At 65.5% G+C, this 57,671-nt stretch carries 53 protein-coding genes and 1 tRNA gene (1 of these 54 running past the window's edge); 23 read left to right on the forward strand and 31 right to left on the reverse strand.

Going from position 1 to position 57,671, the window contains the following annotated elements:
* The 3 genes from CH293_RS06235 to CH293_RS06245 form a co-directional block, all read left to right on the forward strand.
* Nucleotides 1-364, forward strand: a 364-nt coding sequence (locus CH293_RS06235; protein ID WP_141217144.1) for a copper resistance protein CopC, incomplete at its 5' end; no start/stop codon positions are given.
* Between the two features lie 10 nt (nt 365-374).
* A complete protein-coding gene (locus CH293_RS06240; protein ID WP_037107043.1) occupies nt 375-1,337 on the forward strand; it encodes a cytochrome c oxidase assembly protein in 963 nt (320 codons plus the stop codon).
* Nucleotides 1,338-1,453: 116 nt separating this feature from the next.
* Nucleotides 1,454-1,711 (forward strand): DUF4229 domain-containing protein, encoded by a 258-nt coding sequence (locus tag CH293_RS06245; protein WP_052057734.1) that lies wholly within the window; start codon nt 1,454-1,456, stop codon nt 1,709-1,711.
* 206 nt (nt 1,712-1,917) lie between these two features.
* Here the strand turns inward: CH293_RS06245 and CH293_RS06250 are convergent, their stop codons facing one another.
* The 8 genes from CH293_RS06250 to CH293_RS06290 form a co-directional block, all read right to left on the reverse strand.
* Nucleotides 1,918-2,253 (reverse strand): hypothetical protein, encoded by a 336-nt coding sequence (locus tag CH293_RS06250; RefSeq protein ID WP_037107045.1) that lies wholly within the window; start codon nt 2,251-2,253, stop codon nt 1,918-1,920.
* Nucleotides 2,254-2,582: 329 nt separating this feature from the next.
* Nucleotides 2,583-3,116 (reverse strand): DnaB-like helicase N-terminal domain-containing protein, encoded by a 534-nt coding sequence (locus CH293_RS06260; protein WP_037107051.1) that lies wholly within the window; start codon nt 3,114-3,116, stop codon nt 2,583-2,585.
* A gap of 109 nt (nt 3,117-3,225) precedes the next feature.
* The gene (locus tag CH293_RS06265; protein ID WP_037107053.1) at nt 3,226-3,531 is read right to left on the reverse strand and encodes a hypothetical protein; all 306 of its coding nucleotides are present in this window, start codon (nt 3,529-3,531) and stop codon (nt 3,226-3,228) included.
* A gap of 176 nt (nt 3,532-3,707) precedes the next feature.
* Nucleotides 3,708-4,274 (reverse strand): hypothetical protein, encoded by a 567-nt coding sequence (locus tag CH293_RS06270; protein ID WP_094650936.1) that lies wholly within the window; start codon nt 4,272-4,274, stop codon nt 3,708-3,710.
* A 439-nt stretch (nt 4,275-4,713) separates the two neighbouring features.
* The gene (locus CH293_RS06275) at nt 4,714-5,589 is read right to left on the reverse strand and encodes a DUF2637 domain-containing protein (protein ID WP_052059186.1); all 876 of its coding nucleotides are present in this window, start codon (nt 5,587-5,589) and stop codon (nt 4,714-4,716) included.
* Nucleotides 5,586-5,936, reverse strand: a complete 351-nt coding sequence (locus CH293_RS06280) for a hypothetical protein (protein WP_037107059.1) — start codon at nt 5,934-5,936, stop codon at nt 5,586-5,588. Before CH293_RS06280 ends, CH293_RS06275 begins: the two co-directional genes overlap by 4 nt.
* The gene (locus CH293_RS06285; RefSeq protein WP_037107062.1) at nt 5,936-6,724 is read right to left on the reverse strand and encodes a ParA family protein; all 789 of its coding nucleotides are present in this window, start codon (nt 6,722-6,724) and stop codon (nt 5,936-5,938) included. Before CH293_RS06285 ends, CH293_RS06280 begins: the two co-directional genes overlap by 1 nt.
* Nucleotides 6,725-7,855: 1,131 nt before the next feature.
* Nucleotides 7,856-8,053, reverse strand: coding sequence for an AlpA family transcriptional regulator (locus CH293_RS06290; RefSeq protein ID WP_008709982.1), 198 nt, complete (start codon nt 8,051-8,053; stop codon nt 7,856-7,858).
* A gap of 139 nt (nt 8,054-8,192) precedes the next feature.
* On the opposite strand from CH293_RS06290, the gene CH293_RS06295 reads away from it, so the two are divergent.
* Nucleotides 8,193-8,825: a helix-turn-helix transcriptional regulator gene (locus tag CH293_RS06295; RefSeq protein WP_037107065.1), complete on the forward strand. Its 633-nt coding sequence runs from the start codon at nt 8,193-8,195 to the stop codon at nt 8,823-8,825.
* A complete protein-coding gene (locus CH293_RS06300) occupies nt 8,818-10,032 on the forward strand; it encodes a site-specific integrase (protein ID WP_037107067.1) in 1,215 nt (404 codons plus the stop codon). The genes CH293_RS06295 and CH293_RS06300 overlap by 8 nt, the downstream gene beginning before the upstream one ends.
* Before the next feature lie 164 nt (nt 10,033-10,196).
* On the opposite strand, the gene CH293_RS06305 is transcribed toward CH293_RS06300, so the two are convergent.
* Nucleotides 10,197-10,271, reverse strand: a tRNA-Thr gene (locus tag CH293_RS06305).
* Nucleotides 10,272-10,359: 88 nt separating this feature from the next.
* Between CH293_RS06305 and CH293_RS06310 the strand changes: the two genes are divergently transcribed.
* Entirely contained in the window at nt 10,360-11,841 is a 1,482-nt protein-coding gene (locus CH293_RS06310) for a threonine/serine exporter ThrE family protein (RefSeq protein WP_019663792.1), read from the forward strand.
* Here the strand turns inward: CH293_RS06310 and CH293_RS06315 are convergent.
* Complete coding sequence (locus CH293_RS06315; RefSeq protein ID WP_019663793.1) at nt 11,838-12,092, reverse strand: MbtH family protein; 255 nt, start codon at nt 12,090-12,092, stop codon at nt 11,838-11,840. The genes CH293_RS06310 and CH293_RS06315 overlap by 4 nt on opposite strands.
* 89 nt (nt 12,093-12,181) lie before the next feature.
* Complete coding sequence (locus CH293_RS06320) at nt 12,182-12,991, reverse strand: alpha/beta fold hydrolase (RefSeq protein ID WP_094719681.1); 810 nt, start codon at nt 12,989-12,991, stop codon at nt 12,182-12,184.
* Between the two features lie 136 nt (nt 12,992-13,127).
* On the opposite strand from CH293_RS06320, the gene CH293_RS06325 reads away from it, so the two are divergent.
* On the forward strand, nt 13,128-13,655 hold the full coding sequence (locus CH293_RS06325) for a hypothetical protein (protein WP_037107071.1): 528 nt from the start codon (nt 13,128-13,130) through the stop codon (nt 13,653-13,655).
* A gap of 33 nt (nt 13,656-13,688) precedes the next feature.
* Complete coding sequence (locus CH293_RS06330; RefSeq protein ID WP_094719682.1) at nt 13,689-14,342, forward strand: hypothetical protein; 654 nt, start codon at nt 13,689-13,691, stop codon at nt 14,340-14,342.
* A gap of 134 nt (nt 14,343-14,476) precedes the next feature.
* Here CH293_RS06330 and CH293_RS06335 read toward each other — a convergent pair whose 3' ends face one another.
* The 6 genes from CH293_RS06335 to CH293_RS06360 all read right to left on the reverse strand — a co-directional run bounded on the left by CH293_RS06335 (nt 14,477) and on the right by CH293_RS06360 (nt 21,314).
* The gene (locus tag CH293_RS06335) at nt 14,477-15,874 is read right to left on the reverse strand and encodes an MFS transporter (RefSeq protein ID WP_037107076.1); all 1,398 of its coding nucleotides are present in this window, start codon (nt 15,872-15,874) and stop codon (nt 14,477-14,479) included.
* Nucleotides 15,875-16,036: 162 nt separating this feature from the next.
* Nucleotides 16,037-16,666 carry a bifunctional 4-hydroxy-2-oxoglutarate aldolase/2-dehydro-3-deoxy-phosphogluconate aldolase gene (eda, locus tag CH293_RS06340; RefSeq protein WP_094719683.1) on the reverse strand — a complete coding sequence of 210 codons (630 nt, stop codon included), beginning with the start codon at nt 16,664-16,666 and terminating at the stop codon, nt 16,037-16,039.
* A complete protein-coding gene (locus tag CH293_RS06345) occupies nt 16,653-18,098 on the reverse strand; it encodes a mannitol dehydrogenase family protein (protein WP_094719684.1) in 1,446 nt (481 codons plus the stop codon). Before CH293_RS06345 ends, eda begins: the two co-directional genes overlap by 14 nt.
* Nucleotides 18,095-19,033 carry a PfkB family carbohydrate kinase gene (locus tag CH293_RS06350; protein WP_094719685.1) on the reverse strand — a complete coding sequence of 313 codons (939 nt, stop codon included), beginning with the start codon at nt 19,031-19,033 and terminating at the stop codon, nt 18,095-18,097. The genes CH293_RS06345 and CH293_RS06350 overlap by 4 nt, the downstream gene beginning before the upstream one ends.
* A gap of 8 nt (nt 19,034-19,041) precedes the next feature.
* Nucleotides 19,042-20,247: a D-mannonate dehydratase ManD gene (gene manD, locus CH293_RS06355; protein WP_019663802.1), complete on the reverse strand. Its 1,206-nt coding sequence runs from the start codon at nt 20,245-20,247 to the stop codon at nt 19,042-19,044.
* Nucleotides 20,244-21,314, reverse strand: coding sequence for a zinc-binding dehydrogenase (locus CH293_RS06360; protein WP_255122714.1), 1,071 nt, complete (start codon nt 21,312-21,314; stop codon nt 20,244-20,246). The genes manD and CH293_RS06360 overlap by 4 nt, the downstream gene beginning before the upstream one ends.
* 109 nt (nt 21,315-21,423) lie before the next feature.
* Here CH293_RS06360 and CH293_RS06365 point away from each other — a divergent pair, with 109 nt between their 5' ends.
* A complete protein-coding gene (locus CH293_RS06365; RefSeq protein ID WP_094719687.1) occupies nt 21,424-22,125 on the forward strand; it encodes a GntR family transcriptional regulator in 702 nt (233 codons plus the stop codon).
* On the opposite strand, the gene CH293_RS06370 is transcribed toward CH293_RS06365, so the two are convergent.
* Nucleotides 22,109-23,101 (reverse strand): GlxA family transcriptional regulator, encoded by a 993-nt coding sequence (locus CH293_RS06370; RefSeq protein WP_176459929.1) that lies wholly within the window; start codon nt 23,099-23,101, stop codon nt 22,109-22,111. The genes CH293_RS06365 and CH293_RS06370 overlap by 17 nt on opposite strands.
* Nucleotides 23,102-23,171: 70 nt before the next feature.
* Here CH293_RS06370 and CH293_RS06375 point away from each other — a divergent pair, with 70 nt between their 5' ends.
* Entirely contained in the window at nt 23,172-23,939 is a 768-nt protein-coding gene (locus CH293_RS06375; protein ID WP_094719688.1) for an NAD(P)H-dependent oxidoreductase, read from the forward strand.
* Between the two features lie 26 nt (nt 23,940-23,965).
* Here the strand turns inward: CH293_RS06375 and CH293_RS06380 are convergent, their stop codons facing one another.
* Entirely contained in the window at nt 23,966-25,735 is a 1,770-nt protein-coding gene (locus tag CH293_RS06380) for an ABC transporter ATP-binding protein (RefSeq protein ID WP_094719689.1), read from the reverse strand.
* A complete protein-coding gene (locus tag CH293_RS06385) occupies nt 25,732-27,372 on the reverse strand; it encodes an ABC transporter ATP-binding protein (protein ID WP_094719690.1) in 1,641 nt (546 codons plus the stop codon). The genes CH293_RS06380 and CH293_RS06385 overlap by 4 nt, the downstream gene beginning before the upstream one ends.
* Before the next feature lie 245 nt (nt 27,373-27,617).
* Between CH293_RS06385 and CH293_RS06390 the strand changes: the two genes are divergently transcribed.
* From CH293_RS06390 to rsgA, 4 genes are all read left to right on the forward strand, one after another.
* Entirely contained in the window at nt 27,618-27,791 is a 174-nt protein-coding gene (locus tag CH293_RS06390) for a hypothetical protein (protein ID WP_167336916.1), read from the forward strand.
* A gap of 30 nt (nt 27,792-27,821) precedes the next feature.
* Nucleotides 27,822-29,279: a trehalose-6-phosphate synthase gene (locus CH293_RS06395; protein ID WP_094654143.1), complete on the forward strand. Its 1,458-nt coding sequence runs from the start codon at nt 27,822-27,824 to the stop codon at nt 29,277-29,279.
* 100 nt (nt 29,280-29,379) lie between these two features.
* The gene (locus CH293_RS06400) at nt 29,380-30,339 is read left to right on the forward strand and encodes an alpha/beta hydrolase (protein WP_019663811.1); all 960 of its coding nucleotides are present in this window, start codon (nt 29,380-29,382) and stop codon (nt 30,337-30,339) included.
* Nucleotides 30,340-30,521: 182 nt separating this feature from the next.
* On the forward strand, nt 30,522-31,544 hold the full coding sequence (gene rsgA, locus CH293_RS06410; protein ID WP_094719692.1) for a ribosome small subunit-dependent GTPase A: 1,023 nt from the start codon (nt 30,522-30,524) through the stop codon (nt 31,542-31,544).
* Nucleotides 31,545-31,871: 327 nt separating this feature from the next.
* On the opposite strand, the gene CH293_RS06415 is transcribed toward rsgA, so the two are convergent.
* Complete coding sequence (locus tag CH293_RS06415; RefSeq protein WP_019663814.1) at nt 31,872-32,093, reverse strand: hypothetical protein; 222 nt, start codon at nt 32,091-32,093, stop codon at nt 31,872-31,874.
* 253 nt (nt 32,094-32,346) lie between these two features.
* Between CH293_RS06415 and CH293_RS06420 the strand changes: the two genes are divergently transcribed.
* Complete coding sequence (locus tag CH293_RS06420) at nt 32,347-33,243, forward strand: glycosyltransferase family 2 protein (RefSeq protein ID WP_094719693.1); 897 nt, start codon at nt 32,347-32,349, stop codon at nt 33,241-33,243.
* A gap of 9 nt (nt 33,244-33,252) precedes the next feature.
* On the opposite strand, the gene CH293_RS06425 is transcribed toward CH293_RS06420, so the two are convergent.
* Together CH293_RS06425 and CH293_RS06430 are read right to left on the reverse strand one after the other, a co-directional pair.
* Nucleotides 33,253-33,999 carry an FAD-binding oxidoreductase gene (locus tag CH293_RS06425; protein WP_020110773.1) on the reverse strand — a complete coding sequence of 249 codons (747 nt, stop codon included), beginning with the start codon at nt 33,997-33,999 and terminating at the stop codon, nt 33,253-33,255.
* A 38-nt stretch (nt 34,000-34,037) separates the two neighbouring features.
* Complete coding sequence (locus CH293_RS06430; RefSeq protein WP_176459930.1) at nt 34,038-35,198, reverse strand: globin domain-containing protein; 1,161 nt, start codon at nt 35,196-35,198, stop codon at nt 34,038-34,040.
* A gap of 397 nt (nt 35,199-35,595) precedes the next feature.
* Between CH293_RS06430 and CH293_RS06435 the strand changes: the two genes are divergently transcribed.
* Nucleotides 35,596-36,696, forward strand: a complete 1,101-nt coding sequence (locus CH293_RS06435) for a nitric oxide synthase oxygenase (protein ID WP_230595549.1) — start codon at nt 35,596-35,598, stop codon at nt 36,694-36,696.
* A 191-nt stretch (nt 36,697-36,887) separates the two neighbouring features.
* Here the strand turns inward: CH293_RS06435 and CH293_RS06440 are convergent, their stop codons facing one another.
* From CH293_RS06440 to CH293_RS06460, 5 genes are all read right to left on the reverse strand, one after another.
* Entirely contained in the window at nt 36,888-37,322 is a 435-nt protein-coding gene (locus tag CH293_RS06440) for a heat shock protein transcriptional repressor HspR (protein WP_080733820.1), read from the reverse strand.
* Entirely contained in the window at nt 37,322-38,500 is a 1,179-nt protein-coding gene (gene dnaJ, locus CH293_RS06445; protein WP_094719694.1) for a molecular chaperone DnaJ, read from the reverse strand. The genes CH293_RS06440 and dnaJ overlap by 1 nt, the downstream gene beginning before the upstream one ends.
* A gap of 32 nt (nt 38,501-38,532) precedes the next feature.
* Nucleotides 38,533-39,186 carry a nucleotide exchange factor GrpE gene (grpE, locus tag CH293_RS06450; RefSeq protein WP_094719695.1) on the reverse strand — a complete coding sequence of 218 codons (654 nt, stop codon included), beginning with the start codon at nt 39,184-39,186 and terminating at the stop codon, nt 38,533-38,535.
* Nucleotides 39,183-41,027, reverse strand: a complete 1,845-nt coding sequence (gene dnaK / locus CH293_RS06455) for a molecular chaperone DnaK (RefSeq protein ID WP_037104397.1) — start codon at nt 41,025-41,027, stop codon at nt 39,183-39,185. The genes grpE and dnaK overlap by 4 nt, the downstream gene beginning before the upstream one ends.
* Before the next feature lie 284 nt (nt 41,028-41,311).
* Entirely contained in the window at nt 41,312-41,812 is a 501-nt protein-coding gene (locus CH293_RS06460) for a Pro-kumamolisin, activation domain family protein (RefSeq protein ID WP_255122715.1), read from the reverse strand.
* A gap of 229 nt (nt 41,813-42,041) precedes the next feature.
* On the opposite strand from CH293_RS06460, the gene treS reads away from it, so the two are divergent.
* The 3 genes from treS to CH293_RS06475 are packed head-to-tail and all read left to right on the forward strand — an operon-like array spanning nt 42,042 to nt 45,873.
* Nucleotides 42,042-44,222, forward strand: coding sequence for a maltose alpha-D-glucosyltransferase (gene treS / locus CH293_RS06465; protein WP_037104392.1), 2,181 nt, complete (start codon nt 42,042-42,044; stop codon nt 44,220-44,222).
* Nucleotides 44,223-44,262: 40 nt separating this feature from the next.
* Nucleotides 44,263-44,871 carry a hypothetical protein gene (locus tag CH293_RS06470; protein ID WP_094719697.1) on the forward strand — a complete coding sequence of 203 codons (609 nt, stop codon included), beginning with the start codon at nt 44,263-44,265 and terminating at the stop codon, nt 44,869-44,871.
* A gap of 51 nt (nt 44,872-44,922) precedes the next feature.
* Complete coding sequence (locus CH293_RS06475) at nt 44,923-45,873, forward strand: ABC transporter substrate-binding protein (RefSeq protein ID WP_094719698.1); 951 nt, start codon at nt 44,923-44,925, stop codon at nt 45,871-45,873.
* Here the strand turns inward: CH293_RS06475 and CH293_RS06480 are convergent.
* The 3 genes from CH293_RS06480 to CH293_RS06490 all read right to left on the reverse strand — a co-directional run bounded on the left by CH293_RS06480 (nt 45,863) and on the right by CH293_RS06490 (nt 52,009).
* On the reverse strand, nt 45,863-47,317 hold the full coding sequence (locus CH293_RS06480) for a dynamin family protein (RefSeq protein WP_094719699.1): 1,455 nt from the start codon (nt 47,315-47,317) through the stop codon (nt 45,863-45,865). The genes CH293_RS06475 and CH293_RS06480 overlap by 11 nt on opposite strands.
* On the reverse strand, nt 47,314-49,149 hold the full coding sequence (locus CH293_RS06485; RefSeq protein ID WP_094719700.1) for a dynamin family protein: 1,836 nt from the start codon (nt 49,147-49,149) through the stop codon (nt 47,314-47,316). Before CH293_RS06485 ends, CH293_RS06480 begins: the two co-directional genes overlap by 4 nt.
* Before the next feature lie 79 nt (nt 49,150-49,228).
* On the reverse strand, nt 49,229-52,009 hold the full coding sequence (locus CH293_RS06490) for an IniB N-terminal domain-containing protein (RefSeq protein ID WP_094719701.1): 2,781 nt from the start codon (nt 52,007-52,009) through the stop codon (nt 49,229-49,231).
* A gap of 241 nt (nt 52,010-52,250) precedes the next feature.
* Here CH293_RS06490 and CH293_RS06495 point away from each other — a divergent pair, with 241 nt between their 5' ends.
* The 4 genes from CH293_RS06495 to CH293_RS06510 form a co-directional block, all read left to right on the forward strand.
* A complete protein-coding gene (locus tag CH293_RS06495; protein ID WP_255122716.1) occupies nt 52,251-54,089 on the forward strand; it encodes an Hsp70 family protein in 1,839 nt (612 codons plus the stop codon).
* A 4-nt stretch (nt 54,090-54,093) separates the two neighbouring features.
* Nucleotides 54,094-56,208, forward strand: coding sequence for a LuxR C-terminal-related transcriptional regulator (locus CH293_RS06500; protein ID WP_094719703.1), 2,115 nt, complete (start codon nt 54,094-54,096; stop codon nt 56,206-56,208).
* An 84-nt stretch (nt 56,209-56,292) separates the two neighbouring features.
* Nucleotides 56,293-57,459 (forward strand): hypothetical protein, encoded by a 1,167-nt coding sequence (locus CH293_RS06505; protein ID WP_255122717.1) that lies wholly within the window; start codon nt 56,293-56,295, stop codon nt 57,457-57,459.
* A gap of 103 nt (nt 57,460-57,562) precedes the next feature.
* Nucleotides 57,563-57,671 carry the beginning of a S1 family peptidase gene (locus tag CH293_RS06510; RefSeq protein WP_255122718.1) on the forward strand. The gene runs 1,217 nt beyond the window's last position, so 109 of the gene's 1,326 nt are visible here — the first part of the coding sequence; it begins with the start codon at nt 57,563-57,565; its stop codon lies beyond the right edge, outside the window.

Here is a 57,671-nt window from a genome sequence, read left to right on the forward strand (position 1 = left end):
GGGCCCCGACGTATCGGTCCTGCTCGAGGACGGACTCCCCAACGGGGAGTACACCGTCGGCTACCGTGTCACCTCCGCGGACGGGCACCCGATCACCGGATCGTACGGTTTCTCCGTCGACGTTGCGGCGACCGCCACCCCTCAGGACGCCGCTGCACAGCAGTCGCAGAGCGGTGCGACCTCGACCTCGCCGACTCCTGCTACCACGGCAACGCAGCCCTACGATCCCAACAATCCGTCCGCCAGCGAAGACCGGCCACCGAAACAGAACACCATGATGCTGCTCTCGATCGTGGGCCTGGCTGTGCTCGGTCTCGGTGCCATCGCCCTGACCCTGGTGATCCGAGGCAAGAACAAGCAATGACAGGGTGCCGATGATCATCGCTGCCGTTGCTCCCCCGGAAGGGCCGCCGACGCTGGCAGCGTTGCTGAGCTGGGATCTTCCTCCCCTACCGATCCTGCCGATCGCCGGTGTCGTCATGGCCGGGCTGTACTGCTGGGGGCTCTACCGGGTCCGCGGTCGAGGTATCGCATGGTCGCGGTGGCGGAGTGCGAGTTTTCTGCTCGGTTGCGCGGCGCTGGTCCTGGTGACCGGACTGCAGATCGAACGCTACGGCTACAGCCTGTTCAGCGTCTTCATGTTCCAGCATCTGACGTTGTCGATGACCATCCCACCGTTGTTGGTGGTGGGTTCGCCCGGACGACTTCTCCTGCGAGCCACCGCGCATCACGGAGCCGGTAGGTGGGTACTGATCGCGGCGCTGACGGGGTTGCGTAGCCGCGCCGGACGCATCGCTCTCCATCCCGGGCTGACGATCCCGTTGTTCCTTTTCAGCTATTACGGGCTGTATCTGTCGTCGATCTTCGATGTTCTCGCCATCAAAGTCATCGGGCACGTATCGATGGAGATCTTCTTCTTCGCCAGCGGGCTGCTGTTCATCATCCCTGTGCTCGCCGTCGGCCCCCTCCCCGTTCGGCAGAGCAATCTGGGCCGGTTGTTCGACCTGTTCGTCGAGATGCCGCTGCACGTGTTCTTCGGTGTCATCTTGATGATGTCGAGCACCCCAATGCTGGCGACCTTCGCCTTCCCATCCCCGGAATGGGGCATCGATCCGGTATCCGATCAAAAGCTCGCCGGAGCGTTGGCGTGGTCCTACGGCGAACCGGTCGCCCTACTGGTCGTGCTCATCTTCTGCATTCAATGGAACCGGGACGAAAAAGAGGAATCGGCCGTCGCGGATCGCCAAGCCGAAGAGGACGGATACAGCGAACTGAACGCTTACAACGACTTCCTCAAACAGATCGGCACCGAAACCCGGTCCCGCACCGGACGATGACGCCAGACACTCTTAGCGGCCTGAATGGAAAGCACGATGAGCCACGACGCACGACAGGACAGCAGATGCCACTGATCCGCACACCCTCAACTGCTCGAGGACGGCTTGCCCTACATGTGCTGGCTTACAACGTCGTGCGCCTGCTCCTCGTGTGCGTGGCCGCAGGAGTGCTTTTGGCCGTCGACGCGCTGACCAGTCTCGACATCCCCTTCGTGTTGGTTCTTCTCATCGCACTCGCAGCAAGCCTGCCGCTGTCGGCACTGACCCTCAGGAAACTTCGCCGAACCATCAACGAAGACATCGATGCAGTGGATCGGAAGCGCACCACAAGACGAGGACCAGCGACACGACCACCCCGTACCAAGAGACCGTGAAGCCGCGTGCGAACTTTCGACACAAACCCGGTCGTCGTTCGGTGCGATGTTCGCTGACTCATTCACAATGGGAAGTCGCTTCTGCGGGGTGACCCTCTTGGGATCGTCGCGCGCTGAAAACTATTGGTCGCACCCCGGCATTTCTGCATCTACGAACTCGAGAAGTTCTTCGCTTTCGATCTGTACCAGTCGACCTATACCGTGAATTAGACCAGCAGGTCATACGCCCACTCGTACACCCAGCGAGGTAACGCAGGTGCGTCGAACGGTGCGGCGGCGAAATTCGATTCGCCGCGAACTACGCAGTCGGGGATCGCGTCGACGGTGCGGGAGCCGAAGGATCGAGCAGCGACGATCCACTGTCCGCGGTGATGCACTCGGATCGCGGTCGACACGGTGCACCGCCCATCAGAGTATCCGGCGGTGAGCTGGTGGAATTCCCACTCGACGTGCTGGTTCTGTCCGAAGAAGTGTGTCAGCGTCTCGGCGAAGGATGGCCCGTAGAGGGTCCCTCGGTCGGTGTCGATGCGGATGAAATTCATGGCTTCGGCCTCTTCGAGTCATAGCGGCAATGCGAGGTGTGCGTGGAAAGTTGCTCAGAACAGGGGAATTTGGTTGCGCGCCGCGAGACTGTCGCGGAACTCTTGGAACTTGCTTAGAAGGTCTGAGGCGACTGCCTCGGTGTAACAGATGGACCGCGCAACTTCGTTCAGTGTGTTGCCGGCGGCCAGGGCTTCATCTATCTCACGCCCGGCAGCGAGGTTTTCGACTTCGTCCGTATCTAGATGCGCGACGTCTGCGGCGGCCAACCGGACAGAAGCGAGGGCAGCTCGACGCCGCTCACGGCCCGGCTCTGTCTCTTCCCGCGCCGTCACAGTGTGCTACCGCTGCGGAAGGCGTTCAGGCGGTTTGTCGCTTCACGTTGCGCCCTTCCGATTTCGACGAGCTGGTCGAAGAGGAATTCTTCCGGCGCTTCCTCGGCGATCTGCTGAATTCTGATCCCTGCCTCGAAGAAGCTGCGTCGGTAACTTTCCGACAGGACCATGCCGGCGTAGTCGGTTGCCGATGCTCCGCATGCGTTCGCTGCGGTGACGTCGGTCAGTGTTCGACGCAGCCGTGCACCGCGGTGTCCACTGGCACCTGACCGGACAAGAACGCCCAGAACACTCGCGGGGTCGTGTGGGAGGTTGTCGATGATCAGCCCCTGCACGATGCCATACAGCTCGCGATAAACGGGATCGTGGAAATCGTTGGCCTGCAATGACGCTGCAATGCGGGCGGCCTCGTCGGTGTCCTGCAACCACATCAGTGCGCAGATGACCAGTGCTTCCGATGCCGTCTCCGGATGGTCCGTCAGATCAGCGTGATCGTCGTCGGTGGGTTCGACTGCTCTCAACGGGGTCATCTGTTCGCCTCGTTTCTCTTTGCGGGTCTGTTGCGGGAGAACTGGATTCGGTACTCCGGTGGCGCTGTGCTTGGTTATGCCGCGTTGGTCGTCATTGCGGAGGTGTGGGTCAGATGTAGAGAAGGTTCGGTGGTGCGGTGCCGTCGAACTGCTCGAGGCTGTCGAGGACGGCGTTGTAGTTCTCGGGCCTGCAGCTTCCGAGTCCGATGATGAGGGCACAGGTGCCGTCGAGTGTGACGAGGTAGGACGGCGGCGTTCCGTTGTCGGACGATGCGTGCTCGCGTGCGTCGAGGAGGGCGATACGGACGGCATCGGCGGCGGCGCGTTTCGCACCTTGGAGATTGGGTTCTGCTCCGGTTGCGGTAAGAATTTCGGGGTTGTCCTCGGGGTGTGTGGTGACGGTCCAGGTGATCATCGTTTGGTTCCTTGTCGCTCGTGCCGGCCAGCTGCTTCTAATCGAGCGTCACACGAGGTCCGTAACAAAGCGTTCGCTGCGGAGGCAGATCAGGCGAGGGTGTGGATAACTGTGGTGTCGAGTCAGCCTGTGGATAAACGACGTTCGGCCCCGGGGTTGGGGCCGAACGTGTGGTACTAGACGTCGTCGAAGACATCGAGGAGTTTGGCGGGGTCGCGACGGTAGCGGCTGCCGTCGAGAAATACTCCGACGGCAGCACGGTGAACGCGTCGGAGTTCGGCCATCAGGGTGTCGTACCCGATGCGGTCGGTGATGCGCCACGTGACAGGTCCCATGTGCAGGTCTACCCAGTGGATGGTGCGACGTTGTTCGGAGCTGTAGCGGTGGTGCGGCACTGCTGTGTGTTCGGGGCTGTCGAGCCACAGGACGGAGATCGCAGCGGCCCCGAATTCTGCGCCTGGTTGGGCGGGGTGGGGGGCTTGTCCATCGGCTCCGGCAAGTGCGGCCCGGACGGTGGCAAATCCGGTGATGACTGCGGATACTGTTTCGGCGCTGCGGAAGGTCATCATGACGTGACCTAGTGCGACGATCATCTGCGCTTCGTCGGTTGCTGCGGAGGTGGCGGTGATAGTGGCCTGTTGGGGTCCTGTGACCAGGACGGTTGTGTGGGTGACAATTCCGGTGGTTCGGGCGTTGTGTGCGGCGGTGGTCCGTCGTCCTGTGCTGGAAGTACTCTGCGGCATGTCGGGCTCTCTTTCTGTTGCGGGACCGGCTCCCCCGGCCCTTTCGCTCTGCCAATTTCTTTTGCCGTCATCTGGCTCGAAGAAGAGAAGGCGGCGCACTGGACCGGCGTCCTGGCCCTGATCCGGAAAGTTTTCAGCCGCAGGCGCTTTGAAAAGTTTTCGGAGCCCATCGGGCCGGAGCAAGGCGGAGTCAGGATTAGGTAAGACGGGTCAGGGTGTTGCATGCTCGACCGGAGCCAGATGTGCGAAGGAAATTGTTCTTTCGCAGTGCGAAGCGCAGCGGAGCTCTATCCGGAGACCGCCGGAGGTGGTCCCGGGGCAGCACACGTTTCGACGCAGACTGAGCCACCCGAGGCGACCACCTCCCAGCCATCGACAGCCTGGGGCGACTGCGCGGGAGCGACGGAGAGCAACAAAGCTCGATATCGCGGCAGCCCTTCTATTCTGCGGACATGCGGTCACGCTCGCTGGCTGGCGTGTCATCGAATTCGGCTTGCCCATCCGGGTGGCCCTCGCGGATCCCCGCGGTGACTTCTTCCCACTTCCGATATCGGCGCATCGCGGTCGATGCAACGGAGCCGTCCGTTTCTTTACCGATTCGTGCCCACGACCATTCGCGGTGTGCGTGTCGGAGCCGCGCTGTTTCCGCAACTTCCGGTGTGAGGTCGTCTACTTGCAGTCGAGGCGAGTCCGCCGTGTCGACGTGTTCTCCCCACGTGCCGTCTTCGCCCTCTGAGTGATCCCGGCTTGGGCTGGGGCCTTCGTGGCTGAAGTCGGTGTCTGTCCAGTCCCGCTCCGCTGTGGCAGCACTTGGAGCGAATTCCACTCTGACGGCTCCGCGAGGCGCACGAAGTATGACGGCCAGCACTTCGGTCATCGCAAGGAGCGCAATAGGTGCGATGGTGGCAATACCCGCCGAGACGACGGCCGGAAGCAAGGTCGCACTCAACACTGCGTGGTACGAGTTACCCGCAATCGACGCCGATGCGGCAACACGCAAGATCGTGACGACGAAGCGACGGCCCTTGATCGTGCGGTTGTCCGTGTGGTTGGACAGCGCTATGGCTGTCACGGTTGTCGAGACGATCGCCCCGTCCAACACGACTGGAATCACCCACGCTTCGCCGGGACCTATCCCAGCCCTCACCGCGAGATCCCGCAACACAGCGAAACTGAGCCAGAAGGACGCCCCGGCGATGCCAACTGTCAACGCAATGGCTGTTGCCAGGGCCCACTGCAAAATCGCTGGATGCAGCGCAACGACATCCGACGGCTTCGTTGTCAACGGGATTGCCGCTGAATATGATCGGCTCATCGGATTCTCGGTCCTCGTGCGAGAGGGCCGGTTCGTTGCGGGAAGGGCGCACCGTCGTTGAATCTGTTGCGCAACAACTCCAAATACTCTTCGATCGCCGCATTGACGAGATCCGACGGGCCCCGCGGCGCGCCGGGTGTTGCGGACAGTGCTTCGGCTGCGTTGAGAAGATCGTCGACGGTGGACTGGTAGAGGTAGTACGAACGCTTCTGTTTTGCGTTGTCCGGTGACGGTTGCGCACCGGTCTCGGCCGCCGAAACGGTGTCGGGTGCGTGCTGCGTGTGCTCCGGCGGGTCGACCGGGCTCGACCCGGCGAGTGCGCTCTTCATACGTTCGGGGCGGCCCATCACAGGTGTCCCCTCGTGAGCAGCGAAAGTGTGCCGCGGTAGATCGTCGACAGGCTGCGAGATTGTGTTGTCCCCCAGTCGATCAGGCTGGTTTGGGCCTCCATCGAGTCCTTGATGACAACACGTTTGGGTACGGCATCGCCGAGAACGTTGATGCTCGCGGCGATCTCGATCAGTTGTTCTCGACCGCTGATTGTCGCGATCTCGTGAAGGTTGACGATCGCCCCGAGCATGTCGAGGTCCGGGTTGTAGCTGCGCTTGACTGCGTCGATGGTGCGCAGTAGCCGCGCGAGTCCATTCGCTGAGAACAGCGCGGACTGAGTCACGACGACGGCTGCGCGCGCTGCCACAAGGGCGTTGATGGTCAGCAGATCGAGGCTAGGTGGGCAATCGATCAGGACCACGTCGTAGACGCCTCGCACGACGTCGATTGCGTCGCGAAGCCGCCGTTCTCGGCCGGCACCGGCGACGACCAATTGATCGCGGACATAGGCCAGGGACTCGTTTCCCGGCGACGTGGGTACCAGGTCTACGCCAGGCCAGATGGTGGGGACAACAGCATCGGCGATGGTCGCGTTCGACGACTCGGCGAGTACGTCGGCAACACCGACATCGTCGCTCTCTAGCTCGGTCCTGGTCAGGACTGTGCTGGCGTTGCCTTGCGGATCCACGTCGATAACGAGTGCTCGCTTCCCCGCTTGGGCAACGGCGTAGGCGAGGTGAAAGACGGTGGTGGTCTTACCCACGCCGCCCTTCTGGTTGCAGAACGCAAAGATGTCAGCGGGCATGGTGGGTCTCACTTTCCATGGATGAATGGGACGAACTGGCGGTATTGCGGGTATGGGACGTCATGCACGCCTTGGAACCGAGGGATGAGTCGCACCCTGTAAAAGTGTCGGGTGAATTACAGGTGAGGGGCGCGATGCGTGAGTCGCGTGCCATAGGCGAAGGACGCGCCATAGTGGCATGAGAAGCATTTACCACCAACACATCCCGAGCTTGACTCTCTACCTTTGCAGGCATTGGAGGTATGGCCACTGCGGGATGTATGACGCCCGTCGCCAGCGAGTCATCTGAGGCACTCTTTGCGGGTAATTCAGGTACGTCAGTTTTGCGGAACGCCGCCGCACCGCTAGCGGGAGCGGCCTGCACCGGCGAACTGCCGCGCTTGAGCTGAAGTAGCCAAATATGTTGCTCTGTTTGGATCTTCACGGAATCGACGTGCACAACGGATATGAGTAAGCGAGCGGCGTGGACTGAAAGATCGAGGCCTGAATGACGGTTCGTCATGCCGGACAACTTGGTCATGTCTGCATTGCAGATGGGTCGAGAGCTCAACTGGTACCTCCATAGTGGTGACGTATGAAAGACAAGGGACTTCGTTCGTTCCCTCCGGACCCCCCATGGCCCCTGAGCCAATTTCCGCACCCACGTTGTCCGCTCCACGCCCGATAGCCCCGCGCCTCGGTGGGCGCGCGGCTAATCGGTATCGCCACCGGTTCGATGATCAGTCGAGCTGGTGGTGCCTCGGGGCCGGTTTCCGAGGATTTACAAAGGGTGCACAGGCCGGCTGCAGGCTGGTGTTACGTCGGGCTCTGCCAGAAAACGACGCTGCTGCGGCACATCAGGCCTCGCTAGGAAGTTCCGTAGACAAGGCCTGTGCGGCGCGAGCAGAAGAACTCGACCGCGCTGTCGCGGGTCAAAACATGCGTCACCGCCCGCTCGGCCCCTGACGTAAATCGAGGGCGGAGAACGGCAACTCGGCGAAATGTCTTGAATGACTTATCAAGACGCTCTATGCTCGGTGGCGGAACTCCTTCCTCACGGGATGTGGTTTCGACGCCCTCGGCCTCGGTGCTGGTAACACTGAGATCCTCCGGGGGCGTTTCAGTTTCCTGAGGGACAATTGGCTCTCGGCCTCACGCGACGCCTGAGCTGGCGTCGGATTGTGCCTCGAGACCTTCGATGTACTCATCGATGGCCGTATCCGGGATCAGCCGGCGCTTGCCGACCTTCACGCTCCGGATTTCTCCGGACGCGATCTTGTTGAAGAAGTTGGAACGTCCAAGTCCCGTGCAAGCCATAGCCTCCGGGACAGACAACAACCGTCTGGGCATCTTCAGCACCTCCACTGAATTGTGTAGTAGAGCCACATTCTGCGGGACATTTCTGGTCAGTCCACGTGGTTCCACCACAGAGTAGCAAGTACGTAGCCAGCCCACAACGGGGAGACATTCTCCGCTAGACTGCGTAACCATGACGCAGTCGTGGGCGGAATCGATCGTTGCCCGGGTCGCCTCGGAAGTGCGCCGACTCCGGGGTAAAGACCACTCCGCTCTGTCCGCAGCAAAGCTTGCCGACAGGACGGTTGACTTCGGGTGGGGGATCTCGCGCTCTGTAGTCGCGGACTTGGAAACCGGACGTAAGAAGAGCTTGGACGTCTCGGAACTCTTGATCTTGGCTGCGGCACTGGGAGTTTCACCAGCACAACTGGTCTATCCCGATCTCCCCAAGGGAAGAGTCGAAGTACTCCCAGGGCTCCAGCAGGAGTCTCACGATGCCCTTCGCTGGTTCAGCGGGGAGGCTGGGCTGATGCGGCCGAGCTCCGAGTGGACCGAGGAGGAATCCGACGGTCCTTTCGAAATGTGGGTACGTGACACCTTCGACCCGAAGAACGATCGCGTTGGGATCACTCGTGAATGGCTTGATGCGTTGAAGGCGATGCGGCGTGCTCGGGTGCAGCTCCGAAACGGCCTTTCCAAGAATGAATCAGCTGAGCACATCGAGTCGATGCAATATCTGTACGAGGATGCTCGACGGCGTTCGGAAGAGCTCTTTAGACGGATGACCGAACTGGGCATGAACACGCAGGACGAAGAGGATGGCTAGGCAGCAACTGCCGCCACAGATCAAGAAGATCTACGTCACCAATCGGTCTACAGGCAGTACCGAGTTGCGGTATCAAATGACCGTCGACGCTGGTGGTGCCGACGCCCCCGGCACCCGGGCGTCGAAGCGAACGCAGTTGCGTCGTCGATTTCTTACGGAGAAGGATGCTCGCGCAGCCCTATCCAAGGTGCTCGAGGAAGTCTCGAAGGGGACATTCGTTCCCTCCTCGACCACCACGGTCGAGGAGGCTTGCGCTGAGTGGCTTGCCGGACGACGCGTACGAGAGTCCACAAAAGCCGCGTATACCCATGCCCTTCAACCGCTGCGCGATACTCACGGCGGGCTAGCGGTGCAGAAGTTGACCAAAGGTCACTTGGACGCTCTGGTGAACGATCTGCTGGCCGGCCGCTCGGTCAAACCCGATGGCCAACTGCGACGTCCATGGAAGGCCACTTCGATCAATCCGATGCTCAACCTTGTAAGCGCGGTCCTCACCGGGCTGATGCGAGAAGGGCGTTTGGTGCGAGACGTCGCCGCACTCGTCGACCGCGCGCCCCGTGTGCACGTCGAGATGCAGACATTCACGGAGGACGAAGTGCAACGCCTCCTGGAAGCATCGACGTCAGACCGGAACGGCCACGCCTGGTTACTTGCTCTGAGCGGCCTCAGACGCGGTGAGCTGTGCGGGCTTCGATGGAACGATGTCGATCTTGACGCCGGCAGCCTGGCAATCAACAACACGCGAGTCTCGGTCAATGGACGCGTCGTAGAGGGCCCGCCGAAAACAGAGAAGTCCAAGCGCACGCTGCCCCTCACGCCGGCCCTCAAATCCGCACTCGAAACTGCACACCGCTTGCAGGGTGCGGAACGAAAGAGTTCGACCTACGTCGGTCCAGGCACCTACGTCGTGTCCGACGCTGTAGGGCGACCTTTTCATCCCGATACGGTCAGCGACTATTGGCGCAGGCTATGCACCAACAGCGAGGTGTCCGACATCCGCCTCCACGACGCGCGCCACACGTGTGGGACTCTGCTGCACCTTCAAGGTGTGCCGATTGCCGTGATCTCGGCATGGCTCGGGCACTCGGACAACGCATTCACAATGCGCACCTACGTCCATTCTCAGAACCATGCGCTACTGGGCGCGGCCGATACGTTGCAGTCACTCGTCCGGCGTCGCGACGAGCCATCCGACGATGAGCGTTGACCGGCGTTCGTCCGCAACCGTCCACATAGGAGCAGGCGGTCTCACCAGGCGCTGTTCCGGTGAGTTTTGAAGCACTTGTGACATTCTGTGACACCGAGCTCGCCTAATTGGCGATGAATTTCATTAGAGGTAGCACAAAAGGCCAGTTCAGACCCAATTTTCAATGGAGCCTCCTAACGGGATTGAACCGTTGACCGCTCGCTTACAAGGCGAGTGCTCTACCGCTGAGCTAAGGAGGCGTTGTGCGGGGACAGCATATCCGTTCATCGAACGCACAGTCCAAACAGGTACCTTGTCGGTGGATCACCCCAGCTACAGAAAACGGACATGAGCTTTCTGCAAGACTTGACGACCTCGCTGAGTCGTCTGACCGGCGAGCGTCGCGCCACTATCGATACACCCACTGCAGCGCCGTCACCGCTGCAGCCGATCGACCTCACCGACGACGCGGTGGTGGCGGAGGTTCTGGATCTGGCTGTTCGGGTGGGTGAGGTTCTGTTGGCGTCGGGCACCGCTGCGATGGATACGACGACCCAGGTCCAGAATGTCGCGGCCACGTATGGTCTTGCGCGCTGTGATGTCGATGTCACGTACAACTCCATCACCATCAGCGCCCATCGTGGTCCGACGCGTCCGCCGTCGACGACGATGCGCATCGTTCATTACCGTTCGATGGACTTCACGCGGCTCGCGGCTGTCGACCGGTTGATCCGCAGCATTCGGTTGAAGCTGATTCCGCCGTCGCAGGCACTCGACACGTTGGACGCGATCACCACTGCCCCGCACCCGTACAACCGGTGGACGGCGACGTTCGCGTGGGCGGGCATGGCCGCGTCCATCGGTGTGTTGCTCGGCGGTGGTGTGCTGGTGGCCGTCGTGAGCTTCCTGACGACGATGGTGATCGACCGAATCGGCCGCGTCCTCAACCGGGTCGGTCTTCCGTTCTTCTTCCAGCAGGTCGTCGGCGGCTTCGTCGCGGCGACACCGGCGATCACGCTGTTCAACTTCCAGGATCAGCTGGGCGTCACGGTGTCGCCGTCGCTCGTCATCGCGGCCGGTGTGACGGTGCTGCTGTCCGGGCTGTCGTTGGTGGGCTCGGTTCAGGACGCCATCACGGGGGCGCCGATCACGGCGTCGGCCAGGTTCTTCGAGGTCTTGATGATGACGGGCGGCATCATTGCCGGCGTCGCCACGTCGTTGAAGCTGGCGGCGATCATCGGCAGCGATCTGCCGCTCATCAGCAATACCGCCCCGCCGGACATTCTCGAGGTCCCGACGAAGGTGCTCGCCGGTGCTGCGGCGGCGCTGTTCTACGCCCTCGCCTGCTACGCGGAGAAGCGTGCACTGACGGCTGCGTTCCTCGGCGGTTTCGCCGGGGCGCTGGTGTCGCTGCTGGTGCAGACGGTCGACACGGGACCGATCATCGCCTCGGCGTTCGCTGCCACGGTCGTCGGCTTCGCCGGTGGCCTGATGGCACGTCGCGCGCTGATTCCACCGCTGATCGTCGCGGTCGCGGGCATCACGCCGCTGCTGCCCGGTCTGGCCCTGTACCGAGGCCTGTACGCGATTCTCAACGACCAGCTGCTGCTCGGCATCAGTTCGCTGTTCGCCGCGTTCGGCATCGGCTGCGGAATCGCCGCAGGTGTCACGCTCGGCGAGTGGGGCGCTCGTACTCTCCGCCGTCCGCGCATCCTCGCGCGCACCGAAGAGCTGCTTCGCCCGACTCTTCGGCGCAAAGAAGAACCGCGCCGTCCGACTGTTCGTCGGCGACGCGGTCCTGTCGAGCTGAAGAAAAAGAAGAAGGCCTAGGCCTCGGGAGTGCCCTCGGCGGACTGACGTGCTGCAGCGTCGGCCTCCATGGCCTCACGCAGGCTGCGGGGGCGCATGTCCGTCCAGTTCTTCTCCACGTACTCCAGGCACGCTGCGCGGCTGTCCTCGCCGAAGACGACGCGCCATCCCTGCGGGACATCGGAGAAGGTCGGCCACAGCGAGTGCTGGTCTTCGTCGTTCACCAGCACGAAGAAGCGTCCGTCTTCGTCATCGAATGGATTGGTACTCATCTCGCCTCACTCGTCGCATACGTAAATAGGCAGTCTTCATGGGTGAAGTGCCCCCTGACCCTAGCAACGCACACTAGCGCAGCGGGCAGTCAGCTCTTCAAGAACTCGAGAATGACGTCGTTGACGGCGTCGGGACGCTCCAGGTAGCCGTAGTGACCGACATCGGGAATCTCGATGTACTGCGCGTCGGGAATAGCTTTCGCGAGCTCGGCGCCGAGGAACGCGGGAATCATCCGGTCGTGCTCGAACCCGACCGACAGGCAGGGCAGATCGATCTTGCCGTACGCCGAGGTGCGATCGAAGGAATCGTCCATGCCGATCTGGGCGCGTACCCCGGGAGTGACGGGTGCGACGGAGAATTCCAGCAGATCCAGCCAGTCCCGAGCCGTCCTCGAATCCGCCAGCGTGGTCGGAGAGAGGTTCAGCGCAGCCGTGATGGCTGCGGCGTACTTGGGTGGCAGCTGAGTCTTGGCGTCGGCCAACGCGACCTCACCCTCGCCCAGAGTGCGCTGGAACTCGTCGAGGCGAGCATGGCCGGCGAGGAACACAGCCTTGCGTAGGAGCTCCGGACGTCGGAGAGCAAGCTCTTGGGCGACCCGCGCGCCCATTGACGTACCGACGACGAACGCCTTCTCGTCGCCGTCGCGCACCAGCTCGATCAGTGCAGCGGTGTCCGCGACCAGGTCGTCGATGGTGATGCCCTGCACGGATTCGAACGAGGGCGCGATGCCGCGGTTGTCGAAGAAACACACCCGGTATCCCGACTTGACCAGCGCCGGAACCTGATGCAGATCCCACACACGACCGGGGCTGCCGGTGCCCATGATCAGCACGACCAGCGGTCCGGAACCCTTGACCTGGTAGTTCAGCGTTATCCCGTTCACCGTCGCGGTGGGCATGAAACTCCTCGTCTGTTGCCTTGTGCTCGCGCAGAGTTTACGGCCGACCGCGGACATGCGTCGAACGACGGGTTTCCAGCAGTGGCGTTCGGGTAGTTCTCTCCCGCCCTATCGACACGACTGCACAGGAGGCACCATGACCGACGACAGTGCATCGCACGAGGCACGAAAAGGCCTGCTCGACGCCGTCAAAGGCAAGGCCAAGGAGGTCGCCGGCGCCGTGACGGGCAATGACTCGCTGACCACCGAGGGGCAGCTCCAGGCCGCGCAGGCCCGCGAGAAGAAGGAAGCCAAGGCCACGGAACTGGCCGCGGAATCACAGGCAGCCGAGGCCGGCGAGGGTCTGGCCGAGGTCAAGAACAGTGCGGACGCCCAGCGCGATTCCGTCGAGGCCAGTGCTCAGGAGTCCGAGGACGAGGCTCGTCGCGCTCAGCAGGCTCAGAGAATCGCTGCGGAGAAGGACAAGGACCGCGCGGTGGCCGCGGAAAGCGCCGACGCGGAGGTCGACGCTCGGGCCGAGCAGATCGAAGCCGCAGCCGACGCCCGGTCGGAGGTTGCGGACGCCGACCAGGACGAGTTGGAAGCCGTCGCCAAGTACCGGCAGGAAGCCGCCGCCGCAGACGCAGCCCGAGACGCCGCCGATCGCATTCGACGCAATGCGTAGACCAGCCGACACCAAGCATCAGGAGAACCGACAATGAGTGTGCTCGACATACCGCGCTCGATACTGCGCTTCCAGTACCGGATAGTTCGCATCCCGCTCGACCTGTTCGAGAGCAACGTAGTGCAGACGTGGTCCACCGAAGCCCCTGCACGGCTCGCGTACGAACGGGCCGTGGGGACCCTCGATCACAAGGTCGGAAAGATCCTCGGCGACGCCGACGTTCAATCACGAGGGCAGGACAAGGTCGACCACGCGGACCACATCGGTCTCGCGAAAAAGCTCGATGCGCAGGCCGACGCCGCAGAGAACGAGGCGAAGACCAAGCTCGAAACGGCTCGTCGAACTGCCGAGCAGGAACGTGACGCCGCAGCGAAATCTGCACGCGAGGCGGCCGAGAACGCACGGGCAGAAGCCGAGCAGCGCAAGGCCGAGGCCGAAGAAGAGGCCGACCGAAAGGCTGCGGCCCGCAAGAAGCAGGCCGACGACGCAGCGGCGGCGCGGGTGAAGGCCGCCGAGGATGCGGAGCGCAAGCAGAAGGAACAGATCGACAAGGTCGAGAAGGCAGCGTCAGCGCCTGCGGAGTCCGAGCTCGCCGACGCGGCGGAGCGTCAGGAAGAGGCCGAGGACAAGAAGGAAGAGGCAGCGCGGATCGAGAAGCTGTTCCTCGCGGAGAAGGAATCGGACTGATCACACGGGCTCGATAAATCGCTCGCTCGGCCGGCTCGACGTTCTCACGTCCAGAGGACCCCGTGCGCATGGCGGACATCTGCCGCGCGCTCGGGGTCCTCTGTTGTGCCGATCGACGGCCGCTCGGGCCGGCGCTAGATGGCGTCGTCGAGCCGGACCAGGTCGCGTCCGCGGGTTTCGGGCGCGAGGTACGCGGACACCAGAGTGATTGCCGAGTAGACCACCAGCATTGCGGCGATCGGCCACCAGCTTCCGGTCACTGCCGTCAGCGTTGCCGCCATCAGCGGGCCGATGGCCGTGGCCAGGATGCCGCCGATCTCCTTGGCGAGGGCCAGCTGGGTGAATCGCGTTCTGGCACCGAACAGTTCGGCCATCGTGACGCTCTCGAGCGAGAACAGGCCGAGCACACCGATGTTGAGTGCGAGAACGACCGAGATGATCAGGGTTGCGTTGTTACCGCTGGTCACCAGGTAGATCAACGGGAAGGCCAACACCATCGTCGCGGCGCTGAGAATCATGTACATCGGGCGGCGACCGAACTTGTCACCCAAGATGCCGATGACCGGAATGGTGATGAATCCGAGCAGCGAACCGTAAACGATTGCCGTGGTGGCGATGGACTTCTCCAACAGCAGAGTCGACGCGATGTAGCCCACCAGGAACGTCTGGATCAGACCCGAGTTGCCGGCCTGCCCGAAGCGAAGCCCGAGGGCGACGAAGAACGCACGACCCTTGCGCTGACGCAGTCCGGACTCGAGAACGCTTTCCTTGGTTTCCGCGTCGACCTGCTCGATCTCCGCACGCGAGAGGGCGACACCGTCGACCACGTCGGCGCGTTCCTCGAACACCGGGCTTTCCTTGAGGTTGGAGCGCAACCACACTGCGAAGAGCATCAGGAAGAAGCTCGCGAGGAACGGGATACGCCAGCCCCAGCTGACCAATTGGTCGTCGGTCAGGACGACGAGCAGGATCGCCCAGATTCCCGACGCTGCAAGCGTTCCCGAGTTGGTGCCCAGCGAGACCAACGAACCGATGAGACCGCGACGCTTGTCCGGCGCGTACTCCACGAGCATGACCGTGGCGCCCGCGATTTCCGCTCCGGCGCCGAATCCCTGGATCAGGCGTAGTGCGACGAGCAGGATCGGCGCGAGGATGCCGATGGTCTGGTACGTCGGCAATGCGCCGATCAGCGTCGTGGACGCTCCCATCATCGCAATCGTGATGAAGAGGACCTTCTTACGACCGATTCGGTCGCCCATCCGGCCGAAGTAGATGGCACCGACGAGGCGGGCGACGTAACCGACGCCGTAGGTGGCCATGGCTGCGATCAGGCCGATCGCCGGGCTGACGTCGGGGAAGAAGACCCGGTTGAAGACGATGGCCGCGGCCAGCGAGTACAGTTGGAAGTCCATGAACTCCATTGCCGTTCCCAGCCAACCGGACACCGCGGCCTTGGTCAGGTCGCGGGTCGACCGCTTCGGCTTCTCGTCGGCCACGGCTGGGCTCGGCGCTTCGTTCGTGTCGTGAGACATCTTGTGCTCCGTTTGTTCAAGGCTGTCCGGTCGTCCATCGCGGTGTCAACGGAATCCGTTGCACCTACGCCCCTACTGAGACCTACGACCTGCAAGAGATGGTGAGTGGCCCGTGCCACACTGATATACAAGCACTGTTATACCAATGAGTCAACAGTGCAGTCAGACCGAGCTGCGCAGACCTGCCGCCGCACGCGCCAATTCACTCACTGCAGCCCACTCCTTGGCCTGCAAAAGCTTTCGAGGCGTCAACCAACTTCCGCCGACACACGCGACGTTCGGCAACCGGAGGTAGTCGGTAGCGTTGCTCGACGAGATTCCGCCCGTCGGGCAGAACGTCAGATGCGGAAGCGGCCCGGAGAGGGCACCGAGAGCGGCTGCACCCCCGGAGGTCGACGCCGGGAAGAACTTCAGTTCGGTGTGACCCGCGTTCGAGACGTTCATGGCCTCGGTTGCCGTGGACACCCCCGGCAGCCACGGGATCGACCACCCGTGCGCAGCGTCCAGCAGGTCCGTCGGAGCGCCCGGTGACACCAGGAACCGCGCCCCGGCGTCGATCGATTTCTCCGCATCCCGACGCGTGAGCACCGTCCCGGCGCCGATGACGATCTCGGGCACCTCGGTCGCGATCGCTTCGATCGCCGCGAGCGCCGCCTCGGAGCGCAACGTCAACTCGATCACGTCGACGCCACCCTCGTGCAGGGCACGCGCCAACGGAACTGCGTCGGACGCATCGTCGACGACGACGACGGGAATGACCGGGCTGATGCCCATGACCTCACGTGTGTTCATGCAGTTCTCTTTCGATGTTCGCTACGAATTCGGTGGTGACTGAGGCAGAGCCGACGAGGAGTTCGGCGGCTGACGCGACCCGGCGATTGAACGGGGATTCCGGCCCGAGGTCGGCACCGAAGATCTGCTCGACGCTCAGTAGCGCCGCTACCGCGTCGTCCTGTGAGGCGGCCCGGGACAGCACGTCCGCCATCGGGTCGTCGAGGGCGCGTCCGGCGCGTACCTCGTCGATCACGTACGCGACCCAGGACGCCACCGCCACCGCGAGCCAGGTCGTCGACGATCCACGTTCCTGGGCGTCGCGCACGGTGCCCAGTAACCTCGGACCGAGTTTCTGGGAGCCGTCCATCGCGACCTGACGGGTGGTGTGCGGCAACGTCGGGTTGGCGAAGCGCGTGAGCACCTCGTTCGCGTACGCGTCCGAGTTCATGTCCGGATGCAACGTCGGAGCGACGTCGGTCACGATCATCCTGTGCGCCAACGATTTCAGGACCGGGTCCGCCACGGCGTCGGCGATGGTCGAGTGGCCCGACCGCACCCCGAGGTACGCGAGGAGCGAGTGCGACGCGTTGAGCACGCGGAGCTTCATCGTCTCCCACGGCTCGACGTCGGTCACGAACTGCACTCCGACGAGATCCCACGCGGGCCGCTCGGCGGCGAAGCTGTCCTCGATCACCCACTGCCGGAACGGCTCGCACACGACGACGGCATCGTCGCGTAGGCCCGTCTCGTCCTCGAGCCGACGCCTGTCTTCGTCGGTCGTGGCTGGAACGATGCGGTCCACCATCGAGTTCGGGAATGCGACAGCGGAGTCGATCCAGCCCTGCAGCGCAGTCGAATCATCCCTCTGCGCAACGTAATCACGGACGATCCCTGCGAGAAGAACCCCGTTGTGCGGTAGGTTGTCGCAGCTCAGCACCGTCACGGCAGCATCGATCTTCGCTCGCAGGGCAAGCCCGGCGACCAGCTGACCCACTACAGTTGCGGGAGAACGGCCGGTCAGGTCGGCCACGATCTCCGGGTCGCCGGATCGGAGCCGTCCGGTGGCCGGGTCGAGCCGATACCCCTTCTCCGTCACCGTCAGGGAGACGATCCGCACGCGCGGGTCGGCAATGGCGTCGACGACGGCATCCGCGTCGTGAACGGCGCTGATCACCTCGGTGATCGACCCGACGACGGAAGCGCGGTCGATACCCGGCCCCTTCTCCACCAGCGTGAACAGCCCGTCCTGAGGGCGCAGCTGCTCGGCGACGGCAGCACTTCGCTGCGTCACCCCGGTGATGCCCCACGACGAATCGCCGGTGAGCAGAGCTGCCTCATGGGTGAACGCAGCCTGATGGGCACGGTGGAACGCACCGAGCCCGAGATGGACGATTCCACGCGTCACCGGCCTCGGGACGTCGGGAGCCGTCGCCGACGAGAGCCTGCTCATACGGCGAGCCGATCGCGGTGCGCGCGGACCTCGTCGAGTGACGCGATCAGGCCGGTTCCGCCTCGCCCTCCGACACTGAGCGACGCCGCGCTCGCAGCGAGCGCCGTGGCGTCGAGCAGGCTGTCTCCCAAAGCTATCCGCGCTGTCAGGGTGCCGGCGAACACGTCACCTGCCCCGGTCTGATCGACGACGGCCGGTGCCGGAATGGACGGCTGAAATCGGACGTCGTCGCCGGTCACCACGATGATGCCCTCGGATCCTTGCGTCACGGCAACAGCGTTCGCGCCCCACTCCATCAACCTGGCGGCTGCGGCCTGCGGGTCGGTGATGCCCAGAAGGTCGTCGATCTCACCGGGAGCCGACGGCACGACGACGGAGCAGTGCGGCGCGATCTCGCGGAGGAAGTTCACGGACTCGGCGGCGGTGGTGAGCCGGGGCCGGAAGTTGGGGTCGTAGACGAACGTCGACGCGTTCTTCGCGGCGAACGCCAGTGCGCGACGTGCGGAATCGGACAGTGCCGCCGTTATTCCGCTTCCCAGCACCGCTCCTGCCGCGGCGAGGACGTCGGCCGGTACGTCGGAGACGTCGAGCCCCGACCCCACCGAACCGGTGCGCGCGTAGGAGAATTGACGCTGCCCCAACGGATCGATGTGCAGGAAATACGCGCCCTGCTGACCATCGACACGACTGACGAAGGTGTCGTCGATGCCGAGGGACCGGATCCGTGCACACACCGCGTCGCCCAGTTCGTCGTTGGATACCCGGGCGACCAGTGCGACGGACGCGCCCGCTGCCGCCGCTGCTGCGCCTGCGTTCACCACGTCGCCGGAGACACCCAGAACACTGGACGTACCGTGCGCGAACGGCTGCGTCGTCGATATCTCGACCAGTGGCTCGCCGAGGAGGACGACGTCGAAAGCTGTGTTGCTGTTCATTGTTCGTCTCACCAATCGTGCATGCTGCCGTCGAGGCGGCGGTTGACGGGAAGATAGCGGGGGTTGTACGGATACTTCGCGGCGGCGGCCTCGTCGACGTCGACGCCGATGCCCGGCTTGTTGCCGGGATGCATGAAGCCGTTCTCGAACGTGTAGTCGGTCTGGAAGACGTCGGACGTCGGGTCGACGTGGCCCATGTACTCCTGGACGCCGAAGTTCGGAATGGACAGGTCTACATGCAGGGCCGCGGCGAGTGACACCGGTGAAAGATCGCCTGCGCCATGCGAACCGGACTTGACGCCGTACAGATCGGCGAGCGAGAAGATGCGACGCAGGTGCGTGATTCCGCCTGCGTGCGACACCGAGGTGCGGATGTAGTCGATCCACCGGTTGGTGATGAGGTCCTGGCAGTCCCAGATGGAATTGAAGATCTCGCCGACGGCGATCGGAGTGGTGGTGTGCTGACGGATCGTGGCGAAGGCGCTCTGATCCTCGGCAGGCGTCGGATCCTCGATCCAGAACATCCGCATGTCCTCGAGGTCGCGGCCGAGACGACCCGCTTCGATGGGCGTCAGGCGGTGATGGACGTCGTGCAGCAGGTGGAACCCGAAACCGTGACGCTCACGGACGGCACCGAGCATCTCCGGGGCGAACTTCAGGTACGGCGCGGTGTCCCACGAATCCTCCTGCGGCGCAGCGTCGGACGCCGGCTCGTAGAAGCCGTTCTTCGGGATGCCGTAGGTCTTGTCCAGACCGGGTATCGCCGACTGCGCACGGACGGCCTTGTACCCCTCGTCGAGATGCCGTGCGACGTCGTCGAGCATCTCGTCGACGCTGGTTCCGCTGGCGTGGCCGTAGACCATGACGCCGTCGCGTGCGGCGCCGCCGAGGAGCTGATAGACCGGCATGTCGGCGGCCTTGCCCTTGATGTCCCACAGCGCGACGTCGACCGCCGCGATGGCCGTCATCGTCACCGGTCCGCGTCGCCAGTACGCACCCTTGTACAGGTATTGCCAGGTGTCCTCGATGCGTTGAGCATCGCGACCGATCAGCAAGGGGCACAGATGATCACGCAGGTACGACGCCACGGCGAGTTCCCGGCCGTTGAGGGTGGCGTCACCCCATCCGACGATGCCCTCGTCGGTGGTGATCTTCAGCGTGACGTAGTTGCGCCCGGGCGCAGTGACGATGACGGTTGCGTCGATGATCTTCATCGGTTGTCCTCGGAGTTCTGTGAAGCGGTGTCGATGACGATCTTGAGTTGAGTGGGGTCGGACAGTGCAGCGTCGAGCGCAGCGGCCGACTCTTCGAGCGGGAATCTGGACGTGACCAGAACGTTCAGGTTCACGCGGCCCTGAGCGGCAAGGGAAATCGCGTGGGCGAACGCGTCGGGTCCGTAGCGGAAGCAACCCCGGATGTCGAGCTCCCACCGTTGCACCAGGCCGATCGGGAATTCGGCGTCGCCGCGTCCTGGAACGCCGACCAGGGCGAGAACCCCGGCTGGGCCGAGGGATCTGGCGGCGTCGGCGATCGCGGCGGGGTGGCCGGAACAGTCGAAGGCGACGTCGGCGAAACCTGTGTCCAACGACGTTTCTCCGGAGAGCAGCGCGACGTCGGCGCCGAGCCGGAGCGCGACGTCCAAGCGCGCCTGCGAGACGTCGGTGACCGTGACGTGCTGGGCGCCGAGCGCAATCACGGTCTGCAGCACCAGGAGCCCGATAGGCCCTGCGCCGGTGATCACGACGGTCTTGCCCAGCACCGATCCGGCCCGGGCTGCCGCCCACGCGGCCACGGCCAACGGTTCGATCAGTGCCGCGACGTCGTCGGTGACGGTGTCCGGGAGTGTGTGAGCGAAGGCGTCGGGCATCACGACCGACCCGCGGAGCAACCCGTTGTTCGGCGGGGAGCCGAAGCAGACGACGCTGGGATCGACGTTGTAACGGCCACGCAGTGCGTGCTGGGCGTGCGGTCCCGGCACGGCAGGCTCGATCGCGACGCGCTGACCGAGGCGATGAGACGGGACCCCGTCTCCGACCTCGACGATGCGGCCGAAGCCTTCGTGCCCGAGCACCGTGGGTCGGGTGAGGACGTTGGTGCCGTTCTTGCCGTCGGCGTAGTAGTGGAGGTCGGATCCGCACAGACTGACACCGGCGATCTCGACGCGCACCTGACCTGGGCCGACCTCGGCGCGGTCGACGTCCTCGATTCTCAGATCGCGGCGTGCGTGCAGGATCGCAGCACGATCTCGGCCCTGGGTGTTCATCGGTGCCTCGCAGTTCATCGGTCTTGAATACCAGCACTGCCATACTAGTGCTTCAGTGACGTGCGTCAACTTTCTTGTCCGTGCCGCGCATAGCTCACGTATCCGACCGGCCATTACTGTTGACGCGGTGAGCACCCGTAAAGTCACCGCGCGCGAAGCCGCCTACAAGGAGCTGCGGCACCGAATCGTGTCGCTGAAGCTGCCTCCGGGCAGCCCCCTGTCGGAGAACGAGCTGGCCGAACACCTGTCGGTGAGCCGTACTCCCGTGCGCGAATCTCTGATTCTCCTCGCCGAGGAAGGCCTGGTGCAGGTCTTTCCTCAACTCGGCACGTTCGTGTCGCGGGTGGACACCGAGAAGGTCGCCGACGCGCAGTTCGTCCGGGAGGCCATCGAGATCGCGTCGTTGGAGGACGCGGTCGCCGGACGATCCGACGCGGACATCGCCGCCCTGCGTGACAACCTGGCCCAGCAGAGCGAACCAGGCCTGAGCATGGACGACTTCTTCGAACTCGACGAGAAATTCCACCAGGCGCTTCTGGCCGCCGGTGGGCACTCGGCAGCATGGAGGTCCGTCGAGTCCGCGAAAGCCCACCTCGACCGCGCCCGGCGCCTCGGCCTACGGGACACCCGCCCCATTCCCGAGCTCATCGCCCAGCACACCGCCATCGCCGACGCCGTCGAGCAGGCAGATTTCGCTGCCGCGGAGCGCGCGATGCGTGATCACCTGCGCGCCGTGTTCGACGACGTCGAGCGCATCAAGGAAGCAAGTCCACACCTGTTCTCGGACAGTAACGAACGGCCCACCCGACGAGTCATCGCGAGCTGGTGACGCCGGCCCACGTCGCGCGGTAGGCCCTGGGCGAGACTCCGATGTCGGCCATCAGCTGCTGCCGCAGGGACGTGGCGGTACCGAAACCGGCCTCGGCCGCGACACGGTCGATGGTGTGATCGGTGTTCTCGAGCAGTTCCTTGGCGCGTTGCACACGTTGCTGTGCAATCCATTTCGCCGGAGATACACCCACTTCCGCAGTGAATCGACGCGTGAACGTACGGACGCTCATGGACACCGACGACGCCAACACCTCGTTGGACAACGGCTCGTGCAACCTCTCCAGCGCCCACTCCTGGGCCGCAGCAATCGAACCGGCCGTGGAGCGGCGAACGGGCGGCGCGACGTACTGAGCCTGACCGCCGCTCCGATGCGGCGGTACCACCGTTCCCCGCGCAACCCGGTTCGCGACAGCCGAGCCGAAATCGCACCGAATCATGTACAGGCACAGATCGATACCCGACGCCTCCCCCGCCGCCGTCAGTACGTCGCCGTCGTGGGTGTACAGGACATTCGGTTCGAGCCGGACCTGGGGATACAACGCCCGGAACTGCTCCGCCGACGCCCAGTGCGTCGTTGCGCGTCGGCCGTCGAGCAGACCCGCAGCGGCCAGAACGAACGCACCCGTACAGATGGACGCGATCCGAGTCCCGGGCCGAATCCGCTGGAACAGTGCGGTGTCCGAGACGGGATCGTCGCCGTAGTCCAGATCCGAGGCAGGAACGATCACCGTGTCGGCATCGGCAACAGCCTCCAACCCGCGGTCCACCACGATGTTCACGTCCGAATCCGTGCGCACCGGACCGGGCGTCGCGGTACACGTCTCCACCGAGTACAGCGGCTCACCGTCCTCGGATCTCGCCTGGCCGAACAATCGATGGACCGAGCCGAATTCCATCCCCAACAGTCCGTCACGGACGACGACGACCACCCGATGCGGTTCTCGGGTGGTGTCACGATCTCGACGTGCGCGCATGGCCGAATTCTTTCACATGTTGTCCGGTAGGCCACTGGTTCGGCCGATCCGCTGGTGACAGGCTCAGGACATGAACATTCTCTGGGTTTCCGCGCATCCCGACCCTCGCTCGCTCAACGGATCGTTGCGTGACTCGGCGCTGACATGGCTCGCCGGGGCGGGCCACACCACCATGGAGTCCGACCTGTACCGCATGGGGTGGAATCCGGTGGTGACCGCGGAGGACTACGCACACGATCCGGCACACCGACTACGCGTGGCCACTGCGTCGTCGACCGCTCTCGCAGGCGGGACGATAGCCGCCGACATCGCCGCCGAGCAGGACAAGGTGCGCCGAGCCGATGCCGTCGTACTGCAGTTTCCGCTGTGGTGGTTCTCGATGCCCGCCATCATGAAAGGCTGGGTGGACCGCGTGTTCGTCGAGGGCTTCGGATACGGAATTCGCAAGGCGGGAGGTGGAACTCGGCGCTACGGCGACGGTCTGATGGCGGGCACCCGAGCACTGATCGTCACCAGTATGGGCGGCAGTGAACACACGGTGTCGGCGCGCGGTATCAACGGCTCACTGGACGAGCTGCTGTTCCCGATCCAGCACGGATTCTTCTGGTACACAGGCATGTCCGTGCTACCACCGGTGCTGATTCCCAGCGCCGACCGAATGACCGACGCCGGCTACGCCGCGGCCGAGGCGCACCTGCAGGCCCGGTTGGGCACACTGTTCTCCGACCGGCCGATCCTGTACCGCCCACAGAACGGCGGTGAGTACGACGCGAACTTCGTCCTGGACGACGCCCATGCCCCCGGTGAATCGGGCCTGCGAGTGCACACCACCCGCTGAGCTGCACCGATTCCCGAAAGGACCTCCTACCGGCCGCTCACCGGCGTGGTGCCCTCCCACGCCTCCCAGAGCTCTGCGTAACGGCCGCCGGCGGCGACGAGTTCGTCGTGGCCGCCCTCCTCGAGGATCCGCCCGTGTTCCAGCACGACCACACGATCGGCGGCGGCGGCCTGCGTCAGGCGGTGCGCGACGACGAGCGTGCTGCGGCCACGGGTCGCGGCCTGCGCCGCGGCCTCGAGATCGCGCGCACCGGAACTGCCTGCCTCGGCGGTCGCCTCGTCCAGGACTGCGACGGCAGGATCGGCCAACACGAGCCTGGCCAGCGCAAGCTGCTGCGACTGCGCCGCTGTCAGCTCGTGGCCACCCTCTCCGACCTGGGTGTCGACGCCGTCAGCGAGCGCGTCGACCCACGCGCCCGCCCCGACGGTCGTCAGCGCCGCGTGGATCTCGTCGCGGGTGGCATCGGGAGCAGCCAGCAGCAGATCCTCGGCGAGAGTGCCGGAGAAGACGTGAACCTCCTGGCTGACGATCGCGATGTGGCGACGCAGACCGTCGGCGCCGAGGTCGTCCAGGCTCGCACCGCCGATGCGCACCTGCCCGTCCGTCGCGTCGATGGACCCGGCCGCGATGGCTGCGATGGTCGACTTGCCTGCGCCCGTGGAACCCACCAGCGCAACGGTTTCCCCAGCACGGACCGTGAGGTCGATGCCGTGCAGCACCTCGTGCCCGCCGTCGTACGAGTGACGCAGCCCGGTGACCTCGAGGGTGGCGTCGGCAGGCACCACGCCGGTGCCGCGTGACCGCTGATCCGGGATGTCCATGACGCCGACGAGTCGGGCAAGCGACGCTCCCGCCGACTGCACGTCGTCGAACGAGAACATCAACATGCCGATGGGATTGAACAGCCGATGGAACAGCAACGCCGCGGCGGTGACCTGACCGACGGTGACGTGGCCGTCCTGGACGAACAGGAAGCCCGCCGCGAGAATGACCGAGAGGCCGACGCATTCGGCGCGATTGCTGCGCGAACCGAACCGCGTGAAGAGGCGAAACACCGTGATACCGATGTCCCGCGCCTTGCCCGACGCCTTGTCGATCTCGCCCAGGTGCGATTCTTCGAGTCCGTAGGCCCGAACGGTGCGGGCTCCCTGCATGCTGGAGATCAGGGCCTGCGACCGTTCACCCATGGCGACGCGTTCGGCGGCGTACAGCGGCGCGGACCGGGGTAGGTACCAGCGCAGCGCGAGCACGTACATCGGAATGGCAACCATGCCTGCGAGTCCGAGTCGCCAGTCGAGGCTGAGCATCGCCACGACACTGAGCGTCACCAGCAGCAGAGCGGACACGATGTTGGGGATCACTTCGCCGATGGACTTCGCCATGACGGCCACGTCGTCGCCGACACGAGAGAGCAAGTCTCCCTTGCCGACTCGCTCCAGGGTTCCGACGGGAAGGTGCAGTGCGCGGCCGAGCACACGTTCACGCAGCGACGCCAGGATGCCCTCGCCGAGCTTGCTGATCAGGTACGAACTCCACGCGGTGAACACTCCACCGACCACGGCGGCGACGGTGATGATCGCGACGACGGAGACGATGGTCGACGTCGGCGCACCGTCGGTGACCCGGTCGACCAGCACGCCGAACACGTAGACCGGCACGAGCGACATCGCCGCTGCGACAGCGGAGATGAGCAACGTGACAGCCCCGAGGCCGCGTCGCCCCTTCAGTTCGCCGCGCAGGAACGCCCATGATCGTCGGCCCGTCGCGATGGGCAGCAGTTCGGGTGTCGTAGTCATCGCAGCACCGTGTCCTTGTAGCGGTCGTCGTGGGCGGCGAGTTCGTGGTGGGTTCCCTCGGCGACGACCCGTCCGTCGTCGACGACGATCACCCGGTGGGTGACCGCGAGCAGCGCGGGACTCGTCGTGATCAACACCGTGGTCTGGGTCTTGTCACCGTCGTGCCGCAGATCTTTGATGCCGGCTGCGATGGCGTGTTCGGTGACTGCGTCGACTGCGGTCGTCGGGTCGTGCAGCACCAGCACCGGAGCGGACACCGACAGTGCGCGGGCCAGTGCGACGCGCTGCCGCTGACCACCGGACAACGAGGCACCCCTGTCGGTCACGGCGTGATCGAGTCCGTTCTCGTGCAGGGCCACCACGTCCTCGACAGCCGAGGCCGCCAACACCGGCGCCAGCTCGTCGTTCGCGCGTGCGGCTCCGGCGGTGATGTTGGACCGCACCGTTCCGGCGAACAGGTCGGTGTTGTGGGGCTCCACCAGCACCGTGCGACGAACCTCCGTCAGACCGAGCGTGTCGACACCGGCGCCGCCGATGGTGACGTCGCCGACGTAGTCGTCGGACGCGATCTGCCCGGACAACACGGCAGCCAGCGCCTCCCCGTCCTGCGCGCGCAGAGCGACGACTCCCAGCAGCTCACCCGGCGCGACCGACATCTCCAGGCCGTCCAGCGACCGATATCCGACGCCGTGGACGCCCAGATTCGTCGACGACGGTGAGTCGGAGCCACCCTCGGGAAGTACGTGGTCGGCGCCGAGAACGAGGGCGAGCCGGTCCGCGGAACCACGCACCATCGCCGCGACGCCCGGCAGCCGCGACATCGTCGTCAACGGCTCGATCAGAAATTGCGACAACCCGACGACGGTGATCAACTCGCCCACCGAGATTCGGCCCTGCAGCGCGAAGAACCCGGCGGTACCGGCGATGCCGACCGACAGAAGCGCGGTGACCGTCGTCGAGAATCCGAGGTAGACGCTGTTGGCTTTCGCCATCTTCATCGTCGCGCCCAGCGCCGTCCGGCTCGACGCGTGGAACCGCGCCGCAGCAGCGTTCTCGGCGCCGATGCCGCGCAACGGCCGAACCCCACTGACCAGATCGGTGGCCATCCCGGAGACACGAGCGACCTCGGCTTGCTGCGTCGTCGCGGTCCTCGTGAGCAGCGGCGCCGCGCGCTGAAGGAGGTACATGATGACGGGAGTGCCTACCAGCACGGCGATTCCCAACGGAATGTCCACGACGAGCAATGCCACCGCGCACACGACCGTCGCGGCGATGGCAGCCACCGTCCGCGCGATGACGTCGAGAATCCAGGACGTCTTCTCCGCGTCGGACGTGGACACCGTCAGCAGTTCACCGGACACCAGATCGGTACGAACACCGCGCGGGTCGAGTACCCGACCGGCGACCTCGACGCGCATCATGTGCGCCTCGCGTTCGATCGCGACGACGATGATTCGCGCCCCGAAGCGGTACGCGAACGACAGCACGACGAACAACCCGGCCAGGCCGAACAGCGAGATGATCATCGCCCGACCGTCACCGGTGTCGATCGCGCGGCCGACGATCAAGCCGATCGCGACGGGCACCATGGTCTCGCAGAACTGGTGCACGCAGAAGAACAGTGACGAAATGATCATTCGGGCCCGTTGACGTACGACGGTTCGCCGAAGAATCGCACTGCCTGTCACAGGAGTGGAGCCTGCGGAACGCGTGGATGAAGACGTCATCATGCCGCCCAGGTAGAAAAACGCATTGCCTGATGCTATTTCATTCCGGGGGTCCGTCGGGACGCTCGCTGCCGGCGCAAGTGGCGAGAGAGCACCGCATTCTCATAGAGTCGGGGCGCAACATACTCGAGCAGCCACAGAAGATGGAGAACACCATGGCCGCCAAGACCACCACCGACACCGACATCGCCGACGAGGACCTGGAGCCGTTGGCCGACGAGACCGCCAGCCAGGCGCAACGCGTCGTCGCCGCCTATGCGACGGACGCCGACGAGTGCCGCATGCTTTTGTCGATGTTGGGTATCGATCCCACAGCGAAGGTCGACTGACCTACCCCGTTTCGAGAAGATTGGACAGTAGTGGCTGACGCCTCGCAGGGCTCGGATTTTGTGGTCGTAGCCAACAGGCTGCCTGTCGATATGGAGAAACTCCCCGACGGCAGCACGCGATGGAAGCGCAGCCCCGGCGGACTCGTCACGGCTCTCGAACCGATTCTGCGCGCGAACAAGGGCGCGTGGGTCGGATGGCCTGGAGTCCCCGACGTCGACGTCGAGCCGTTCGTAGAGGACGAGCTCGAACTCTGCCCGGTCGCGTTGACCGAGCAGGAAGTGGCCGACTACTACGAGGGCTTCTCGAACGCCACCCTGTGGCCGCTCTACCACGATGTCATCGTCAAGCCGGTGTACGACCGCTCCTGGTGGAACGCGTACGTCGAGATCAATCGCCGCTTCGCCGAGACCACGTCCGCGGCGGCTGCGCAGGGCGCGACCGTCTGGATTCAGGACTACCAACTCCAGCTCGTCCCGAAGATGCTGCGGATGCTGCGGCCGGACCTCACGATCGGCTTCTTCCTGCACATCCCGTTCCCTCCGGTCGAGTTGTTCATGCAGATGCCGTGGCGCACGGAGATCGTCGAAGGCCTCCTCGGGGCCGACCTCATCGGATTCCACCTCGCGGGCGGCGCCCAGAACTTCCTCTACCTCGCCCGACGCCTCGCCGGCCAGGTCACCTCACGTGGCACCGTCGGCGTCCGGTCACGGCTCGGTTCGGTGCAGGTCGGGTTCCGTACCGTCCGCGTCGGCGCGTTCCCGATCTCGATCGACTCCGGCGACCTCGACGAGAAGTCCCGCTCGAAGGCTGTCCGTGATCGCGCGAAGCAGATCCGCAAGGAGCTGGGCAACCCGAAGCGCATCATGCTCGGCGTCGACCGCCTCGACTACACCAAAGGCATCGACGTCCGGCTGAACGCATTCCGTGAACTGCTCGAAGAGCACCGCATAGACCCGGTGGACAACGTCATCATCCAGCTCGCCACCCCGAGCCGTGAACGCGTCGAGAGCTACAAGGCGATGCGCGGCGAAATCGAACAACAGGTCGGCCGTATCAACGGCGAATACGGCCAGGTGGGCCACCCGGTACTGCACTACCTGCACCGTCCGATCCCCCGCGACGATCTCATCGCGTACTTCGTGGCCGCGGACGTCATGCTCGTCACTCCGCTGCGCGACGGCATGAACCTCGTCGCCAAGGAGTACGTCGCCAGCCGCAGCGATCTAGGTGGCGCACTGGTTCTCAGCGAATTCACCGGTGCCGCAGCCGAACTGCGTCAGGCGTACCTGTGCAACCCGCACGACCTCGACAGCGTCAAGGACGCCATCGTCTCCGCGCTGGAACAGCCGGCGGAAGAAGGTCGACGCCACATGCGGGCGATGCGGCGCCAGGTCCTCGCGCACGACGTCGACCGCTGGGCGCGGGCATTCCTCAACGCACTGTCGAACCCGCAGCAGGAGGGCACGCTCCCCACCCGGTCGCAGTAGAACACGTTTCTGTTTCCCGTGACCGGCGGGAGCACGCCTGACCTCGGTTCATGGCCGAATCAACGAGAACACGTTCCAACCGGTGCTAGCGTGCGTATCCATGACCCATACGCTCACCTGGCACGACGACATCAGCCGCCAAGCCCGCGTTCTGTCCTGCGCGATGCGCCTGACGTTGAAGCCGACGTTCTCGCTGTGGCCGTTGACCGACGGTGGCATCAAGGCCATCGGTCAGCTCGACCGTGCCGTCGACAGGTTGCCCAAACCCAAGCGTGTGACCATCGAACAGGTTCGATTGGGCGGCGTCCCGTGCGAGAAGACGACGCACCCCAAGACCGCGACCGGATCACTCGACGGCGCGTCCGTGCTCTACTTCCACGGCGGTGGATTCGTGTTCTGCGGCCTCGCCACGCACCGAAGTGCGTGCGCGACGATTGCAGCTCGCGCAGGGGTCCCCGTCTACTCCGTCGAGTACCGACAGATCCCTTACGGCGGCATCGGAACATCGATCGCCGACGCCATGGCGTCCTACCGCGCCGCGCTGGAAACCGTCGCCGACCCCAGCAAGATCATCGTCGCCGGCGACTCGGCGGGTGGATACCTGGCGATGAAAGTCGCCGAACTGGCCGTACTCGACGGTCTCACCCCGCCCGCGGCGGTCCTCGGGTTCTCTCCACTGCTGAACCTCGACCTGAAGAGCCATCCGAAGGAGTTCATGAAGAAGGACGCCTACCTTCCGATGAAGCAGGTCATCGCGTTGGAGGATCGATGGCTGAACGGGCCCGACGCCATCGCCGGCTCACCGTCCCCGATCGACGTCGACCCGGCGATCTTCCCACCGGTGTTCCTGTCCACCGCGCAGTACGAGTTGATGCGTCCCGACGTCGAAGCGATGACGGCCTCGCTCGCGGCAGCAGGCAGAACCGTCGAGACGCACGTCTGGAAGGGCCAGGTTCATGCGTTCCCAGTGATGGCGGGCGCCCTGCCCGAGGCACGCGTCCTCCTCGATCTCGCCGTCGCGTTCGCCGCTCGCGTGCTGGCCGACCCGTCTCCGCAGTGAGCACCGTTTAATCGATGGCGTAGCCCAGTTCTGCCCTGATACTTTCCATCCACCCGAGCATTCGAGGCGAGACGAGAGGAGGAGAAACCATGGTCATCCGGCGTACGGCCGTGCCCACGGCCTCCTTCTCCCTCATCATCGGCTGACCCGGGCACCGGGTCGGCCCTTCGAAAGGCTCACCCGTGTCCTCACCGACCACACTGTCCCACTTGGGTTTCGACACCTACTGGCACCAGCGATTCCACGAGAACAGCTCACCCGGAGAACCCGGGCGCGTCACCGCGGTCTACCGCGGGTCCAGCGACGTCGCCACCGAACACGGAACGCTGCGCGCCCACACCGGACACCTCGATGTGTGCACCGGCGACTGGGTACGCATCCACACCCAGCCGACGGGAGGGGCCGTACTCACGACAGTCCTACCCCGCCGCACAGCCATCGTCCGAGCATCGGCAGGCACGACGTCCCACGCTCAGACCCTCGCCGCCAACGTCGACACCGTCGTCGTGACCGTCGCCGCCGACACCGAACTCGACCTCGGCCGCGTCGAACGATACGTCGCCCTCGCATGGGACAGCGGCGCAACACCACTGGTCGTACTCACCAAGTGCGACGCCGGCGATTCCAACCGAGTCACCGACCTGAAGGCGTCGTCACCCGGCGTGACCGTACTCGCGATCAGCTCCCGCACCGGTGATGGAATAGCCTGCCTCACTGACCATCTCGGCGGAACCAATGCCCTGATCGGACCGTCCGGATCGGGAAAGTCGACGTTGGCGAACACGCTCGTCGGCCAGGAAGTCCTGAGCACAGGCGATGTACGCGAAGCCGACGGCAAAGGGCGTCACGTGACGGTTCGACGCGAACTCGTGCCGCTTCCCACCGTCGGAATGACGGTGATCGACACTCCCGGACTTCGCTCCGTCGGCCTCGTCGCGTCGGAGGAGGGCCTACAGCAGACCTTCTCGGACATCGAGGACGCGTCGGCGCGATGCAGATTTCGCGATTGCACTCATAGCAGCGAACCCGGATGCGCAGTACAGGAGAGTATCGACCCCCGGCGGATCGCCAACTACCACCGCCTGCAACGCGAGAATCACTGGGCCACAACGCGACACGACGCCCGCGCCAATGGGCAAAGGCTCGCCGAGGCCAAACAGCTCGCCAAGCTCCAGCGGCGCATGTACAAGTCACGTTGCCGATGACGCATTCATCACGCCCCTCGTTCAATCCACCATATTGATGAGCAAAGGTAATGTTTCGCGCATCCGCCGAGGCCATTACTCGCAGTTAACTCGCGGGCAATACGCCGCCCATAGATTCTTGTCAGCTCAAAAGAGCAGCGCCGCAAGGCGAATCACAGAAAAGAGGAATCACATGGGACTCGTAGCCGGCCTGATCGCAGTCGTCGGAGATACTCTTCACCTGCTGCTCGGCGGACTGTAGAACGACCCACTTCCCGCCAGTGACCTGAGCGGGTAAGCCACGAGGACGCGGCCGTCGGGGACGCGTCTCTCTCGTTTCGCCGACCTTCAGTCGAAGAGGGTAGGCGAGTCCGGCTCGTCCACGACGGGCTTCGCAGCCTCCGAGGGTGACGCTTTCCGAACCACGGACAGCGTGGTCGTGCGGACCGACAGTCGATGACCGGCATGATGCTCGAGAAGTGCCAGACCCTGACGGATTTCCAGCACCTTCCACGGTCCGGCGTGCCCGGTCGCCTGAACCAGGTCGCCCACTGCGATCTCGGAAGCCACTGCTCGTCTCCTCGGGTAGTCACGTGCTGTCGGACCGACGTCCGGCCCAGCCTAGCTGCCGGCCCGATGAGCGAATCATCGAGCATGACTTCACCCCGTCCAATCCCGTCGATCCGACCGGTCGACCGCCCTCGGCGGACAAAACGGACTCAACCTCGACAAAACACCCATGTATCAGCGAATTCACCCGAATACTTTGATGCACAATACTTTTCGATTCGACTCCACACCTCGTCACCGATAATCTCCCAGTGTGTCGACTCCCACGCTCCCCGCCGAAACCTTGTCGGTCGTGATCCCGGCCCACAACGAAGAGGCCTACATCGGCCCCTGCCTCGACGCATTGGTCGCGCAGGGTGACGACATCCACGAGATCATCGTCGTGGACAACAACTCCACCGACCGCACCGCCGCTGTCGTCGAGGCCTACGCCGACGCCCACCCCAAGATCACGCTCCTGCCGGAGCGCGCACCCGGCGTCGCGCACGCACGCAATGCCGGATTTCGCGCGGCCCGCGGCGACGTCCTGGGCCGCGTCGACGCCGACACCCGCGTCACACCGGGATGGGCCCGGGCCGTTCTGAACTACCTGTCTGCGGACGGAGCACACGTCGGCGGTGTCACCGGACTCAATCAGCCGTACGATTCGCCGGTCCGTGGCCTCAAAGCGTGGTGGTTCGGTCGGCACCTGAGGAAGGGCGCGATCGGAGGCGGTCGCCTGGTCACCAACCTGCACGGCGCCAACATGGCAATCCGCAAGTCCGCGTGGCACCGCGTCGAACCGATGGTCAGCACCGACGCCGAACTTCACGAAGATCTCGATCTGGCCCTGTGCCTGACCGCCGTGGACGTCAAGCTGGCTCAGCTGTCCGACATGAATGTCGACGTGTCGCCCCGCCGCGCCCTCACTCCGCCGTCGAAATTCGGTGAGTACATCGAATGCGGTATCAGGACGTTCGAGCGGCACGGGGTCATGACTCCCGAGCGACGCAAGGCACTCCGGTTGCACTGGTGGTGGCACATTCTCGTGTTCGCCGTGTATCGGCCGTACGACCCGGCCAAGGGTCGGTACTCCGTGCGTCGCTTGTTCTCGCCCGCGCCGCCGCGGGTGTTGCCGGTCGGCACGAACACCGCGCCGCACGTCGGCTGACGTACGGCGTCACCGCACGATGGCGGTCTCCGGGGTTCCGTTGTCGATCAAGGCAGCAATCGTGGCCGCTTCCATCCCGGGTGAACCGCAGACCAGCACCTGGGAGTCGAGGAACGGCTGCTGCACACTCATAACGTCGGCCAGACTGCCCTCCCAGCAGTGCTCGGGGCCGAACATCTCTGCGACACCCGCGATCTCGGCTCCGATGGCGTCGTGCCAGCGGTCGGGAGCCCACGGATCCGTCAACTGGTCCACGACGGGAACGACGGTCAGCCACGGCAATTCGGACGCCAGTATCCACAGCAGGTCGGCCGCGTAGAGGTCACGTGGTGACCGTCCACCGACGTACAGCGTCACGTTCGGCGGTGTCTCCCGCCGGGTCAGATCCAGAATCAGCGCACGCAGCGGTGCGAGCCCGGTGCCCCCTGCAATCATCACGACGTCGCGTCCGGAGTGGTCGACCTTCAGACTGCCCGCGGGATTGCCGAACGTCCACACGTCACCCGGCCTCGTCTCGTTGACGATCGATCCACTGACCCACCCAGCCGGCACGGCCCGGACATGGAATTCCAACTTTCCATCGAGCGACGGCGGCAACGCCGACGAGTACCGACGACTCAGCCGCGCATTCTGCGGAACAGTGACGTCGAGCGACTGACCTGCCTCGAAAGGTATTGCGTCACCTTCGAGTCGAACCACGGCCAGGTCATTGCGCAAGCGGTGGTACTGCACCACCTCGGCATTCCACGTCTGCATGTGTCCAGACTATGCGGCAAGGCTGCAACAAGGACCGGTCACCAAGGGTCGTGGCGGACGAGGGAGAGGTCGACTCCTGCGCCCTGTAGGCGGAATTTGGTGGTGTTGATCATCGAAGGCGAGCCGACGATCTGAATGTCGCGCCCGTCCCATGATCCGAACTCCGCGACGACCTTCCCGACCTGCCCGACGATCGGCGACGAGCCACCGAGATGGTTCCGGTACTGCGGGCCGTCGTACCACCACGGATCTGTCTCTTCCTCGACGATCCCGACGACGGACAGCCACGGATTGATCGCCGCGATCTGCTGCAGAGTCTGCAGATCGTAGAGGTCGCACGGGTAGTGGCCGCTGTAGAAGACGTGGACGGACGGGTTGTCGGCCTTGGTGGCCATCTCCATGAGCTGCGCGCGCAACGGCGCGATTCCCGTGCCCGATGCGATGAGGAGACGATCACGACCGGGCGCGGTGTGCCTCGTCATGCTGCCGAGCGGCGCTCCGATGGTCCATCGGTCCCCGACGGAGGTGCTCCCCACGAGCGCCGGGCTGACCCACCCGCCCGTGACGCGCCGGATGTGGAATTCGATCTCGCCCGCTGCGTTCGCGGGAATCGCCGGCGACAGATACCGCCACATGCGCGGACGGCTCGGAATCGACACACTGACGTACTGTCCGGCACTGTAATCCAGAGGCTCGTCGAGCATGAGCCGCACGATCGACACGTCGTCGAGAACACGCAGATGCTCGACGACGGTGCCCTGCCACACCGGCGGTCCGTCGTCGGCCTCCGCCGCTTCCATCATCGTGCCCGCCATCACCGCGATGACCTCGCGCCAGGCGGCGTCGACCTCGTCGGTCCAGATCTCGTTGCCCGCGAACTGCTCCAGGGCCGTGATCAGAGCATCTCCGACGGCCGCGTAGTGCGCGTCGACGATCCCGTACTTGCGGTGATCGCGGCCGAGCTGCGCCAGGAACGGCAGCAGGCGGTCGAGGTCTTCGAGCTGATCGATGGCATAGGCGATCGCCGTCACCAACTTGTCCCGCTGGGACTCCATCGACGCGGGGAAGAAATCCCGCACCTCGGGATTGCGAGCGAACAGAATGGCATAGAACGAACGCGTCAGCTTCTCCGGACCACCGTCGACGGCCGCGACCGCTTTGAACGTGGTTCTCACAAGCGAAATCGCCCGAGCATCCATCTCTCGAAGGCCCCCTCACCGCGTAGAAGTCGGCGTCCGACGTCTACCCGGACGTGCGCCAAGGCAGCCGGCACTAGTTTCTCGACCGCCGTGATTTCCAGGCAGTCTAACCCAGTGACTCGGACATGACCCACCGAGCGGATTCACTCGACCTGCTTCGACTGCGTTAACCGGGAAATAGCTTGCCGCGTTCGGCAATAACCAACCCCGAGGTCGAAACCGCTTGAGTCGCATCGATTTCCAGGCCTTTTCACCGACAGTTCGAGGACCTAGGATTCGGTTGCGTCGAATCGAGAACATTCAGCGGGACCGATCGAAACGGGGTAGGCAAAACGTGACTGTCGCTGTCGGGGCGGACGTGAAGGAACCAGCGAACGGCCGAAAAGTCGGGCCACGTATCGACGATCCCGGCCTGAGCGCGCGCCTCACCGAGTGCCGCGAGTTCTTCGACCAACCGGAACTGCAACACCTACCCGCGTCTCGGGCGACGCAGGCGCTCGCCGAGCTCCGCGCCACGGGCACCTACGTCCAATCCGCCGAGGAGATCCTCGTCGGCGCCAAACTGGCGTGGCGAAACCACGCACGGTGCGTCGGACGGAAACACTGGCGCACCCTGAAGCTGATAGACGCACGGCACGCCACCACGGCACAGGGCATCGCCGACGCCTGCTTCGAGCACCTCCGCGTGGCCACCAACGGCGGCGCACTGCAATCCATCGTCACCGTCGGCCCGCCGCCCCTGCCCGACGGCCGCGAATACCGGATCATCAGCCCCCAACTCATCCGCTACGCCGGCTACCGCGCCGACGACGGCACGATCACCGGCGACCCCGCGCACCTCGAACTCACCGCCCTGGCCCAGCGGCTCGGATGGCGCGGCGAGGGCACCGCATTCGACGTACTGCCACTGATGATCTCCACGCCCGACGAGCCGATCCGCTGGTTCGACGTCCCCCGCGACCTCGTCCTCGAAGTCGACCTCGTCCACCCCAACTACCGCTGGTTCGCAGGGCTCGGGCTCAAATGGCACGCCGTACCCGCCGTCTCCAACATGGACCTCGAGATCGGCGGCGTCCGCTACCCCTGCGCACCGTTCAACGGCTGGTACGTCAACACCGAAGTCGGCGCACGCAACTTCAGCGACACCGACCGCTACGACATGCTCCCCACCATCGCCAAGAAACTGCGCCTCGACATGAGCTCGGAACGGACACTGTGGCGAGACCGCGCACTGGTGGAACTCAACCGAGCCGTCATCCACAGTTTCCGCGAAACCGGCGCTTACATGGTGGATCACCACACCGTCGCCAAGCAGTTCGTCGACCACGTCGACCGCGAAGCCCGAGCCGGCCGCGCCTGCCCGACGGACTGGTCGTGGATCAACCCGCCCATGTCGTCCGGCATCACCCCGACCTTCCACCGGCTCTACGATCCACCCGACATGGACATCCGACCCAACTTCGTCTCCCGCGGGGCGTCGGGTTGCCCGTTCGGGTGATGTAAGGCCGAGTGACCGAACGACTCAGTCGGTCACCAACCGAGGGTGAACGCGTGGGTTCCAGCCCAAGCACCTGGTGCAGCACGCGCACCCACTGAAACCCGCGCAGCCGGGGCCGAGTGCCGATGCAGCCGGGCCCGGGGACGAAAAAGCCCGCCGACGCACCGGCGTCGGCGAGCGTGGGTCGGTTGTCAGCGCTGGTTGCGCGGTTTCCAGACGACGAGGGCGTTCCGCTGAACCGGTACCAGGTCGCGGCGGTAGCTCGCGTGGACGTTCGCCAGTTCCTGCGCCAGCTCGGACACCCGAGCCTGTAGAGCCTCGACCTGATTGGTCAGCTCGATGATGCGCTTGATACCGGCCAGGTTGACGCCTTCGTCTTGCGACAGTCGCTGCACCTCGCGGAGCAACGCGACGTCACGCGGCGAATACCGACGCCCACCGCCGGTGGTCCGGTGCGGGGTGACCAGACCCAGGCGGTCGTAGGTGCGCAGCGTCTGGGCGTGCATTCCCGCGAGCTGGGCCGCCACCGAGATGACGAAGACCTGGGCGTCGGGGTCACCGGGAGTGGAGCCTGCGGAACGACCAGAATTACCTTGGCCCGAACCCCCGCCAGTAGGAACAGTCATTACGCACCTGCCCACCCGGCCCGCGGGTCGAATCCGCTGGCCTTCTCGGCTTCCAGATAAGCGTTCAATGCTTCGGTGGCCGGGTCGTCGAGCTTCTGCGGTACAGCGACCTTGACCGTGACCATGAGGTCACCGGGGGTACCTGTCTTCTTCGGGACACCTCGTCCGCGGACGCGCAGCACCCGACCGTCGACAGTTCCCGGCGGCACCTTCACGCCGACGCGGCCGTCGAGCGTGGGAACCGACAGCGTGGTTCCGAGTACCAACTCGCCGTAGCTGACCGGGACGGTGACCGTCAGATTGTCGCCGTCGCGTCCGAACACCTTGTCCGCTCGCACGCGCACCGTGACGAACAGGTCACCCGACGGAGCTCCGCGGAGTCCTGCTTCACCTTGGCCGGCGAGACGGATCTTCTGACCGTCGGACACGCCCGGGGGCACCCGCACGGTGATCGTGCGGGTGCGGTTCTGCACGCCCGTTCCGCGGCAGTCGGCGCACGGGTCGTCGATGATCGAACCGGTCCCGCGGCAGTCGTCGCACGGCTCGCTGAACCCGAACGCTCCCTGGTTGCGGTTGATCACGCCCGCGCCGTTGCACTTGGGGCACACCCGCGGACTGGTCCCGGGCTTGGCACCGCTGCCGTGGCACGTGGTGCAGGACGACGGACTGGTCAGACGCAGCGGAACCGTCACACCCTGCGTGGCTTCACGGAAACCGAGAGTGGTCTCGGTCTCGACGTCGCTTCCGCGTCGCGGACGACTGCTCGCGGTGCGCTGCTGAGTGCCGCCGCGGTTGAACAGGCCACCGAACAGGTCGCCGATACCACCGTCGCCGCCACCTTGACCGAAGATGTCGCCGACGTCGAACGTTTGCCCGCCGCCGCCGAATCCGCCTGCACCAGGACTGAATCCGCCGGCACCCTGGCGACCGAAGCCGCCCGACGCGAACAGCCGCCTGGCCTCGTCGTACTCCTTGCGTTTGGCCGGGTCCGTCAGGACCGCATTGGCCTCACTGACGGCCTTGAACTTCTCCTCGGCCTTGGCGTTTCCGGGGTTGGCGTCGGGGTGATTGTCCCGCGCCAACTTGCGGTACGCCTTCTTGATCTCTTCTGCAGATGCGCTGGAGGAAACGCCCAGCTCCTTGTAGAAGTCCTTCTCGATCCACTCCCGCTGGCTCACCGGGCGTTTCCTCCTTCCGCGCTATCTCTTTTTTACTGCTCGTCGGATGCAGGCGCATCCGAGTGCTGTCCAGCATCGTCGACGACGCCGACCATGGCTGTCCGCAGAACCCGCTCGCCGAGCTTGTAACCCGGACGCATCAGGGTTCCGACGACGGGATTGCTTCCGTCGCCCTCGTGCGAGACGGCCTCGTGGATCGCCGGGTCGAACGCGTCGCCCTCGGCGCCGAACGTGGTCAGACCGATGTTGGCGAACACTCCCGCCAACTTGTCCGCCACCGACTTCAGCGGCCCGGTCTCGAGATCACCGTGCTGACGCGCACGCTCGAGATCGTCGAGGACGGGAAGAAGCTGGGACACGACGGACGCCTTGGCGTTCTCCGCTCCCGTCTGCTTCTCCCGGTCGGTCCGACGCCGGTAGTTGGCGTACTCCGCCGACACTCGCTGCAGATCTGCAGTGAGTTCGGAGACCTGCGTATCGCGCGGGTCGACGACCACCTCTGCTTCGATGCCCTCGTCGTCCACCGAGTCGGGTTGGGGCGCAGTGCCGGTGCCCGCGAGGGGCTCCGGTACTGCGTCACCTTCCCGAGGCTCACCGGTCTCGGGATCGATCTTTCGCTTGTCCACGAAAGTGACCGGTTCCTGCTCGGTGTGCTGCAGATCGTGATCGCTGTCGCGCGAGCTCACTTCTTCTCCGCGTCGTCGGCGGGCTCGTCGACAACTTCTGCGTCGACGACACCGTCGTCAGCAGCCTGAGCTCCGCCTTCTGCGCCGCCCTGCTCCTTGGCCTGAGCCTCGTAGATGGCGGTGCCGAGAGCCTGCGACTCGGTGGACAGCTTCTCCACGGCGGCCTTGACTGCCGAGATGTCGCTGCCTGCGAGAGCCGACTTGGCCTCTTCGATAGCCGTCTCGACGCGTCCCTTGAGCTCTGCGTCGACCTTGTCCTCGTTGTCCTTGACGAACTTCTCCGTCTGGTGGACGAGCGACTCGGCCTGGTTGCGGACCTCGGCCTCTTCGCGACGAGCCTTGTCCTCGTCGGCGTGAGCTTCCGCGTCGGCGACCATGCGGTCGATCTCTTCCTTGGACAGGCCGGAGCCGTCCTGGATCTTGATCGTGTTTTCCTTGCCGGTGCCCTTGTCCTTTGCCGTGACGTGCACGATGCCGTTGGCGTCGATGTCGAAGGTGACCTCGATCTGCGGGACGCCGCGAGGAGCCGGGGGCAGCTCGGTCAGCTCGAAGGAGCCGAGGAGCTTGTTGTGCGAGGCGATCTCGCGCTCACCCTGGAAGACCTGGATCTGCACCGAAGGCTGATTGTCGTCAGCCGTGGTGAAGGTCTCGGACCGCTTCGTCGGGATTGTGGTGTTGCGCTCGATGAGCTTGGTCATCACGCCACCCTTGGTCTCGATGCCGAGGGACAGCGGCGTGACGTCGAGGAGCAGAACGTCCTTGACCTCACCCTTGAGCACACCGGCCTGCAGTGCAGCACCGACGGCCACGACCTCGTCCGGGTTGACGCCCTTGTTGGGCTCGCGTCCACCGGAGAGTTCCTTGACCAGCTCGGAGACGGCAGGCATACGCGTCGAACCGCCGACGAGCACGACGTGGTCGATGTCCTTGACGGCGATGCCGGAGTCCTTGACCACTGCCTGGAACGGCGCACGGGTGCGGTCGAGCAGGTCGGAGGTGATCTTCTGGAACTCGGAGCGGCTGAGCTGCTCGTCGAGGAACAACGGGTTCTTGTCGCCGTCGACCGTGATGTACGGGAGGTTGATCGAGGTGCTCTGCCCGGAGGACAGTTCGATCTTCGCCTTCTCCGCAGCCTCGCGCAGACGCTGCAGGGCCATCTTGTCCTTGGTCAGATCGATGCCGTTCTGAGCCTTGAACTTGTCCACGAGCCAGGTCACGATGCGCTCGTCCCAGTCGTCGCCACCGAGGTGGTTGTCACCGGACGTTGCACGGACCTCGACGACGCCGTCGCCGATTTCCAGCAGGGAGACGTCGAAGGTGCCGCCACCGAGGTCGAAGACCAGAATGGTCTGCTCGCTGTCGCCCTTGTCCAGGCCGTATGCCAGCGCAGCCGCGGTGGGCTCGTTGACGATGCGCAGGACGTTGAGGCCTGCGATCTGGCCGGCTTCCTTGGTCGCCTGGCGCTGTGCGTCCTCGAAGTAGGCCGGAACGGTGATGACCGCGTCGGTGATTTCCTCGCCCAGGTAAGCCTCGGCGTCGCGCTTCAGCTTCTGTAGCGTACGCGCGGAGATCTCCTGCGAGGTGTACTTCTTGTCGTCGATCGAGACGGTCCAGTCCGTGCCGATGTGGCGCTTGACGGAGCGAATCGTGCGGTCGACGTTGGTAACCGCCTGGTTCTTCGCGGGCTGGCCGACCAGCACTTCACCGTTCTTGGCGAAAGCGACGATCGACGGGGTGGTGCGTGATCCCTCGGAGTTGGCGACCACAACCGGCTCGCCGCCCTCGAGGACGGACACGACCGAGTTGGTGGTCCCGAGGTCGATACCGACCGCACGAGCCATAGTGTTTCCTCCTGTTTGTTGCTTGATTGGTTCCTAGCTGAGCGAACTGCACTCAAGTCTGCAAGACGTTTTCAACTTCTGTCAAACCGGACTTGAGCCCCATCCACTCAAGGCTACGAAAGCTCCAACGGAGGCAGTTGCAGATTTGTTCCCGGCGGGGCACTCCGCGCTCTCATGTGATTGGGGCGGGACAGCACTACGCCGCGACGGCAGATGCTCGTCGCGGCGTAGTTCGTCGTGCGTAGTCGGTGCGCCCTCTGGCGTGCGGGCTGGGAGCAGAGCTTCTACTCGCCGTCCTCGACGGGTTCGGCCGGGGAGCAGTCGAGGGTCAGGAACTCGACCTTGACGTTGTCCACGTAGTTGGCGTCGAGCTGGGGAGAGAAGGCCACGGCTCCGGCGGGGCGGGAGACCCACGCCGCGTCCCCACTGGGCACAGTAATAACGGCGTCCTTGTCCTTCACGATCTTGTCCTCGGTGACGGCGCCGGCGGGGGCCGGGATAGCTCCGTAGTTCACCGAGACGTTCGCCGCATCGCTCTCGCCGACGTTCTTCACCGTCACTTCGAGGGCGACGACCTTGCCGTCCTCGGGCTTGTCGGCGGTCTTGTCGACACATTTGGTTCCGAGCGTGACGACCAGGTCGGTCGATTCCGCGACCGAGGATCCGAATTCGGGGGCCGTCGGCTCGGGCTCGGCCGACGCGATGGGCGCCAGGGCGACCGCACCGACGGCGGCGGCGAACACGGCCGTCGAGGCCAAGACTGTGGTGCGGGCAAAGCGACGCATGTGTGACTCCTGTGACTGAAGTGGCTGTTGTTGCGTTCAACTATTACCTATTACCGGCAGACTTTCCATACCAGGCAGTCTCGATACGGACACGGTCCGATACACCGGTTGTCTCGGCTTACACGCATGTAATTCGGTTTCGACCCCCAATTTTCAGGGCATGCGGGGAACTCTGCAGAAGCAGCGCCGGGTACGTAGGGTTTGGAAGAAAGCGAGGCTACGGAGGCACATGGATCCCGAAGTGCAGCACGAACCGAGCGAGATCACCTACGACGAGAAGTTCTATCCGGCCAGACCGAAGCCGCTACGCCCCTCCGTACGTCGAGCGAACCGAAACGGTTCGACGCCGCAGGACGGCGAACCTGCTGCCGACAACCCCGAATACGTCGAATGGCTGACCGAGCAGTCCATGCTGCGCGACGCAAAACTCATCGCCGAGCAACTCTCCGGCAAGGGCAGCATGTGGCAGAACCCGTATGCGGACCCCAATCCGCGCGGCGCTGTCGAGCGCGCACCCGTCTGGTTCACTGCGTACCCGATCTCCGTGATCAACGCGCCACGCACCAGCTTTCTCAGCACCCTCGGCGACGAGGCTCTGTGGCAGGCGTTCTCCGACATCGGGATCACTGCGGTCCACACCGGTCCGGTCAAGGTCGCGGGCGGCATTCACGGTTGGCGGCCGACACCCTCCGTCGATGGTCACTTCGATCGCATCGGCATGCAGATCGACCCGGCGTTCGGCTCCGAGGACGAGTTCCGACGCCTGTGCGTCGTCGCGGCCGCGTACGACGGAACAGTCATCGACGACATCGTGCCCGGCCACACCGGCAAGGGCGCGGATTTCAGGCTCGCGGAGATGGCCGTAGCGGATTACCCGGGCATCTACCACATGGTCGAGATCGAGCCGCAGGACTGGCATCTGCTCCCCCGCGTACGCGCAGGGGCGGATTCCCAGAACATCGACGCGGAAGCCGAGGCCAACCTCGCGCGCGCCGGCTACATCATCGGCCAGTTGCAGCGGGTGATCTTCTACGAACTCGGCGTCAAGGAAACCAACTGGAGTGCAACCGCGCCCGTCGTGGGTGTCGACGGCGTCGAGCGACGTTGGGTCTACCTGCATTACTTCAAGGCGGGACAACCGTCGATCAACTGGCTGGACCCGTCTTTCGCGGGGATGCGCCTGGTGATCGGCGACGCGTGCCATTCGATCGCAGATCTCGGTGCGGGTGCACTTCGGTTGGACGCCAACGGATTCCTGGGTGTCGAACGCCGCGCCGAGGGTCCTGGCTGGTCCGAGGGGCATCCCCTGTCCGAGGCCGCGAACCATCTGATCGCCAGTGTGGTGCGCAAGATGGGAGGGTTCACCTTCCAGGAGCTGAATCTGACGATCGACGACATCAAGGCCATGGGCACCAACGGCGCCGATCTGTCGTACGACTTCATCAACCGGCCCGCCTACCACCACGCCTTGGTCATGGGGAACACCGAATTCCTGCGTCTGACAATGACGTTGGCGCGCGATCACGGCGTCGACCCGGCCTCGCTCGTGCACGCATTGCAGAATCACGACGAGCTGACCTTCGAGCTCATCCACTTCGCCACGCTGCACGCCGAGGACGAGTTCGAGTACTGCGGTGAAGTGGTGAAGGGGTCCGACCTCGGCGATCAGATTCGCGCGGACCTGACCGATCGCCTGACCGGCCGCTGGGCGCCGTACAACCGCACGTTCACCACCAACGGAATCGCCTGCACCACAGCCAGTGTCATCACGGCCTCGCTCGGCATTCGTGATCTCGATCGCATGGACGAGTCCGACATCGAGACGGTGAAGACCGCACACTTGATGCTCGCGATGTACAACGCGCTGCAGCCTGGTGTGTTCGCACTGTCGGGCTGGGATCTGCTGGGCATCCTGCCCATCGACGCCGACGACGTGGCCGATCTCATCCGCGAGGGCGACACGCGGTGGATCAACCGTGGCGCGCACGACCTGATGGACAGCTACCCGGATGCGGTGCGCTCCGAATCCGGCATTCCCCGAGGCCGCAGCCTTTACGGATCGCTGCCCGAGCAGCTGAAGGACCCATCGTCCTTCGCCCGCAGGCTCGCTCGGATCATCGAGTTGCGCAACAGGTACGGAATCGCCACCGCCCAGCAGCTGGATGTGCCGACGGTGTCGCACAAGGGCCTGCTGGTGCTGGTTCACGAACTGGGTCAGGGCACCATCCAGGCAACCGTCATCAACTTCACGTCCGACGAGGTGGCCGCGACCATCCAGTCTAAGCATCTCACCGCGGGTGCCGGGGTGTACGACATGTTCGACGATTCGGACATCGGCGTCGTCGACGAGTTGAACAGTTTCCCGTTGACACTGGGTCCGTACCAAGGAATCCCGGTGATCCTGCGCTAGTGCCAAGGCTCCGGCACGTCGACGGATAGGATCTGCACCCGTGACCGAACCGGAGAACACCCGCCGAGAACTCCGCCCGCAGCCGGAGCGCCCCGAGTTCGCCGTGCAGCCGCTCCGCCCGCGCCAGGAGTCGGGGGGAACGAGGGACTCGAGGGGACCGAGCGTTGCCTTCCGGATGGCCCTCGGTGCTTGGGCCGCCGTGACTGTCGTCGCGTTGGCGCTGGCAGCGGTCGTCGCCTTGAACTACGACGCGGTGCGATCTGCCCTGGAAACCGCAGTGTCGGACGACGGTTCCGGCGCCACCTCGTCGGAGATCTCGGACACGGTGACCGTGACGCTACTCGGAAGCGCCGCGGTGGGCGCCGTGCTGCTGATCGTCGCGGCACTCGGTTTGAGCCTCGCGGCATCCGGAAGGTCACGATCCCATGGGGCACTGAGCGGGCTCCGCTCCCTGTCAGGCGTCGTACTGCTCGTGGCAGGGTTGGCTGCGACGGGCGCGTTCATGCTGTTCTGGTCCTTCATGTCCGACGCCGGGTCGGTGGCGGCGGGGGCGCTTCAGTCGGCCGCACTTCGGTGGGCTCCGCTCGTCGGGGCGGGGTGTGCGGGTATTGCCGCGGTGGCGGCGGGGAGTGGCCTCTCCGGTAAGTGATCTTCGCCGCCCGATTGTTGTATACATGCTTAGGCTTGCTTTACTTGGCAGGTGAAAACACCACTCCTCCGCGCTTCCGCCGCACTCGCGCTGATCGTGCTGGCCGCCTCGTGTAGCTCCACCGACGAGTCGACGCCGTCCGCGTCCGGCACCCATGACGTCGTCACCGAGTTCGGTACCGTCGCCGTTCCGGACACGATCGAGTCCGTCGTCGTCATCGACGGCAGGCGCGACCTGGACATCGCCATCGCGTTCGACCTGCCGGTGATCGGTATGCCTGTCGAGACCGAAGCTCCACCGGAAATCCCCGGCCCGCTCACCGAACCGATGAAGAGCCTGCGCGACGCCGGGGTGCCCGAGCTGTTCCCACGCAACGTCATCGACGTCGAGTCGATCGCCCGCGTCGACCCCGACCTGATCATCGGCCGCAACGAAGTGATCGAGGAGATCTACGACCAGCTCAGCGCCGTCGCGCCGGTGCTGCCCGTCGGTTCGAACGGCACCGGCATCACCTGGCAGCAGGACGTCGAAGCCGTCGGCGACGCCTTGAACATGCAGGACCGCGCCGCCGAGATCGTCGACGAGTACGACGCCCGCGTCGAGCAGATCAAGACCGACCACGCCGACGCCATCGCGAACACCGAGGTTCTGCCGATCACGACGTCCGACGGAAGCGGAATTTCGATCGGTCGTGAGCGCGTGTCGGCGGCGGCATTGATCGACATCGGTGCGAACTTCAGCAGCGCATGGGACCGGGCGACGCCCGAGCTGGATCTCGGACCGGAGAATCTCTCGGAGATCTCCGATGCGCAGGCGCTCGTCGCTGCGATCACCTCGGAGGAGGAGCTGCGTGCCCTCAACTCCAATCCGCTGTGGACCGGCCTTCCTGCCGTGCAGTCGAACCGGGTAGTGCGTACCGACAAGTTCACCAACGACGGCGGCCCGATCACTGCGCTGTGGAGCCTGGACCTCGCCGAGCAGCTGTACACACCTACGCCGTAGCCGCAATGCCCTCCGCACTGCGAGCGGCGACTCCGCACGCCCTGGCGGTGAACTGATCGAGAAGCGGATGGTCTGCTAGTCTGCGCCACTTCTGGGCGGCGGCACGCGCGCGATCGTAGCGTTCCGCCTGCCCGGAATCCGGATCGAGGCCGAGCCGCACCCAGGAGTCGATGCCGAATCCGCCGATGAGCCTTTGCAATTCGGCGAGTTCAGGTTCCGGCAGCGTGGGCGTGGTTACGCGCATCTTGCCCAGCAACCGCAGCTCCTGGAAACCGTGAACGTCGGCGAGCATTCGCCCGGCTTCGGCACGGAACTGTGCAGACTCGGCAATGGGCCGAGCTTCCAACGTCCGCTGCAACGTCACCAACGCAGAATGCAGTTTCAGTTGATCCGCACGCTGGCCGAACTGGACGTCGATGACGGACCTGAGCTCGTCGAGCCCACTGCGTTCGACGAGTTCCGCGGCGAGCGTGGGCGAATCTCGTACACCGAGCTTGACGAGCGTGACGGCCATGCGGATTCCGAAGAGGCCGAACCGGTCGACGATCGACGCACGCAGGTCCGCGTCGACCGGCAACAGCCCGGGCCGCGAGAACCTATCGGCGGACAACATCGCCAACTGCAGGTCCTCGTCGGGCACCTGTGCGAGGACCTCGAAGGCAGCGAACTCCGCCTGCCGCAACGTTTCCGCGGCCAATGCGAGCAAGCCGGCGACGGGCACGACGGCCTGGCACAGTCCGGTCGCCTCCAGTTCCGAGGCGAACCTGGCCGCCACTTCCTTGGCCGACATCATCGCGTCCATCCGGCCCGCACCGACCTCGTCGGCGCGCGACACGACGCCGACGACGCCGAGAGGCCCCGATTCGCCGCCGACGTGCGCGCCGATCTGACCGAGAAACGACACGTCCGTCGCGTTGAGGGTCCGCAGCAGATACACGACGGCGTCCGCCCCGGACGACGCGTTCTCCGGCGTCAGCATCGACAGGGTCCGCGCCGACACGTCCCGAGACAACGACGAGGTACCGGGGGTGTCGATGATGGTGGTGTGCGTCAACGCCCGCGCGGGCCATTCGACGTCGAGTCGGTCGACCTGAGTCGCCGTCAGTTCGCCCAGATCGAACGTCAGACGCCCACTGCGACGCTGCACCGGAACGTGAGCGGATCGGTCGCCGTCGTACCAGGCCGTGACGCTCGGGGTCGCGCCGCTGCGGTACCACGTCACGACCTTGGTGCACTCGGTCGCGTCTGTCGGCGCGATGTCCTGCCCGACAAGCGAATTGAGCAGAGTGGACTTGCCCGCCTTCAGTGACCCCGCCAGCGCCACCCGCAGCGGCTGATCCAACCGCTCCAAGCACGCGGTCAACGTCGCGGCACCGTAGGTGTCGATGGAGTACGCGCTTCGAGCCGCGGTGATCAGAGCACGAGCATCGGCCAGCGTCGTCACTGTGACGTCTCACTCGGAACCAACGCAGCCGCCCGCTCGCTCAACTCGGCGACCACTTTCATCTCACGATCCAACTGTGCTGTGCGCGTGCCTCGTTCGGCCTGTTCGACGTTGGCGGCTTCCTGCGCTGCGCGCAAAGAATCGTTCAGCGACCGCAGCGTCTGCTCCGCGATCGACGTGAAGTGATCGCGCAGAACACGCTGGATCTGTCGAAGCCGATCCTTCGATTCCTTGCCCACCTGGAAGCTCACGTCGTCGGTGAACCGCCTGATCGCCATCTTGGCCTCGGAGCGCCTGGTCCGAACGCGATTCTCTTTGTCCTCCTTGTACGCCTTGGTTCCGAGGAGGACACCCGCGCCGATCGAGATGGGGTTGAGCAGACTCAGCCCGACGAAGGTGGTGATCAGGCCGAACATCAGCACGCCGCCGTAGGAACCGCGCATTCCGACGAGCACCTTCTGGGTGATGCCGATCTTGCCCGTCTCCAGGTCTGCAAGCGACGCAACGGGATCGAGCACGTCGTCGAGATCACCGAGATCGAGATCGGGAAGCGCCACCGCCCCTGCGGCGGCGAAGTGCTCGGCGACGAGTTCGGCCAACCACAGCGCACGCTCGTGCGCCCACACGAAATTGTCGCCCACCGATGCCGCGATCTGTTCCTCCAGCCAATCACCCAGCTCGGCCCAATCGGAACCGGGATCGCCCTCGTCCACGGTCTCCTCCGCTTCGCGGGTCACTCTGCGCAGCCGGTCCCGAAGATCATGATCGATGTCCGACGCCAGGTCGGCGATGCCGTCGGCGAGGGTCTGTTGCCATTGGGACGTCTTCTTGTGCAGGTCCTCGGCGGCGGACTTGGCTCGTTGCAGACCGGCCACTGCTGCAGCGGCGCGTTCCGGGTCACGAAGAGCGGCGAGCTCGCTTCCCATGGCGAGTGTCAAGTGTTCTGCGACGGAACGGATGTCGAGCGATACCGCCGTTCGTGTGGTGGCGTCGGCGCGCGCGACCACGTTGTCCCGGAGGAACGCGTAGAGGTCGGGGAATCCTGATTCGACGTTCAGTTCCTCGTCGCTGAGTCGCAGTGCGTGCGAGCGGAGCAGGGAGGACAGCGAGATCATCGGCACGTCCAGGCCTTCGCGCTGCAGGTGTGCGCGGTTGGCGTCCACGATTCGACGCCAGTGCGGGTACAGGTCGGTCTTGGTGATCAGCACTGCGACCGACGGGCACAGGCCGAGTACCTGACGGAGGAAGGCGATTTCGGGTTCGGTGAACTCGCGGCTGGCGTCGGACACGACGAGCACTGCGTCTGCGGACGGTACGAGGCCGAGAGTTCCTGCCGCATGCGGGTTTCCGTGGCCGCCGACACCGGGGGTGTCCACCAGCACCAGTCCGTCGGCGAGGAGCGGACTCGGAACGTTCACTTCGAGCCTGAGCACTTCGCGTCCCTCGGCTCGCGGACTGGCCGGGGTGATGTTCTGCAGCTCGTCCAACGGAACCTCGACGCGCACGGCGTCGTTACCTGGATCGGCAAGCACCAGTTCGGCATAGGAACGCTCGGAGTTCTGTACGACGGTCGGTATGGCCGTCGTCTCGTCGTCGCCGACAGAACAGACCTGGAGGTTCAGCAGCGAGTTGACGAACTGGCTTTTTCCCTGTTTCAGCGGCCCGACGACGACGATGCGTCTCCTCGGGTCGAGTACCCGTTCCTTCGCGAGTTCCATTCTCGACACCAGATCGGAGCGACCGACCGTCTGCGCCACTGCCGCAGTTCGATCGAGCAACTCGGCCAGCTGTTTCGCTTGCCCGTCCATGGCCTTCTTTCGGTGCTCGTGCATTCGTCCGACCTGACTCTAACGAGAGAAAAGGCCCCGGGCGGAAGAACCGCCCGGGGCCATACTTCTCTGGAGAGGAACGTTACGGGTTGATCAGGTCCGTGTGGTGATCGACCGACGCGATGTCGGCCACCGAGTCAGCGGTGCTGTCGGCGGCACCGTGCAGGCTGCCCTCCGAGTGGAGCGAGGAGTCCAGCGAGGACTGCGCCGAACCGAACACGTTCGAGTCCACCGAAGACCAGCTGCTGGAGTCGAACTGCGAGTCGAACGAGCCGGATGCGCTGCCTGCAGCGTCGGTGACGCTGTCGAAGCCGCCGGACAGTCCGTCTGCTGCGCCGCCGAGAACGTCTGCTCCCGTGGCCACTCCGCCCTGCAGTCCGCCGGCCACGTCGCCTGCGACGTCGGCTCCAGCCGACGCACCGCCGGCGAGGCCACCGGCAACGTCGCCGGCGATGTCGGTTCCGGCTGCTGCGCCGCTCGCCAGTCCGCCTGCGACCTCTGCACCTGCCGACGCACCCGCATCGAGTCCGGCACCCAGACCGGCACCGAGTCCTGCACCCAGTCCTGCACCCAGTCCGGCGCCTGCCTGTGCAGCAGCGTCCACACCCGCGCCGACGGTTCCGTCGACGGCGCCTGCGACCGAGCCGCCGAGTCCGGCCGCACCGGCGACCGCACCATCGACCGTTCCTGCCAGTCCGCCACCGAGACCGGCACCTGCCTGAGCAGCACCGTCCACCGCGCCGCCGACTGCACCGGTCAGGCCGCCGCCCAATCCGCCTGCCAACCCACCGCCGAGGGAGCCGAGGCCGGACAGTCCGCCACCGAGTCCGCCGGCCAGGCCTGCACCCGCGTTTCCGACGGCGGCGAGTCCGCCGCCGAGTCCTGCGGTCACACCGCCGACTGCGCCTGCGCCGAGGTCACCGGCTGCGCCGCCGGTCAGACCGCCCGTGGCACCGCCTGCAGCGCCGAGGGCTGCGTCGACTGCTCCGGTCAACGCTCCGCCCAGTTCTGCGCCGCCGCCGAGCGCTGCGCCGAGATCGAGTGCTCCGCTGGTGTCGAGGACCGTGTCCAGTGCGGCGCCGAGGTCGGCTCCTGCCTGTCCACCCACGCCGAAGACTGCTCCGAGAACACCTTCGAGGTTCGTTGCTGCGTCGAGGTCGACCCCGGCGGACGCGTCGATCGCGGATCCGAGGGCGGCCGTCAGGCTGCCGATTGCGCTGGTGTCGAGATCGAGCGCGGTTCCGACGGCTCCGCCGACGAGTGCGCCCAGGTCGCCGGTTGCGACGCCTGCCAGGTCGAGGTCCGCGAGTGCACCGGCGTCGAGCACGGCGCCGAGAGAGGATCCGATGGTCGACGCCAGGCCGCCGTCGGCCTCGAAGAGTCCTTCCAGACCGGTAGCGAGGTCCAGGCCGCCTGCTGCTCCGGCGACTGCGTCCAACGCTCCGTCGAGGGCGCCGCTGAGAGCTCCGCCTGCACCGAGAGCCGCACCCAGATCCAGTCCAGCGCCGAGTCCTGCAATGCCGTCGAGTGCGGCGCCGAGGCCTGCGCCTGCTTCTCCGCCGATTCCGAATGCCGCGCCGAGGATGCCTTCGAGGTTGGCGGCACCGCCCAGGCCCGCTCCCAGCGCGCCGTCGATGGCGGTTCCGAGGGACGTGGTCAGATCTCCGACGACGCCTGCGTCGAGGTCCAGTGCGGTTCCGAGGGTACCTGCCACGATGCCGCCGAGGTCCAGTCCGGCGAGGCCACCGAGATCGAGGTCTGCCAGCGCACCGGCGTCGAGCACGGCGCCGAGGGAGGATCCGAGAGCCGCGGCGAGACCACTCTGCAGGGCGAACACGCCGTCCAGTCCCGCGCCCAGTCCTGCGCCCAATCCGCCGCCGAGGCCCGCGCCTGCGCCGATAGCTGCGTCGAGTGCCGATCCGAGTCCGGCTGCGACACCTCCGCCGAGGCCGAGGCCTGCGGTCAGTGCGGTTCCGAGGCCACCTGCCAGGCCTCCCACGAGGTCGAGCTGCCCGAGATCGAGCTGGCCCGCGTCGACGACGGCGCCGACGACGTTTCCGAGTGCTGCGCCGAGGTTGGCGCCGATCTCTCCACCGATGCCGAATGCGGCACCCAGTGCTCCGCTGAGTGCCCCTTCGACGCCTGCGATGGCGCCCAGGTCGATTCCGCCGACGGCGCCGAGCGCTGCGTCGAGGGCCGTGTTCAGGCCTGCCGTGACGCCTGCACCGAGCTCCGCGCCGATCCCGGCGCCCAAGCCGAGGCCGCCGCCGATGAGACCGGTCAGCGCGCCGCCGAGGTCGAGGCCGCCACCCAGGCCGAGGCCGCCGTCCAGATCGAGGCCACCGCCGATGGCTGCGCCTGCGCCGAGGATGGCTTCGAGTGCCGCGCCGAACGCTGCTCCCAGCTCGACACCGATCTGGCCGCCTGCAGCCAGTGCTGCGGTGAGCGCGGCGCCGATCTGGGCGGCGATGTCGCCTGCGAAGTCGATGTCGCCGCCGAGTCCACCGCCAAGTCCACCACCGATGACACCGCCGCCTGCGAGTCCGCCGCCCACGACGGCTCCGGCGGTGAGACCGAGTCCGGTCGACAGCCCGCCTCCGATGGCAGCGCCACCGGCGAGGGAACCGTCGAGGCTGCCTGCCGCCCCGGCGCCTGCGCCGAGGATCGCGGAGAGCTGCGAACCTGCTCCGGCGAACAAGCCGGACTCGGCGACGAGCGGGGCGACGGCGACGATGTCCGCGTGGCAGACGTCGCCGAGGCCGGCCGCCGCGAGGGCTGCTTCGGGGTTGGCGCAGTACGCGGCTGCGGCTTCGTCGTCGCGAAGCAGGCTGAGGATGAAGTCGAGTACTGCGTTGGTGGCCATCTGAGGCTCCTTGGATGTTCGGAAGCGGGGTTCCGGAGGGTCGTTCGTGGTTGATCACAAAGCTATGGGTCGGGGGCGGTTCGCCCAACGGGGACGAACCCCCTACTCCATCGGCACCACCCAGGGTTCCGGCATTAGGGGATTCGGGGCCGTTAGGGGATTTGCCCGCGATCGGCCCGCCACCAGCTGTGAGACGTAACGAAAGATGCGATGCTGTCGACATCACCAGCAGCGTCGACGGGTGGCGCTGCCTATTACGAAGTCGGAGATGATGATGAGCGCAGGGATCGGTATTCGGATCGGAACGGTCACCTCGGTGGCCACCCTCGACGCCTCTCACGATCCGTACGCACCGCGTGATTTCGCCACCGACGAGGCCATGCCGACGGTCGAGCGTCGGACCGCCCTCGATCTTCGTCCCGACTCCTCCCCCGATCTCGCCGCACTCTCCGACCGCCAGCAGCGGCACCTCGTCACCGGGTTCGCCGACCGAGTCGGAGACCCTGTCCCGCTGATCGACGAAGAGGGCAATTCCTACGCCGCCGAGGACCTGTTCGCGACGGCAACCCACGTCCTCGTCTCCGAGCTCTCGCAGGACGCAGACGGTTCCGATGCGACGCTCGTCGTCGCCCACCCCGACCGGTGGACCGGATACACCTCGGACGTCCTGCGTGAGGCGCTCGATCGCGTCGGCCTCCCCGACACCACCCTCGTCCCCGAGTCCTTCGCCGCGATGCGCTGGCTCGAAGGCTCACGCGGGCAGCAGGGCGAGGGCCTGACCGTCATCTACGACCTCGGCGCCACCTCGCTCGGCATCACGCTCATGCGCACCGGGCTCGAAGCAGGTGTCATCGGGACCGGCGTCCACTCGCAGGACTTCGGTGGCTCGCAGTTCGACCACATCGTCACCCAGTACGTCCTCGACACCGTCTCCAGCAGCCGTGATTTCGAGTTCGACGCGTTCGATCCGGACACCGTCGGCGCTCTCGTCGAACTGCGCGCACGCTGCAGCGAGGCGAAGGAGCGACTGTCGTACGAGACCGCGACCACGCTGACCGTCGACCTCCCCGGCCTGCGCAGCGAGACACGACTTGTCCGAGACGAACTCGAAGATCTGATCCGACGACCCATCCTCGATTCCGTCGAGCTCATCCGCGAGACGCTGCACACCACCGGCCTCGACGTCGGCGACGTCACCCAGGTCCTCCTGACCGGCGGAAGCTCCAGCATTCCCCTTGTCGCCGAGCTGATCTCGTCGGAACTGCGCGTGCCGGTCGTCACCGGTCCGCACCCCGGCCGCATTCCCGCCATCGGCGGCGCGATCATCGCAGCCGAGATCTCCGCAGCCGTCGTCGCCGACGCACCGCCCGCGCCCCCTGCAGCGACGCTCGCCGACGCCACCCGCCCCGCCCCACGCCCGGCTCCGACCTCGTCATCGGCATCGTCATCGGCATCGGCGGAGCCCGCCGGAATGTCCGGCCGGAAGAAGGCAGGCATCGTCGTCGCCGCTGTCGCCGCTCTCGTCGTCATCGCCGGCGGCGGCCTGTCCGTCGGCACGGCATTGACGTCCGACGACAAGCCGGCCGAGACCGTCTCGGAGAACACCGCGGGAACGACGAGTACGACTGCGCCCGGCACGACGGCCGCCGTCGTCGCCGACACCGGCCAGGGCACCGACTCGGCCGCAACAACCCAGAACGGCCTTCCCGCACCGACCGTCGCAGCCGACGGAACCCTCGTTCCGGCACCGGGCACGATCATCGCACCCGACGGCACCGTCGTCGCCGACCCGAACGCCGCGCAGAACCCCGCCGCACCCGTCGCAGGGGGCACCGCCCCTCCGGCCGGTACAGCACCCACCGCACCGGTCGTGACGGTTCCCGACGTGACCGCGCCGAGCGTGAATGTTCCGAGCCCGCAACTCCCCTCGCGCCCCACCTACAACGGTCCCACTCTCGGTGACGTCGGCAACGGAGTCGGCGGGGCCGTCAGCGACCTCGGCAACGGTGTGGGCGGTGTAGTCGGCGGGACCGTCGATGGTCTCGGTGGCGTTCTCGGTGGCCTGACCGGGCAAAACTGATTCCGTGCACACTGCGCTGACCAAGTCGGACGTTGCGGCACTGGCCGCGTCGAGGGGCCGTCCGGTGTCCGCGGTGCTCGCCGCCGCGATCGCGACGCTCACCGGTGGTTGCCCGAGGTCGGTCGACGTGGCACTCGACGCCGCCACCCGGGCCGAGCCCGATGTTGCGGTCACCCGAGCAGTGTCCGACGCCGTGTTCGAGAACAGGGTCGCAGCCCTGCGCTCCCTTTCGGAGTCCGCGCAGACGGTTGTTCTGCTGGCGCACCTGGGCGGTGGCTCGGATCCGGAGGTCGTGACCGAACTGGTCGGCAGCGGAGCCGATGTCGTGTCCGCGACGGACGATGCCGTCGCCGCAGGGTTGCTGTCGACCACGCTGGAATCACTGCCGGAGGTCGAACGCGCGCTGCACTCCGTCGTCGGCACACGACGCGTGCAGTCGACTGCGACCGAATTGCTCGAATACCGCTGCAAGACCGACACTCTCGATCTCGGTATTGCAGTAACTTTGGCGAGCAACGGAATCCGACATCCGGAGCTCGCGACGTACCTGACGGCTGCTGCCTCGGGTGCCGAGCCGGAACGCGCTGTCCGCCTGTACGAGCGCGCCGTCGCTGCGGGGGCCGATGCTGTGAGTGTCGCACCGGCGCGGGCCGAGAACTGCTTCCTTCTCGGCGATCTCGACGCGGCCGAGGATCTGGCGGACTCGGCCCTGGCGCACCATGATTCGATCGACGTCGCAGACGTCCGCGTCGCAGTGCGGGTGTCGGCAGCCGTCGCGGCCGAGCGCGGAATGCTGACCCGTGCCGCCCAGCTCTACACCTGGCTCGGTCCGCAGCGGACGGGCGTCGATGCGGATCTGGCGATCGCAGCCGCCCTCGTCGCCGGTAAAGCAGCGGCAGCCGAGGCGCTCGTAGCGTCCGACGCCGCCGGTCCGCCGACTGCGGCCGGGGCTCGGGCGACGCTCCTCGCCGAGGGCATACGGCAGTCCATCCGAGCGACCTCGACGCCCGAAGTGTCGCTCGCGACAAGCACACTCCTGCAGGCGACCGCCATGTCGTCGGGCACGACTCGTCGCGCGAGCCCCGATTCCGCGGCGGCCGTCGCCGCACTCTTCGCGCTCCACACCGGTGATCTCGCACGCGCCGACGCCACCGCCCGCCGGGCTGTCGACGCCTATCCCGCGGCGCATCCACACTGGGCGAGGCTCGTTCTGCTGCGCGCGTGGGCATCGATGCTCGCGGGCGACACCGCAGACGCGCAAGCGCACCTCGACTCGGTTCGAATCCCGCTGTCTCATACGCGAAACCGACTCTTCGAAGCAGGCCTTCGCGTCGGACTGGCACGGCGATCCGGTGACACCGGAGCACTGCTGACCGCATGGGACGATGCCTTGGACGTCGTCGCGTCGTACTCGGTGGATCTTCTGTCCTTTCTCCCGGTCGGGGAGCTGCTCCTGGCGGCCGTCCGCCTGGGACAACCGGAACGCGTCGCACATCTGACCGCGCAGGCCGACGCGGTGCTTGCCGATCTGCACGAGCCTCACGCGTGGTCGTCGTCGCTGCACTGGTACGGCGTCCAGGCCGCGATTCTCGCCGAGCATCCCGCCGATCTCGTCCCGCACGCCCGTGCACTTGCCCAGGCCGCCGAGTCCAACCGGTACGCCGCGGCGCTGGCCGGAGCCGGCCGCGCGTGGCTCGGGGTACTGCAGGGCAGCCCGAACGTCGCCGACGTGGAAGCCGCCGCGCAGTCGTTGACTCGGTACGGATTGTCGTGGGACGGGGCTCGACTCGCCAGTGAGGCGGCGTTGCGCGTGGCGGACACCAGGGTCGCGACGTCGCTGCTCCAGACTGCTCGCTCTCTGAGGCTTCCCACCGCCGCACCGACGACGGACGAGACCGCGGAGCCGAAAGGATCGCTCAGCGCACGGGAAGCCGAAGTTGCCGAGCTCCTCGTCCTGGGCGTCACCTACCGCGAGGCGGGTGCGCGCCTCTACATATCGGCGAAAACCGTCGAGCATCACGTGGCACGTATCCGACGTCGGCTGGGCGCCGGATCCCGATCCGAGTTGCTGTCCATGCTGCGCGCGCTCGGGTACGGCGCCGGATCGCCCGATCTGTAACTTCGAGACCCCCGAATGCGACATCCAGGTCAGTGAGCAGGTGCGTCGTGCGCCGGCTCGGAGCAGACCAGGAAAGCGCAGGCGATGGTGAACCGGCACGTGGCAGACGGTGACAACCTGGCGGACGGTGACAACCTGGCGGACGGTGACAACCTGGCGGACGGTGACAACCTGGCGGACGGTGGGATTCCGGACGTCGGGCTGTACATCGACGATCAGCGGTCGATCGCTGCCGTCTCACACCCCTACAGCGCGAGCCCGTCGCTGCACATCGCGTCCCTGCACAACACTGTCCTCTACATCCACACCGATGGTTCCGCATCTCTCGGAGGTACCGACGACCCCGATGCGGCCGTTTTCACCGGTTACGTCGCCGACGAGGTCCCATCCGGATACGAGGCCGGCGACCTCGTCGCGATGACTCTCCGCTGCCTCCTCGCCGAGGTGTCCCAGTCCATCGGCGCAGACATGGCGTCGGTTGCCGCCGCCGCGACCTTCCCCGCCACCTGGACAGCCGAGCGAGTCTCGGCCGTCCGCATGGCGATGAACCGGTACGACCTCGCCCACGTCGCACTCGTCGCAGAATCCGAGGCATTGACCGCCTGGGCGGAGTCGAGTCAGTCCACCTGGGCCGGCTCGGATTCGGGTGTCGCCGCAGCACGCGGCGCAGCAGCGATCGCGTCGGAGTATCCGGTCGACGCGGTGACGGAACGAATCGTCGTCGCGCGCAGTGTTCGCCCGCTCTGGGCTCGCACGCCGGTGCTCGCCGCCGTCGCGCTCGCGGGCGTCCTGACCCTCGGCGGAGCCGTCACTGCCCTGGTGTTGCAGGATTCGTCGGCCCCGGCCCTGCCGGAGATCGAAAGCGCACCGGTCGCTGCATCGCCGTCGACCACACCCGCGCCCCGCGCCACACTGCCCTTCCCGACAGTCGTCCCCATCGCGTCCGACGTACCGGAGATCCCTGCACCGGCCGTCCAGTACATCCCCACCGAGCCCGCCCCCACGAGCGAGACCACCACCCCGGAACTTCCACGCACCGTCCCGGTCGCCGAAACACCTCCTCCCACCAGTACCGAGGAGTCTCCGACGGAAGAACCCCCGCTCGTGCAGGAGCCGGGCACGGACCCGGTCGACGAGGACACCGACACCGGCGAAGGCGGTGTCGATGTCGAGGATTCCGATGAGGAAACACCCGCCGAGGAACTACCGAGCGGTAACGCGCCGTCCCCGCGCGAGGCACCGCAGAACTGATCAACAGCGGCGTCGCCAGGCGTCCGACCTGCAGATTCCCGGGAATGTCCTCGCCATGCCCTATGGTGGGTCGCTGATGCTCAGCACCCGATGAAGGGACTTCATGCGTAACACGGGGGCACTGCGCGCCGCAGTGCTTTGTTCGACGGCGTTTCTGTCCATAGGTCTCTTCTCGGCTCCCGCTTCGGCGGATCCGGTGAGTGACGCCAACT

This window comes from Rhodococcus sp. 14-2470-1b, assembly GCF_002259415.1.
Lineage (GTDB): Bacteria > Actinomycetota > Actinomycetes > Mycobacteriales > Mycobacteriaceae > Rhodococcoides.

Bases quoted from the DNA above. Each gene is read 5' to 3' on its own strand.
- CH293_RS06240 (WP_037107043.1), top strand. From the start codon at position 375: ATGATCATCGCTGCCGTTGCTCCCCCGGAAGGGCCGCCGACGCTGGCA.
- CH293_RS06250 (WP_037107045.1), bottom strand. From the start codon at position 2,253: ATGAATTTCATCCGCATCGACACCGACCGAGGGACCCTCTACGGGCCA.
- CH293_RS06260 (WP_037107051.1), bottom strand. From the start codon at position 3,116: ATGACCCCGTTGAGAGCAGTCGAACCCACCGACGACGATCACGCTGAT.
- CH293_RS06265 (WP_037107053.1), bottom strand. From the start codon at position 3,531: ATGATCACCTGGACCGTCACCACACACCCCGAGGACAACCCCGAAATT.
- CH293_RS06270 (WP_094650936.1), bottom strand. From the start codon at position 4,274: ATGCCGCAGAGTACTTCCAGCACAGGACGACGGACCACCGCCGCACAC.
- CH293_RS06275 (WP_052059186.1), bottom strand. From the start codon at position 5,589: ATGAGCCGATCATATTCAGCGGCAATCCCGTTGACAACGAAGCCGTCG.
- CH293_RS06280 (WP_037107059.1), bottom strand. From the start codon at position 5,936: ATGGGCCGCCCCGAACGTATGAAGAGCGCACTCGCCGGGTCGAGCCCG.
- CH293_RS06285 (WP_037107062.1), bottom strand. From the start codon at position 6,724: ATGCCCGCTGACATCTTTGCGTTCTGCAACCAGAAGGGCGGCGTGGGT.
- CH293_RS06290 (WP_008709982.1), bottom strand. From the start codon at position 8,053: ATGCCCAGACGGTTGTTGTCTGTCCCGGAGGCTATGGCTTGCACGGGA.
- CH293_RS06295 (WP_037107065.1), top strand. From the start codon at position 8,193: ATGACGCAGTCGTGGGCGGAATCGATCGTTGCCCGGGTCGCCTCGGAA.
- CH293_RS06300 (WP_037107067.1), top strand. From the start codon at position 8,818: ATGGCTAGGCAGCAACTGCCGCCACAGATCAAGAAGATCTACGTCACC.
- CH293_RS06310 (WP_019663792.1), top strand. From the start codon at position 10,360: ATGAGCTTTCTGCAAGACTTGACGACCTCGCTGAGTCGTCTGACCGGC.
- CH293_RS06315 (WP_019663793.1), bottom strand. From the start codon at position 12,092: ATGAGTACCAATCCATTCGATGACGAAGACGGACGCTTCTTCGTGCTG.
- CH293_RS06320 (WP_094719681.1), bottom strand. From the start codon at position 12,991: ATGCCCACCGCGACGGTGAACGGGATAACGCTGAACTACCAGGTCAAG.
- CH293_RS06325 (WP_037107071.1), top strand. From the start codon at position 13,128: ATGACCGACGACAGTGCATCGCACGAGGCACGAAAAGGCCTGCTCGAC.
- CH293_RS06330 (WP_094719682.1), top strand. From the start codon at position 13,689: ATGAGTGTGCTCGACATACCGCGCTCGATACTGCGCTTCCAGTACCGG.
- CH293_RS06335 (WP_037107076.1), bottom strand. From the start codon at position 15,874: ATGTCTCACGACACGAACGAAGCGCCGAGCCCAGCCGTGGCCGACGAG.
- eda (WP_094719683.1), bottom strand. From the start codon at position 16,666: ATGAACACACGTGAGGTCATGGGCATCAGCCCGGTCATTCCCGTCGTC.
- CH293_RS06345 (WP_094719684.1), bottom strand. From the start codon at position 18,098: ATGAGCAGGCTCTCGTCGGCGACGGCTCCCGACGTCCCGAGGCCGGTG.
- CH293_RS06350 (WP_094719685.1), bottom strand. From the start codon at position 19,033: ATGAACAGCAACACAGCTTTCGACGTCGTCCTCCTCGGCGAGCCACTG.
- manD (WP_019663802.1), bottom strand. From the start codon at position 20,247: ATGAAGATCATCGACGCAACCGTCATCGTCACTGCGCCCGGGCGCAAC.
- CH293_RS06360 (WP_255122714.1), bottom strand. From the start codon at position 21,314: ATGAACTGCGAGGCACCGATGAACACCCAGGGCCGAGATCGTGCTGCG.
- CH293_RS06370 (WP_176459929.1), bottom strand. From the start codon at position 23,101: ATGCGCGCACGTCGAGATCGTGACACCACCCGAGAACCGCATCGGGTG.
- CH293_RS06375 (WP_094719688.1), top strand. From the start codon at position 23,172: ATGAACATTCTCTGGGTTTCCGCGCATCCCGACCCTCGCTCGCTCAAC.
- CH293_RS06380 (WP_094719689.1), bottom strand. From the start codon at position 25,735: ATGACTACGACACCCGAACTGCTGCCCATCGCGACGGGCCGACGATCA.
- CH293_RS06385 (WP_094719690.1), bottom strand. From the start codon at position 27,372: ATGATCATTTCGTCACTGTTCTTCTGCGTGCACCAGTTCTGCGAGACC.
- CH293_RS06390 (WP_167336916.1), top strand. From the start codon at position 27,618: ATGGCCGCCAAGACCACCACCGACACCGACATCGCCGACGAGGACCTG.
- CH293_RS06400 (WP_019663811.1), top strand. From the start codon at position 29,380: ATGACCCATACGCTCACCTGGCACGACGACATCAGCCGCCAAGCCCGC.
- CH293_RS06425 (WP_020110773.1), bottom strand. From the start codon at position 33,999: ATGCAGACGTGGAATGCCGAGGTGGTGCAGTACCACCGCTTGCGCAAT.
- CH293_RS06430 (WP_176459930.1), bottom strand. From the start codon at position 35,198: ATGGATGCTCGGGCGATTTCGCTTGTGAGAACCACGTTCAAAGCGGTC.
- CH293_RS06440 (WP_080733820.1), bottom strand. From the start codon at position 37,322: ATGACTGTTCCTACTGGCGGGGGTTCGGGCCAAGGTAATTCTGGTCGT.
- dnaK (WP_037104397.1), bottom strand. From the start codon at position 41,027: ATGGCTCGTGCGGTCGGTATCGACCTCGGGACCACCAACTCGGTCGTG.
- CH293_RS06460 (WP_255122715.1), bottom strand. From the start codon at position 41,812: ATGCGTCGCTTTGCCCGCACCACAGTCTTGGCCTCGACGGCCGTGTTC.
- treS (WP_037104392.1), top strand. From the start codon at position 42,042: ATGGATCCCGAAGTGCAGCACGAACCGAGCGAGATCACCTACGACGAG.
- CH293_RS06485 (WP_094719700.1), bottom strand. From the start codon at position 49,149: ATGCACGAGCACCGAAAGAAGGCCATGGACGGGCAAGCGAAACAGCTG.
- CH293_RS06490 (WP_094719701.1), bottom strand. From the start codon at position 52,009: ATGGCCACCAACGCAGTACTCGACTTCATCCTCAGCCTGCTTCGCGAC.
- CH293_RS06505 (WP_255122717.1), top strand. From the start codon at position 56,293: ATGGTGAACCGGCACGTGGCAGACGGTGACAACCTGGCGGACGGTGAC.